General features: G+C 63.6%; 36 protein-coding genes and 1 tRNA gene (1 of these 37 only partly in view). 10 read left to right on the top strand and 27 right to left on the bottom strand.

From position 1 onward, the window contains the following. Window positions 1–1,812, bottom strand: partial view of an EAL domain-containing protein gene (locus tag MU848_RS16665; protein ID WP_247234317.1) — the 5' portion only. 789 nt of this gene lie to the left of the window's left edge; 1,812 of the gene's 2,601 nt are visible here — the first part of the coding sequence; it begins with the start codon at window positions 1,810–1,812; its stop codon lies off the left edge, out of view. A gap of 169 nt (window positions 1,813–1,981) precedes the next feature. Further along, window positions 1,982–3,094, bottom strand: coding sequence for a DNA polymerase III subunit beta (gene dnaN / locus MU848_RS16670; RefSeq protein ID WP_247234319.1), 1,113 nt, complete (start codon window positions 3,092–3,094; stop codon window positions 1,982–1,984). A gap of 168 nt (window positions 3,095–3,262) precedes the next feature. Here dnaN and MU848_RS16675 point away from each other — a divergent pair, with 168 nt between their 5' ends. Both MU848_RS16675 and rlmN read left to right on the top strand, forming a co-directional pair. Then, entirely contained in the window at window positions 3,263–3,733 is a 471-nt protein-coding gene (locus MU848_RS16675) for a hypothetical protein (protein WP_201515491.1), read from the top strand. 47 nt (window positions 3,734–3,780) lie between these two features. Then, a complete protein-coding gene (rlmN, locus tag MU848_RS16680) occupies window positions 3,781–5,040 on the top strand; it encodes a 23S rRNA (adenine(2503)-C(2))-methyltransferase RlmN (RefSeq protein WP_247234321.1) in 1,260 nt (419 codons plus the stop codon). Between the two features lie 9 nt (window positions 5,041–5,049). Here rlmN and MU848_RS16685 read toward each other — a convergent pair whose 3' ends face one another. The 4 genes from MU848_RS16685 to creD form a co-directional block, all read right to left on the bottom strand. Continuing rightward, window positions 5,050–5,517, bottom strand: a complete 468-nt coding sequence (locus MU848_RS16685; protein WP_201515234.1) for an MgtC/SapB family protein — start codon at window positions 5,515–5,517, stop codon at window positions 5,050–5,052. A gap of 46 nt (window positions 5,518–5,563) precedes the next feature. After that, window positions 5,564–6,454, bottom strand: a complete 891-nt coding sequence (locus tag MU848_RS16690; RefSeq protein WP_201515235.1) for an NAD(P)H-hydrate dehydratase — start codon at window positions 6,452–6,454, stop codon at window positions 5,564–5,566. Then, window positions 6,451–7,218 (bottom strand): histidine phosphatase family protein, encoded by a 768-nt coding sequence (locus tag MU848_RS16695; RefSeq protein ID WP_247234323.1) that lies wholly within the window; start codon window positions 7,216–7,218, stop codon window positions 6,451–6,453. Before MU848_RS16695 ends, MU848_RS16690 begins: the two co-directional genes overlap by 4 nt. A gap of 133 nt (window positions 7,219–7,351) precedes the next feature. After that, window positions 7,352–8,860: a cell envelope integrity protein CreD gene (gene creD, locus MU848_RS16700; RefSeq protein WP_247234325.1), complete on the bottom strand. Its 1,509-nt coding sequence runs from the start codon at window positions 8,858–8,860 to the stop codon at window positions 7,352–7,354. A gap of 82 nt (window positions 8,861–8,942) precedes the next feature. Between creD and MU848_RS16705 the strand changes: the two genes are divergently transcribed. Further along, window positions 8,943–10,004, top strand: coding sequence for a class I SAM-dependent methyltransferase (locus tag MU848_RS16705; RefSeq protein WP_247234327.1), 1,062 nt, complete (start codon window positions 8,943–8,945; stop codon window positions 10,002–10,004). Window positions 10,005–10,028: 24 nt separating this feature from the next. Here MU848_RS16705 and MU848_RS16710 read toward each other — a convergent pair whose 3' ends face one another. The 3 genes from MU848_RS16710 to recJ all read right to left on the bottom strand — a co-directional run bounded on the left by MU848_RS16710 (window position 10,029) and on the right by recJ (window position 12,453). After that, window positions 10,029–10,388: a DUF2200 domain-containing protein gene (locus MU848_RS16710; RefSeq protein ID WP_247234329.1), complete on the bottom strand. Its 360-nt coding sequence runs from the start codon at window positions 10,386–10,388 to the stop codon at window positions 10,029–10,031. Window positions 10,389–10,512: 124 nt separating this feature from the next. Beyond that, window positions 10,513–10,587 (bottom strand) — tRNA-Glu (locus MU848_RS16715). Window positions 10,588–10,686: 99 nt separating this feature from the next. Next, window positions 10,687–12,453, bottom strand: a complete 1,767-nt coding sequence (recJ, locus tag MU848_RS16720; protein WP_247234331.1) for a single-stranded-DNA-specific exonuclease RecJ — start codon at window positions 12,451–12,453, stop codon at window positions 10,687–10,689. A gap of 132 nt (window positions 12,454–12,585) precedes the next feature. Here recJ and MU848_RS16725 point away from each other — a divergent pair, with 132 nt between their 5' ends. Both MU848_RS16725 and MU848_RS16730 read left to right on the top strand, forming a co-directional pair. Then, window positions 12,586–14,700, top strand: a complete 2,115-nt coding sequence (locus MU848_RS16725; RefSeq protein ID WP_247234333.1) for an autotransporter assembly complex protein TamA — start codon at window positions 12,586–12,588, stop codon at window positions 14,698–14,700. Beyond that, window positions 14,700–18,914 carry a translocation/assembly module TamB domain-containing protein gene (locus MU848_RS16730; protein ID WP_247234335.1) on the top strand — a complete coding sequence of 1,405 codons (4,215 nt, stop codon included), beginning with the start codon at window positions 14,700–14,702 and terminating at the stop codon, window positions 18,912–18,914. The genes MU848_RS16725 and MU848_RS16730 overlap by 1 nt, the downstream gene beginning before the upstream one ends. On the opposite strand, the gene MU848_RS16735 is transcribed toward MU848_RS16730, so the two are convergent. The 10 genes from MU848_RS16735 to dapA all read right to left on the bottom strand — a co-directional run bounded on the left by MU848_RS16735 (window position 18,908) and on the right by dapA (window position 31,782). Next, window positions 18,908–19,369: a GFA family protein gene (locus tag MU848_RS16735; RefSeq protein ID WP_201515241.1), complete on the bottom strand. Its 462-nt coding sequence runs from the start codon at window positions 19,367–19,369 to the stop codon at window positions 18,908–18,910. The two genes, MU848_RS16730 and MU848_RS16735, sit on opposite strands and share 7 nt — an antisense overlap. 216 nt (window positions 19,370–19,585) lie before the next feature. Next, a complete protein-coding gene (locus MU848_RS16740) occupies window positions 19,586–23,185 on the bottom strand; it encodes an error-prone DNA polymerase (RefSeq protein ID WP_247234337.1) in 3,600 nt (1,199 codons plus the stop codon). After that, window positions 23,182–24,777 carry a Y-family DNA polymerase gene (locus MU848_RS16745; protein ID WP_247234371.1) on the bottom strand — a complete coding sequence of 532 codons (1,596 nt, stop codon included), beginning with the start codon at window positions 24,775–24,777 and terminating at the stop codon, window positions 23,182–23,184. The genes MU848_RS16740 and MU848_RS16745 overlap by 4 nt, the downstream gene beginning before the upstream one ends. Further along, window positions 24,674–25,489, bottom strand: a complete 816-nt coding sequence (locus MU848_RS16750) for an ImuA family protein (RefSeq protein WP_247234339.1) — start codon at window positions 25,487–25,489, stop codon at window positions 24,674–24,676. The genes MU848_RS16745 and MU848_RS16750 overlap by 104 nt, the downstream gene beginning before the upstream one ends. Window positions 25,490–25,669: 180 nt before the next feature. Next, window positions 25,670–26,743, bottom strand: coding sequence for a recombinase RecA (recA, locus tag MU848_RS16755; protein WP_097090727.1), 1,074 nt, complete (start codon window positions 26,741–26,743; stop codon window positions 25,670–25,672). Window positions 26,744–26,845: 102 nt separating this feature from the next. Continuing rightward, window positions 26,846–27,202 carry a response regulator gene (locus MU848_RS16760; protein ID WP_097090726.1) on the bottom strand — a complete coding sequence of 119 codons (357 nt, stop codon included), beginning with the start codon at window positions 27,200–27,202 and terminating at the stop codon, window positions 26,846–26,848. Window positions 27,203–27,282: 80 nt separating this feature from the next. Beyond that, entirely contained in the window at window positions 27,283–29,721 is a 2,439-nt protein-coding gene (locus MU848_RS16765; RefSeq protein ID WP_247234341.1) for a hybrid sensor histidine kinase/response regulator, read from the bottom strand. A gap of 45 nt (window positions 29,722–29,766) precedes the next feature. After that, on the bottom strand, window positions 29,767–30,375 hold the full coding sequence (locus tag MU848_RS16770; protein ID WP_236575055.1) for a DUF2062 domain-containing protein: 609 nt from the start codon (window positions 30,373–30,375) through the stop codon (window positions 29,767–29,769). Continuing rightward, window positions 30,375–30,857, bottom strand: coding sequence for an SsrA-binding protein SmpB (smpB, locus tag MU848_RS16775; RefSeq protein ID WP_201515245.1), 483 nt, complete (start codon window positions 30,855–30,857; stop codon window positions 30,375–30,377). Before smpB ends, MU848_RS16770 begins: the two co-directional genes overlap by 1 nt. A gap of 46 nt (window positions 30,858–30,903) precedes the next feature. Further along, a complete protein-coding gene (gene dapA, locus MU848_RS16780) occupies window positions 30,904–31,782 on the bottom strand; it encodes a 4-hydroxy-tetrahydrodipicolinate synthase (protein WP_247234343.1) in 879 nt (292 codons plus the stop codon). Between the two features lie 154 nt (window positions 31,783–31,936). On the opposite strand from dapA, the gene MU848_RS16785 reads away from it, so the two are divergent. The 3 genes from MU848_RS16785 (at window position 31,937) to MU848_RS16795 (ending at window position 35,211) form a co-directional block, all read left to right on the top strand. Further along, window positions 31,937–33,976 carry a lytic transglycosylase domain-containing protein gene (locus MU848_RS16785; protein WP_247234345.1) on the top strand — a complete coding sequence of 680 codons (2,040 nt, stop codon included), beginning with the start codon at window positions 31,937–31,939 and terminating at the stop codon, window positions 33,974–33,976. A gap of 86 nt (window positions 33,977–34,062) precedes the next feature. Further along, window positions 34,063–34,545: a transcription elongation factor GreB gene (gene greB, locus MU848_RS16790; RefSeq protein WP_247234347.1), complete on the top strand. Its 483-nt coding sequence runs from the start codon at window positions 34,063–34,065 to the stop codon at window positions 34,543–34,545. Window positions 34,546–34,875: 330 nt separating this feature from the next. After that, entirely contained in the window at window positions 34,876–35,211 is a 336-nt protein-coding gene (locus tag MU848_RS16795) for a hypothetical protein (protein WP_247234349.1), read from the top strand. A 183-nt stretch (window positions 35,212–35,394) separates the two neighbouring features. On the opposite strand, the gene MU848_RS16800 is transcribed toward MU848_RS16795, so the two are convergent. The 5 genes from MU848_RS16800 to aspS all read right to left on the bottom strand — a co-directional run bounded on the left by MU848_RS16800 (window position 35,395) and on the right by aspS (window position 41,230). Then, a complete protein-coding gene (locus tag MU848_RS16800) occupies window positions 35,395–36,744 on the bottom strand; it encodes a S41 family peptidase (RefSeq protein ID WP_201515248.1) in 1,350 nt (449 codons plus the stop codon). A gap of 91 nt (window positions 36,745–36,835) precedes the next feature. Beyond that, on the bottom strand, window positions 36,836–37,021 hold the full coding sequence (locus tag MU848_RS16805) for a hypothetical protein (protein WP_097090720.1): 186 nt from the start codon (window positions 37,019–37,021) through the stop codon (window positions 36,836–36,838). A gap of 82 nt (window positions 37,022–37,103) precedes the next feature. Next, the gene (locus MU848_RS16810) at window positions 37,104–38,423 is read right to left on the bottom strand and encodes a methyl-accepting chemotaxis protein (protein ID WP_247234351.1); all 1,320 of its coding nucleotides are present in this window, start codon (window positions 38,421–38,423) and stop codon (window positions 37,104–37,106) included. A gap of 75 nt (window positions 38,424–38,498) precedes the next feature. Continuing rightward, window positions 38,499–39,290 carry a polyphosphate kinase 2 family protein gene (locus MU848_RS16815; protein WP_247234353.1) on the bottom strand — a complete coding sequence of 264 codons (792 nt, stop codon included), beginning with the start codon at window positions 39,288–39,290 and terminating at the stop codon, window positions 38,499–38,501. A 155-nt stretch (window positions 39,291–39,445) separates the two neighbouring features. Further along, window positions 39,446–41,230, bottom strand: a complete 1,785-nt coding sequence (gene aspS / locus MU848_RS16820) for an aspartate--tRNA ligase (protein WP_247234373.1) — start codon at window positions 41,228–41,230, stop codon at window positions 39,446–39,448. 127 nt (window positions 41,231–41,357) lie between these two features. On the opposite strand from aspS, the gene rnd reads away from it, so the two are divergent. Together rnd and MU848_RS16830 are read left to right on the top strand one after the other, a co-directional pair. After that, a complete protein-coding gene (gene rnd / locus MU848_RS16825) occupies window positions 41,358–42,524 on the top strand; it encodes a ribonuclease D (RefSeq protein WP_247234375.1) in 1,167 nt (388 codons plus the stop codon). 11 nt (window positions 42,525–42,535) lie between these two features. Then, a complete protein-coding gene (locus MU848_RS16830; protein ID WP_247234377.1) occupies window positions 42,536–42,832 on the top strand; it encodes an I78 family peptidase inhibitor in 297 nt (98 codons plus the stop codon). Window positions 42,833–43,139: 307 nt separating this feature from the next. Here the strand turns inward: MU848_RS16830 and MU848_RS16835 are convergent, their stop codons facing one another. The 3 genes from MU848_RS16835 to MU848_RS16845 form a co-directional block, all read right to left on the bottom strand. Beyond that, window positions 43,140–43,838 carry a hypothetical protein gene (locus MU848_RS16835; RefSeq protein WP_380801080.1) on the bottom strand — a complete coding sequence of 233 codons (699 nt, stop codon included), beginning with the start codon at window positions 43,836–43,838 and terminating at the stop codon, window positions 43,140–43,142. A 150-nt stretch (window positions 43,839–43,988) separates the two neighbouring features. Next, entirely contained in the window at window positions 43,989–44,375 is a 387-nt protein-coding gene (locus MU848_RS16840) for a PH domain-containing protein (RefSeq protein WP_247234355.1), read from the bottom strand. A gap of 54 nt (window positions 44,376–44,429) precedes the next feature. Further along, entirely contained in the window at window positions 44,430–44,636 is a 207-nt protein-coding gene (locus MU848_RS16845) for a hypervirulence associated TUDOR domain-containing protein (protein ID WP_097090716.1), read from the bottom strand. Between the last annotated feature and the right edge of the window lie 124 nt (window positions 44,637–44,760).

The raw sequence follows: 44,760 nt of genomic DNA on the forward strand, positions 1-44,760 counted from the left end.
ATTGACCGCGACGCGAATATCCTCTTCCCACTGGGCTGCATCATGGCAGGCGGTGCGGAGCACCCACTCGCCCAGCGATCCAATAAGGCCGGTATCTTCCGCGATCGGCACGAAAATGGACGGGGATATCTCCCCGCGCACCGGATGGATCCAGCGCAGCAATGCCTCGTAGCCGGTAACCCGCTCCGTCTTGGAGGACACGACGGGTTGATAGACAAGGTGCAGCCCGTCCGAAGCCAGGGCGTGACGCAGATCCTCCTCCAGCTGCCGCCGTCCTTCTGCATCGGCATGCATTTCCGATGAATAGAAGCGATGAACTCCCCGCCCGTCACCTTTGGCGGCATAGAGCGCCAGGTCGGCATTGCGGATCAGCGCATCGGCCGTCTCGCCATCCTGCGGACAGCAGGAAATGCCAACAGATACGCCGATGACGACGACTTTGCCTTCGATCGTGTAGGGCTGCGAAAGCGTGCTGATGATCGTCTTGGCAAGTTGGGACAGAAGCGCGCGATCCTGTCCGCCCGGCAGCAGCACCTTGAACTCGTCGCCCCCCTGCCGCCCGACGAGCCCGCGATTACCGACCACGCGCTGGAGCCTCTGGCTGACCTGCCGCAGCAGTGCGTCACCGGCTGGATGGCCAAGCGTATCATTTACCGTCTTGAATCGATCCAGATCCAGCATGAGCAATGCGCAATCGCCCGGTTGTCCGCGCGCGCCAGCGACGGCATCTTCCAACGACTGCAGCATCTGCACGCGATTGGCGAGCCCGGTGAGCGAATCGAACTGGGCGAGCCGCTGCACCTCGGCCTGGCTCCGGCGCATTTCCGTAAGATCGGTCCCGCTTCCCCGGAAGCCATGGAACTGGCCATATTCATTGAAGACCGGCTGGCCGGAGATCGACCACCAGCGCTCGTCGCGTGTCGCGGCCGCCCGCACGTGAACGTCCGAAAACCCGGTCCGCGCTGAAAGATGGAACCCCAGGGTGCGTTCACCCCCGCCATTTTGATGATCACCAGCCGATACGATGTCGGTGATCGGCCGCCCTACGAGGTCATCCTCAGGGACGTTGAGCGTCCGGGCCAAGGGTTCTGAAAGATAGGTCAGGCAGCCCTGCCGATCCGTTTCCCAGAACCAGCCTTGCCCCGATTGCTCATATTCCTGCAACAGCCGGTCGGATCTTTGGGCACGCAAATCCTGCTGATGCCGGGTAACGGCACGCTCAAGGTCAACGGTCGCCTGGCGGACAGCAGCGATCAGCATGACGGCAATGCAGCTCAGCAACATGCCGATCTGGGCAAAGCCTGCGCCTTGAACGGCTGACACGATCAGCGTTCCAAGAAAATAACTGACGCCCAATAACCGCCGGTCGCCGAACACGGATATGGCGATCAGCGCCATCGCGACTTCGGCCGCGAGGGAAAATGACAAGGGTCCGGCAAAACGCGCCGGTCCCAGCAACATGCTGAATGTCACGCTCGACAACAGGACGGCGGGCAGCATCAACCATTTCTGCACATGTGGTCTTTGGTTGTGAAACCGCTCGGCGCGCGGCCCGACGATCAGCACGCCGTCGATCAGCAGCATGAACAGCAATGTCAGGATGGAGTAGATGCTGCCAAGCGGCACATGCAGCAGCGCGACGGTGCACAGCTTGCCCAGCAGGATCAGCGGCCAAAGCCGCGCGATGTGGGAAAAGGCGCCGGATATCCAGAAAGCCGACGCCTCGGTCCCGCCCTCGGCAAGGCCCAGCGCCACCGCAAGATCAGCGGGCCGGGACAGGGAATCATTCAGCCTGATGCGCGAAGGGGCCATGGCCCGTGCGTAACGCACAGATGTTGAAAGAAACTTACCCGGTTATGCCAAAAGGCATAATGGCTCCGCGCGGCCGCGAAAACCAGCGATGGGAGCGGAAAAAAGAAAGATGCTGAACATCGCCAGCATCTTTCCAAACCTTGATCATTATACTCAGCCTAGCCTACGTTCAGACGCGCATGGGCATCAGCACGTAGAGCGCCGGGCTCCGGTCATTTTCACGGATGAGCGTCGGGGCTGCCGCGTCCGCCAGGTGCAGCTCGACCGTCTCGCTGTCGATCTGGCCCAGAATGTCCAGCAGGTAGCGGGCATTGAAACCGATATCGAAACCCTCGCCTTGGAATGCGCCCGGCACTTCTTCCGCCGCCGTGCCGTTTTCCGGGCTGGTCACTGACAGGGTGATCTTGTCCCGATCAAGCGTCATCTTGACTGCACGGGTCTTTTCCGTCGCGATCGTCGCGACGCGGTCCACGCCTTCCTCGAAGCTGCGGGGATCGATCTTGAGCAGCTTGTCATTGGCTGTCGGAATGACGCGGCTATAATCCGGGAAGGTCCCGTCGATCAGCTTGCTGGTGAGGATCGCGCTGCCCAGGCCGAAGCGGATCTTGCTTGCGGACAGGGTGATCTGGACCGACCCTTCCACCTCATCCAGAAGCTTGCGCAGTTCGCCGATGCACTTGCGGGGGATGATGATGCCCGGCATTCCATCGGCGCCGTCGGGACGGGGCACGGTAACGCGGGCAAGGCGATGGCCGTCGGTCGCAGCAGCCTTCAGAACCGGCTGGCCATCGTCAGACACATGGAAATAAATGCCGTTCAGATAATAGCGCGTTTCTTCGGTCGAGATGGCGAAGCGCGTCTTGTCGATGATCTGCTTCAACGTCTCTGCGGGCAGCTCGAAGCTGGTGGGCAGATCGCCTTCCGCGATCACGGGGAAATCGTCGCGCGGCAGGGTCGACAGGTTGAAACGGGCGCGGCCCGCCTGGATCAGCATCTTGCCCTCGGCCGCGTGCAGCGAAACCTGGCTGCCTTCCGGCAGCTTGCGGGCGATGTCGAACAGCGTGTGGGCGCTGATGGTGGTCGCGCCGGGCTGTTCCACCTGCGCGGAAACGCTCTCGACGATCTGGAGATCGAGGTCGGTCGCCATCAGCTTGATCGCGCCGTCGGCGGACGCTTCGATCAGCACGTTGGACAGGATCGGAATCGTATTGCGCCGTTCAACCACCGACTGGACGTGGCTGAGGCTCTTGAGGAGCGTGGCGCGTTCGATTGTGGCCTTCATGTCCCTGTTTGTCCGTTTCTTTTCTGCGCAAAGCCCGAATGCGGTCGAATCCGGGCGACAATGATGGATGATCCTTCATAACCACTGTTGCGGCGGCGGCAAGCGCCTGCTGATCGTTTCGTGACGGCAAGGGTTGCAAAAGGGGACATGATGGGCTTTGCCAGCTTCATGAAGCGCCTCTGGCTCCTCTCGTTGCTGATCTCGACGCCTGCGGCTGCGCGGGATTCTCTGGGAATGTTCGAAGCCTGGGGGGCATTCCGCGATCCGGCAGCGCCGCGCTGCTACGCCATAGCCAAACCCGTGAGCCGCGCAGGCAGCGGGTTTGCAGCGGTCGGCAACTGGCCCCGCCAACGCGTGCGCGGACAGGTGCATTTCCGGCTGAGCCGGGTGCGGGCCGATGGCGCTTCCGTCATCCTGAATGTCGGTGAGCGGCGCTTCCCGCTGGTCGCGGGCCAGGCTGACGCGTGGGCGCCCGATCCCCGCTCCGACGCCGCCATCATTGCGGCCATGCGCTCGGCAGGCAGCATGAGCGTGCAGACCCAAGGCGCGAATGGGCGAGCCTTTGCCGACACCTACACGCTGCGCGGCGCTGCCACGGCGATCGACGCGGCGGCATTGGGGTGCGCCCGGCTGCGCTGATAGACGCTCCCTTTATAAATACGCAAAAATCCGCTATGGGCGCTGCCATGCATTCATCCGCCAGCCCCCTGATGCCGATTCCCGGCGCTATTGACCCTGTGCCCGTGCCGCGCGCGGTGACGCCGCGTGAAGATGGACGCACTGACCTCATGGGCCTGTCGCGCCCGCAGATCAAAGGCGCGCTGGAGGAAGCAGGGCTCGACGCCAAGCAGGCGAAGCTCCGCTCCAAGCAGTTGTTCCACTGGCTCTATCATCGCGGCGAGACCGATTTCGACGCCATGACCGATCTTGCCAAGCCCATGCGCGGCTGGATGGCCGAGCGCTTCGTCGTCGGCCGCCCTCAGGTAGTGGAAGCCCAGGTGTCGAGCGACGGCACCCGCAAATGGCTGCTCCGGTCGGACGATGGCCAGGATTATGAAATGGTGTTCATCCCCGACGCCGATCGGGGAACGCTCTGCGTCTCCAGCCAGGTGGGCTGCACGCTCAACTGCCGTTTCTGCCATACCGGCACGATGCGTCTGGTGCGCAATCTGACGCCGGGCGAAATCGTCGGCCAGGTGATGCTGGCCCGCGACGCGCTGGGCGAATGGCCAAAGGGCAGCATGGCGTCGGCCAATGACGACGAAGCCGACGACGCGTCGCAATATACGACCGATGGCCGCATGCTGACCAACATCGTGATGATGGGAATGGGCGAGCCGCTCTACAATTTCGACCATGTCCGCGACGCGCTAAAGGTCGTCATGGACGGCGATGGCCTGGCGCTGTCGAAGCGCCGCATCACCCTCTCGACCTCCGGCGTGGTGCCGATGATGGCGCGCGCTGGTGAAGAGATCGGCGTCAACCTCGCCGTGTCGCTCCACGCCGTGACCAAGGATGTGCGCGACGAACTGGTGCCGCTCAACAAGAAGTTCGGCATCGAACAGCTGCTTCAGGCCTGTGCCGACTATCCCAGCGCCAACAATGCCCGCCGCATCACCTTCGAATATGTGATGATCAAGGACAAGAATGACAGCGACGAGGATGCGCGCGAACTGGTGCGGCTGCTGCGTCACTACAAGCTCCCAGCCAAGGTCAACCTGATCCCGTTCAATCCCTGGCCGGGCACGGACTATGAATGTTCGACGCCCGAGCGGATCAAGCGCTTTTCCGACATCGTGTTCGAAGGCGGCATCTCCGCTCCGGTGCGCACGCCGCGGGGCCGGGACATCATGGCCGCCTGCGGGCAGCTGAAATCCGCCAGCGAGAAGAAGGGCCGCGCTGAGCTCGACAGGTTAGCGGCCGAAAAGCAAGCGGCGCTCGGTTGAGCCTTCGCCTTAGCGTGGCGGGCGGGGCTCGCTGATGGTCTCTTCCGCGTCCCGTTCATTCTCATCGGGCTTCAGCGGCGCCATGACCCAGAATGTCAGCAGCGTGAAGCCGGTGAGAACCACCGCCACATCGTAGGTGCCAAGCCCCGCCGCAACGCCGATCGCGCCCGTGATCCATAGGCTTGCGGCGGTTGCAGTGCCCTTCACGGCATGCCTTTGCTGAAGGATCGCGCCGCCACCCAGGAATCCGATGCCTGCGATCACGCCTTCCAGCACGCGAGCCAGCGCCTCCACTTCCTGCGACATTAAGCCCTCGACCGTCTGGACCAAGCCACAGCTGGCCACGGCCACCAAGGGGAAGGTCCGCAACCCGGCGCTGCGTTCCGCCCGCTCCCGGTTCCAGCCGATCGGAAGCGCCAGACAATAGGCAATCACGATCGGAACCAGATGCGGCAGGACCGAAAATGTGTCTCTCATTTCGCCTAAACGCACGAACATGAATTCGGATGCGCAACGAACATCGCTAGCTGCTGCCGGGTTCCTCCAGCAAACGGGGGATCAAGAGCAACAGTTCGCGGGCGAGGAAGCCGATCGGCCCCATAGTGCGGGCCAGTTCCCGCCCTGCCCGTCCATGAAGCCAGCTTGCCCAGGCAGCGGCGCGGAAAGGGTCGGCTCCACGCGCTGCCAGACCACCAGCAATGCCTGCGAGCACGTCACCGGATCCTCCTGTGGCAAGCCCGACGCAACCGCCCTCATGCAGTAGGCAGGCGCCATCCGGAGCCGCAATCACGCTGCGGTCCCCTTTCAGGATCACCACGGCCTGGAAATCCTGCGCGACCTGCGACGCGACCCCAACCGGGTCGGCTGTAATGGCTTCAGCGCTCTTGCCCGTCAGGATCGCCATCTCCCCATGATGCGGCGTCAGGATGATATGCCCCTCATGCGCTGCGATCGTGGACCGCAAATCGCGCGCCGATGTCATTGCTGCCGCATCGAGGATGATGGTCACGGGTGGCTCCGTCGCAGCCAGAATATCGGCGACCAGCTGATCCGTCCCGGCACTCACATTCATGCCGGGTCCCAGGACCAGCGAATCGCAGCGGGCAAGCTGCGGCTTCAGCACGGCGGCCGCGCCGACTGCGATCTCGCCATCCTCCTGCGCCGGAAGGGCGATCATCGCCGCCTCGGGGACCAGCACGCCCAGCGACATGGCGGCCGATCGCACCGTCGCCATCTGCAGCTTGCCTGCACCCGCCCGCAGGGCGGCTTCGCCCGTCAGCCGAAGGGCGCCAGGCACGAACTCCGCCCCACCGACCACCAGCACACGGCCGCGCGCATTCTTGTCTGAATCGCTGTCGACCACCGGCAACGGGTTCGCCTTCAGCCAGGCGGTATCCAGGGTCTCCGGCATCATCCCCGCGCTCCTGCAATGGCATCGGGTTCGCGCGTGACCGGCGTCGCTTCTTCTTCCATCGGCGCGGTCACATTGTAACGGCAAAGCACCAGCCCGCCATTGCGGCCATGCGAGGGGTCATAGACATAGTCGCTGATCGCGCAATTGGCGACGTCTCCCGCCCGATCGATCGCCAAAATCTCCGCTTCATCAAGGCCTTCGATGATGTAGCGCAGGCACAGCACCACGACCTGATGTGTGAAGATCATCACCCGCCGCCCAGCATAATGCAGCGATATGGTATCCATCACCGACCGGAGGCGCAGGATCACGTCGCACCAACTCTCCCCGCCGGGCGGCCGATGATAGAATTTGCCGAGCATCCGGCGAAACTCATATTGCTCTGCTTCAAGTTTACGGATGCCGGACGTCGTCAGCCCGTCCAATATTCCGAATTCCTTTTCCCGCAGCCGCTCGTCGAAGCAGATCGGCTCGTCCGCCCGCGCTCCGCCTGCTTCACGAAAGACCTGCGCCGTCTGAAATGCACGCAGATAGGGAGAGGATAGCAGAACCTCCGGCCGATGATCCTCCGCCTCGCTTGCAAACCAGTGGCCCAACGCCTGCGCCTGTTCGCGGCCCAGCTCACTTAAAGGGACATCCGCGTCGCGCACCGACAAGGCTATGCGGTCGGATTGCGCTTCCGTCGCCTCATCGCGCGCGACATTTCCGGCGCTCTGGCCATGACGAACGATGATGAGCTGGCTTGGCCAATGAAGTGACGCCACGGATGTCCCTGCCTTTCATGCCGCGTTGCTGAGGCATGAAGAACGGTCGCGCCAAGGCTTTGATCCCGACGCAGGCGCGCGAGGGAGGCATGGCGAGCCAACCCTTGAAGCAGCCATGCCTCATCCACCCGGTCTACGCGCGGGATTGCGCTTCCTGGGATTTCCGCTGCCCGACATTGCTCCATTCAACATTGCGCGTGGCGTACATGACGCTTGCCAGCGCGATCAGCAGCAGCACCGAACCGATGAGCAGCGACCATGCCTCCAGGTTGAGCAGCACGAACAGCAAGGCATAGAGCCCCATCAGCAGCGCCCCGATGAACCGACCGCGCCGCCAGCTTCCCAGCACGGCGGCGCTATAGGCGGACAACAGGCCGATGATCGCCGCCGCCCCCAGAATATAGGCTGCGGTGAAGCCGATGACCTCTGCAAAGGCAAGCAACAGGGCGAAGAAGAGCACCAGCGCCGCCCCCGTCAGCAGATATTCCGCCGCAGCCACGCGCGCGCCGCCGACAATGTCGAACAGCAGGAAGGCGAGGAAAGTGAAGCCTATGAACAGGAAGCCATATTTAACCGACCTGTCCACCTTGGAATAAAGATCGACCGGTTCGATCAGGCCGACCGTCACCGCGCGGGAATTGCCGCCGATGACTTCGGCTGGCCTCGCCGCAACCGTAGTGTCGGCAGCCGCCACCATGGCATAGCCCGCGCTGCCATCCAGCAGCGGAGGCCCCAATTCCTGCATCGCGACGGGAGGCTGGCCCAGCGCCAGCTTGTCGATCTGGTAACGGGCCGAAAAGCCGCCATCCGAAATCTCCCGCTTCTCGGGCAGGAAGGCGCCTCCAAAGCTCGGGCTTGGCCATGTCGAAGAGATCTGCCAGAAGGTCTTGCCGCCCCTTGGCACCAGGCTCAGCGACCGGCTGCCGCGCAGGCCGAAATCATATGCCACGGTCAGTCTGCCCTCGCCCGCCCAGGGGAGAAAGGCGAAGAAACCCTGCCCTCCGGTGGCGCCGGGACCTTTGCCGGGCTGCACGGCCAAAGCCTTGCCTCCGGCAGACAGCGACCCACCGCTGGTCAATCCCCGCGCATCCGATGCGCCCATCCGCAATTCCGCCCGCTCCCATAAAAGGCGATCGGCGGTGATGCCGAAACGTGGCAGGTCTTGCGGCAAAGCAAATTGCGCGGTTCCCTTTATACGTGCGTCGTAGAGCACACTGCGGTAGATCGACTTGCGCCGCTCTTCCGGACGGACGGTGGTCGTGACTATATTCTCGACCGGCGAAATATAGAGCAGCTTTTCGGTCTCGACAGTGCGCGACACCCGCTGGCCGTCAACCTGCTCTTCCTGCACCTGAGTGGTACGGAACGGAACGACAATGACAGGTCCCGCAATGATCTGTGGCCCGCCCCAACCAGCATTGATGGCGTCCTGCGCCGTCTGCGATTGGCTCTGCCGGTCCCATACCAGAGCATAGATCAGCATCAGCGGCACGATGAGGGACAGCGCAACCAGCGCCGCGAACAGCAGCTTCATGCCGGGCGACCGTGTTGGCCGCATGTCTTCAGCCGAGCCTGTAATCAACCGCCGCTCCTGTCGAATATTGTCCAGGTCACTGTCTATGCCAAGGGGCGGCAGCGTCAATCATCACGTGCCGCGTGTCCGTTAATCTGATAAGGTCGCCCACGAGAAGTGCCGAGAGTCGAACTGTTTCGAGGAGGGCATGATGCAGACGTCGATCGACGAAGCGAAACTTCACAATTTTGTCGGAAAAATGCTGAACGATCTCGGCGGCGCGATCAGCGTGCCGACGGTGCGCGTCGGCTTCAGGCTAGGCCTGTTTGACGCGCTCGCGCAGGGCCCAGCGACGGCGGCGGACCTCGCACAAAGAGCAGGCGGCCTGCATGAGCGTTATGTCCGGGAATGGGCAATGGCCCAGGCCGCCAATGGCTTTATCGACTTCGACCCTGGCTCAGGCATGTTCAGCGTCTCGCCAGAGCAGGCGATGGTTTTCGTGAACCCCGACAGCCCCGTCTATCTGGCAGGCGCGTTCGAAATGGTCGCCGCCATGATCGAGGCGGAGCCCAAGGTCGAAGAATGTTTCCGCAACGGCAAGGGCGTCAGATGGGGAGACCATGCGGGCTGCCTGTTCTGCGCGACCGGCGCATTCTTCCGGCCCGGCTATGTCAACAACATCGTGCAAAGCTGGATACCCGCGATGGATGGCATGGAGGCAAAGCTGCGGTCCGGCGCGAAGGTCGCGGATGTCGGCTGCGGCGTGGGCTTCTCGACCTTGTTGATGGCGCAGGCCTATCCTGAAAGTCACTTCACCGGCTATGATTTCCACGAGCCCTCGATCGAGGACGCACGGCGTCATGCGCAAGAACATGGCCTCAGCGATCGGGTCCGGTTCGAAGTAGCGGCGGCCAAGGACATTGCCGAGAAGGACTTCGACTTCATCACCATGTATGACTGTCTGCACGATATGGGCGATCCCAAGGGATGCGCGGCACACATGCGCCGCATCCTGACGCCGGGCGGCAGCTGGATGATCGTCGAGCCGATTGCAGGCGACAGGCCGGAAGACAATCTCAATCCCGTCGGGCGGCTCTACTACAACGCGTCCACCATGATCTGCGTGCCCACGTCGCTTGACCAGGAGGTCGGCGAAGGCCTGGGCGCGCAAGCAGGCGAAGCTCGTCTGGCGGCAGTCATCGCCAACGGCGGCTTCCAGTCGGTTAAAAGAGTGGCGGAAGGGCCATTCAACATGGTGCTTCAAGCGCGTTGAAGGGTAGGAACTGGCCGAAGCCGCTCAACTGGCATCGGCGCGCAGGATCTTCTCCATCGGCTTGCCCTTGGCGAGTTCGTCGATCAATTTGTCCAGATAGCGGATTTCTTGCATGAGGGGCTCATCGACCTCTTCGACGCGGACGCCGCAGACCACGCCGGTGATAAGCCGCCGTGCGGGGTTCAGTTCGGGCGCGTCGGCAAAGAAACGTTCGAAACTGACATTGGCCGCCAGCTGCTCCTCAAGCGTTTCCTGGCTGTGTCCGGTCAACCAGCGGAAGATCTGATCGACCTCGCTTCTGGTGCGGCCCTTCTTCTCGGCCTTGCTGACGTAGAGGGGGTAAACGCTCGCCACGCTGACCGAGTAGATGCGATGCTTCGCCATGATCCCTCCTGCGCAGACCCAAAATGCCTTAGCAGCTTTCGCGCAAAAGAATGATGGGGAAACTGATCCCCAGCTTCAGGGGAACTGATCTCGGTGGAGATGAACAAACCCAGCAAATGCTGGGTGGTGACCCCTACGGGAATCGAACCCGTGTTTCAGCCGTGAAAGGGCCGCGTCCTAACCGCTAGACGAAGGGGCCACACTGCAGAATTGCTCTGGCAGTGCTGCGAAGCGAGGGCGGCTTTAGGGGGGGAGCTTGCGCCGGTCAACCCCTTTTGGGCCTAGAATCATCTCTTCTTCAATCGGCCCAGGCGGCGTCTTCCAGATGCAGCTCGGCTGCCGGGCGGCTACCCCAATCGTCGATCTTGGCGCGCCCTGCGACCCACAGGCGGCGATCGCGCGGTGCGCCCAGGATCGCTTGGCCCAGCTCGCTTTCGGCCTGGCGGAACGCGATGGTCTTGATCGAACGGCCATCATCGCCAGCCATCACGGCGCGCAAATGCCCGTTGCCGACCACATCCGCCTTGATGACCCGCATCGGCCCCGCCGCCACCAGCGGGGCAGGCCAGCCAGCGCCATAGGGCCCACCCGCCTCGATCGCGGCCACAAAGTCGGGATTGACCCCCGCAGGCGCGAGCACAGCATCTATGAGCAATGCGCGGTCATCGCGCGCACGGGCCACGGCAGGTCCAAGCCTTTCGTCCAGGAAGTCGGCCAGCGCGTCCACCTTGTCCGAAGCGACCGTCAATCCCGCCGCCATGGCATGGCCGCCCCCGGCGACCAGCAACCCGCTGTCCTTCGCTGCCAGCACGGCCGCCCCCAGGTCCACGCCCGATATGGACCGCCCGGATCCCTTGCCGGTACCCGCGTCGTCGATCGCAACCACGATCGCAGGCCGCCCGGCCTTTTCCTTGATGCGTCCGGCAACGATGCCGATCACGCCGGGGTGCCAACCTGGCCCCGCGATCACCGCAACCGCTCGGTTGCCCTGCGCGGCGAGCAATTCCTCGGCCTCGGCCTGCACCGCCGCTTCGATCGCGCGCCGCTCTTCATTGAACTGGTCGAGCTCGGCCGCGATGCTCGCTGCTTCCAACGGGTCTTCGGTCGTCAGCAGCCGCACGCCAAGATCGGCTTTACCCACCCGGCCGCCGGCATTGATGCGTGGGCCGAGCGCGAAGCCAAGATCATGGCATAGCGGGGCCCGACTGAGGCGGCTGGCGTCGATCAGTGCCGAGATGCCGATGTTGCGGCGCTTGGCCATGACCTTGAGGCCCTGCGCCACAAAGGCGCGGTTGAGTCCCTTGAGCTGCGCCACGTCCGCCACGGTGCCGAGCGCCACGATATCGAGCAACTCCATCAGCGCAGGCTCGGCCCGGTGCGTGAACCAGCCGCGCCGCCGCAGCACGCGGATCAGCGCCGCGCCGAGGAGAAAGGCAACGCCGACCGCCGCCAAATGGCCATGAGCCGCCGCTTCCTCGACCTCGTCAAGCCGGTTCGGGTTCACCAGCGCGAACGCTTCGGGAAGCGCTGCGGCGCATTTATGGTGATCCACCACCACGACATCGACGCCTACCGCCTTCGCCATGGCGAGCGCCTCGAACGCCTGAGCGCCGCAATCGACGGTGACGATCAACGTCGCCCCTTCCCCGGCCAGCCGCACCAGCGCCTCGCCAGACGGGCCATAGCCTTCCATCAACCGATCCGGGATGTAAGGCCGCGCGGACAGGCCAAGATCACGCAGCAGCCGGATCAGCAAGGCTGCGCTGGTCGCGCCGTCCACGTCATAGTCGCCGAAAATCCGCACATGCTCGCCGCTCTGCACCGCATCCGCCAGCCGCTCGGCCGCGCTGTCCATGTCGCGGAACAGGCTTGGGTCAGGCATGAAATGACGGATGGTGGGATTGCGATGCGCATCCACCGCCTCGCGCGGACAGCCTCGGGCGAGCAACAGCTGAGTGACGAGGTCGTCGGGCAGATAGCCGGGCTCGCGAGCATCCGCGCCCGCACCCCGCCAGCGCCACGGTTGTCCAAGGATGGAGCGGGATACATTCAGCGCGACAGTCATTTATCAGTCCCTAAACCGGCCAAGCCCTTGAGGGAAGCGGTTCGCGGACAGCGGCGGAACCGAATCGATGTCCTGCGCGTATTCCCAAGCCGCGCGCGGGTGCGGCGGATCGAAAGGGGCGGCGAAGTTTACATGAGTTCAGGGCAGGCGAAACGCGTCCGGCATGCCTTGGGCGTTTTGATGATTGCGGCGTCACCTCTTCCGCTACAGGCCCAGACTTCCAGCGGCGCTTCCACCGGCACGGTTGCGCCGGAACAGGAGCCGCCGATCCTGCCCGACGAGGAATTCGAGGCGCGCCTTCCCAAGGCTGGTGAGAGTGACACGGCCAACCCCTCCGCTCCGCTCCCGTCGATCGACAGCTGGATCGACCAGCAAATGCCGCAGGCCAGCGCGCCCGTCGAACTGCCCCCAGCTACTGAACCCGCAGCGGAAGCAGAGCTCGCCCAGCCCCTCCCACCGCTCGACAGCGTCACCGTCCCCGCCCAGCTGGCAAGCGACAGCCCCAATGAGAAAACGCCGGAAATCCGCTATGCTGTCGAGATTGACGGCTTTGGCAGGACCGGCCTTGAAGATGAGTTCCGGGGCGAGTCAGCGCTGATCGATGGGAAGGGACGCGCCGACACCGCCGCCATGGTGCAGGCCCGCGCGCATGAGGATGAAGCGCTCGCCGTGCGGCTGCTCTATTCGGAAGGCTATTATGACGCGACCGCCCTCGCATCGCTCGACCAGACCGGCAACGGCACGCTGAAGGCGGTCTTGTCCGTCACGCCGGGCAAGCGGTACAAGATCGGCGACATCGTCATCAACGCCGGGCCCACCGTGCCGCCCGGCCTCGTCCGCGACAGCCTGCCGCTCAAGACCGGCGACTATATCGTTGCCGCCGATGTGGAAAGCGCGGAAGCCAATGTCGGCGTGAGGCTCCCCGAAAATGGCTATCCCTTCGCCAAGGTCGGCGAACGGGACATATTGCTCGACCCGGCGACGATCACGGGCGACTATACATTGCCTGTCGAGGTCGGCCCACGCGGGTCGTTCCGGGGCATCACCACCTCCGGCGCCAAGCAAGCCTTTGGCGCTGACCATATGAAGGTCATCAGCCGCTTCAAACCCGGCGAGCTATATGACAGCCGCAAGGTCGACGACCTGCGCCGCGCCCTCGTCGCGACAGGCCTTTTCTCCAGCATCGCGGTCGATCCGGTGCGCACGAACGAGCCCGGCCCCGACGGCACCGAATATGTCGACCTGCATGTCGATCAGGAAGCAGGACCGCCGCGCACCCTGGCGGGCGAGCTTGGCTATGGCACGGGGCAAGGGTTCCGCGCAGAGGGCACATGGACGCATCGCAACCTCTTCCCACCGGAAGGCGCGCTGATCGCCAAGGCCATCGCGGGCACGCAGGAACAGGGCGTCTCGGGCACCTTCCGCCGCTCGAACGCGGGCAAGCGGGATAAGACCTTCCAGGCTGGCGTCCTGCTCAACCACCAGAATTACGACGCGTACGAAGCCTTCACCGCAGGTCTCAACATCAGCTGGTCGCGCCAATCGACGCCGATTTTCCAGAAGCGCTGGACCTACACCTACGGCGCGGAAATCCTGCTGTCGAACGAACAGACGACGATCGATCCGGCAACGGCGGAAAAGCGGCGGCTGACCTATTTCATCGGCTCGCTGCCGGTGCAGGTCGGCTATGATCGATCAAACGACCTGCTCAATCCGACCAAGGGTTTTCGCGCCAATCTGCGCATTTCACCGGAGGCATCGCTGCAGGGCAATGTGTCACCCTATGTGCGCGGCACCTTTGACCTTAGCGGCTATTATCCCGTTTCCGATGCGCTGGTGATCGCGGCGCGGACGCGGCTCGGCACGATCAGCGGCGCTGCCCGCGACCAGATCGCGCCCTCCCGCCGGGTCTATGCAGGCGGCGGCGGATCAGTGCGCGGCTTTGGCTATCAGGAACTGGGGCCCAAGGACGTCAATGACGATCCCATCGGCGGCCGGTCCGTCAACGAGTTCGCCGTCGAGGGCCGCTATCGCTTCGGCAATTATGGCGTCGTCGCCTTCGTTGACGCGGGCCAGGTCTACGAAAGCGCCATCCCGAAATTCTCGGACATTCGCTATGGCGTAGGCCTGGGCGGCCGCTTCTATACCGACTTCGGCCCGTTCCGGGCGGACATAGCCATGCCGATCAACCGGCAGCCCGGCGAATCCAAATTCACTCTCTATATCGGCATTGGACAGGCATTCTGATGGCCGAAGACACGCCTCCACCCGCTCCCGAAAGCCAGACCGTGATCATCCGGGAAGGCCGACCGTTGTGGCAGAAGATCGTGCTCGGCATTGCCGGTCTGATCCTTGGCCTGGTCGTCCTTGCCGCCGGGTTGCTGCTCTTCCTCAACACGCAGCCGGGCAAGAAATTCCTGATCCGCCAGATCGCGGCGCTGAAGCTGGAATCCGGCATGGCGATCGAGGTCGGCCGTATCGAAGGATCGGTCTATAGTGACATGGTCATCCACGACCTCGTCCTGCGTGATCCCAAGGGGCCATTCGCCGTATCGCCACGCGTTCATGTCGTTTGGAGCCCCTTCCGCTATCTCAACAACCATATCTCCGTCCGCGTGCTGGAAAGCCCGCTTGTCGTGCTGGCCCGCAGCCCACAGTTCAACGTCACGCAAAGCGATCCAAACGCCCCGATCCTTCCCGACCTCGACATTGACGTCGATCGGCTGAAGATCGCCAAATTCGTGCTGGCGAAGCCGGTGATCGGCCAGAAGCGCGAGATCGCCATCGACGGCGTCACCCACATTGCCGATGGCCGCGCGCAGCTTAGCGCCAACGCCGTGGTCGATAGCGGCGATCGGCTCCAGGCATGGCTCGACGCGGTGCCCGAACAGAACCGCCTGGCCATGAAGGGCACGCTGACCGCGCCCAAGGGCGGCGTGATCGCAAAGATGAGTGGGCTCACCGATGGCCTTACCGCTACGCTGGACGGGCGTGGGACATGGCAGGCGTGGAACGGCCGGATCGTCGCCAACTCGCCCAAGGGCGAGCTTGCCAACATCGCCCTCGCCGCGCGCGACGGGAATTTCACGGCCAAGGGTCCGGTGCGCCCCGGCCTCGTCTTTGCCGGAACCGTTGACCGGCTGACCGCTCCAGCCCTTAATGTCGATCTCTTCGCCGGACTTAACGAGCGGCGCGTGAACCTTAAGGGATCACTCCGCTCGAACGCGCTTGCCGCGACGGCGCAGGGCCTCATCGACCTCGGCAAAAGCCAGTTCAGCGGGCTCAAGATCGACGCCGCACTGCTGACGCCCGGCGCGATCATGGAAAAGGTGCGCGGCAAGGATGTGCGCGCTTCGATCATCCTAGACGGCCCCATGGCGACGCCCTTCATAAACTATGATCTCACCGCCGCGATGCTCGCCTTCGACCAGACCGGCATCGAAGGGCTGAAGGCCAGCGGCCGGGCAGTGATCGATACCGATCGCATCCGCATCCCGGTAAACGCGACCGCGCGGCGCGTCACCGGCCTCAATGCAGCAGCAGGCGGGTTGCTCCAGAATCTGCGGGTAAAGGGCGACTTCGCTTATTCCGCAGGCAAGCTGATCAGCGACAATCTGAAGATCGACAGCGATCGGGTGGACGCCACCGCCATCGTCCTTGCCGACCTCGACAACGCCATCTACCGAGGCGCACTCAAGGGCCGGGTGAACGATTACAAGATCGACGGCGTCGGCATCGTGAACCTCAACACCGATGTGGAGTTGGTGCCGGGCCCCAAGGGCGGCTGGGGCCTTGCGGGCAAGTTCGGCGTCCGCACCGCGCGGTGGGAAAATGCGTCGGTGCGCGATTTCCTTGGCGGCAATGCCGTCATGTCGGGCCGCATCGCTATGACGCCGGAAGGCAAGTTCACCCTTGCCGGCCTCAAAGGCGCGGCACCCAATTTCCGCATCCATTCCGGGTCAGGCAGCTACGACACCAATGGCGCGATCACTTTTGACGCGTCCGCGACGTCCAACCAATATGGCCCGCTTGCGCTCACTGTTCGCGGCACGATGGAACGGCCGCAGGCAATCCTGCGCGCGGCCCGGCCCAATGTCGGCGTGCAGCTGTCCGACGTCGTTGCAAAACTCAATGGCGAAACAGGCGGCTATCGGCTGGAAGCGACTGGCGGCTCCGCCTATGGCCCCTTCCTGGCCAATGTGCTGATCCGCACGGGGCGTGGGCCGCTTACGATCGACATCACACGCGCGCGTTTCGCGGGCGTAGACATGAATGGCCGCCTTCAGCAGACCGCCGCCGGACCTTTCGCCGGACGGCTGGCCATGAATGGCTCGGGGATCAACGGCACGGCGCGGCTCGCGGCCGTGGGCAAGGCACAGGGCATCGCGGTGAACGCCACCGCCAGCAACGCTCGCCTGCCCGGCGAGGCCGATGTGGTGATCGGCCGCGCCATTGTGGCTGCGGACATCGTGCTCACTGACCAGCCGCGCATCACCGCCGATGTGCAGATGGCGAACGCGGCCTATGGCGACTATGTCGTGCGCAAGGGGCGGGCGCGCATCAATTATCAGGGCGGACGCGGACGCGCGCAGCTGGTTGCGGATGGATCGACGGGCGTGCCCTTCTCCATCGCCATGAATGCGGCGCTTCGCCCCAATCTCTACGCCGTTGCCCTGGAAGGCAAGGCGAGCAACATCCCCTTCCGCTTCGCACAACCCGCGATCATCCGCATCGAACCGCAGGGCTACCGGCTCGAACCCGCGACGCTTGTCTTGCCGCAAGGAAGGGTTGATCTTGCCGGACGGTTCGGCGGGCAGACCGCCCTCCAGGCCCGGTTCAAGGATTTCGACCTCGCCATCATGAACATCGCCAGCCCCGGCCTCGGCATCAGTGGCAAGGCAACGGGCGCGATCGATTTCAACCAGAGCGGCAACGCCTTCCCCACCGCCACCACCCGCATCGCGATCAATGATTTCCGCCGCTCAAGCCTGTCCGCCGTGTCCGATCCCGTATCCATGGCGATCGAGGGCCGCCTGTCAGGGCGCGGCGGCGATCTGCGCGGCCTCATCCGGCGCGGCAATGCGCCGCTCGGTCGCTTCATCGCCACGCTCGCGCCTCCTGGCCCCGGAGCCAGCTGGACGCAGCAACTCCAATCGGCGCCCCTCGGTGGCGGCATCCGCTACGCCGGCCCGGCCGATGTTCTCTTCTCCTTCGCCGGTCTCGCAGATCAGCAACTGACCGGACCGATCGCCGTCGCCGCAGACTTCAGCGGCCGCCTCACCGCGCCGCGCCTCAACGGCCTCGTCCGCGCCAACGCGCTCACTTATGAAAATGAGACGTTCGGCACGCGCCTGACGCAGATGCGCCTTGATGGCCGCTTCACCAACGATCGGCTGGAGATACGCGACTTTTCCGGCCGGGCGGGCGACGGCACCGTGCAGGCAAGCGGCTCGGTGGGGCTCGCCGCCGAAAGCGGCTATCCCATGAACATCGCCATCAAGCTGGACCGCGCCCGCATCGCCCGCAGCGAAGCCATCACCAGCGTCGTGACCGGCAACATCAACGTCACGAATAGCACGGCAAATGGCGGGTTGATCAAGGGCGACCTGTGGCTCCCCGAAACCCGTTACCGCATCGCCTGGCAGGGCGGCGCGGAAATCCGCCAGCTTCAGGGCGTCCGTCGGAAGGGTGAAGGCACCGACCTTCTCGACCAGCGCGTCGCGTCCCGGCAGGCGGCGGCAAAGCCCGCCGACTGGAAGCTCGACATCCGCGTGCGTGCCGACAATGAGATCTACTTGACCGGCATGGGGCTCGATTCCGAATGGAAGACCAACATGCGGGTGACGGGCACAACAAAGGCCCCGCGCGTCGTCGGCAAGATCGAGGTGATACGTGGCCGCTACAGCTTCTCAGGGCATCAGTTCGACCTTGAACAGGGGATCATTACCTTCAACGGGCCGATGATGAACCCGGTGCTGGCGATCCGCGCCGAAACCCGGATCAACACGGTGACCGCAGGCATTGCAGTGGGCGGTACGGCGCAGCGGCCCGACATCAGCTTCATCTCGACGCCCACCCTGCCGCAGGACGAGATATTGGCGCGCATCCTGTTCGGCGACAATGTCGCGAACCTGTCCGCCACGCAGGCAATCCAGCTTGCCGCCGCGCTCAACGGCCTGCGTGGTGGCGGTGGCGGCCTCAATCCGATGGGCAAGCTGCAGAACGCGTCGGGTGTCGACCGCATCGGCATCGTCGGCGGGGACGATGCCACCGGGCGCGGCACGTCGCTGGCAGTCGGGCAGCGCATCTCCAACAACATCTATGTGGAGGTGATCACCGATCCCAAGGGCTTCACCGCCACCCAGCTGGAAATCTCGCTGTCAAAGACGCTGAGCCTGCTGTCGAAGACTGGCACCAACGCCGGATCATCGGCAAATCTGCGCTATTCGAAGGATTATTGAAGCCGCTCCGCGCGGTAGCGGGCGATCAGCCCATCATATTCATCCATGCCGGGGAAGCGCTCAAAGCTGACCGCCGCCCCGGTTTGCGCCCAGGGCAGCTTCTCCGCTGTCTGCGTTTCCATCCAGGGCGCGAACCAGCTTGCATCGTCCAGCATCGTCGCGCGGACATTGACGAAGCCCATGTCGGCGGCAGGCCTGGTAAAGACCCAGCTCTTGCACCAGCCGCAATGATGATGGTGCACATCCTCGCCATGCATCCCGCCGATCACGGTATCACCCGCGATCAGTGCAAAGCCGCTCGACGGCATGATGATCGTGGTGGAAAAAGCGCTGCCCGTCATCTTCTGGCACCCGGTGCAATGGCACGCCGCCTCACCCCACGGCGCTTCGCTCAACTGGAAACGCACCCGGCCGCACCGGCAATGACCGTCGATGGGGAAATCGGGGATAGGCATGGGGCTTCTCCTGTTAGAGCGGAATGCGTTTACTCTGTATCACCTAGCCCGTTCGGGCTGAGCTTGTCGAAGCCCTCTCCTTCCTAAAAAGGTAGAGCCCTTCGACAAGCTCAGGGCGAACGGTGCTAAGAGGTGGCGCTGATTTAAAGCGCGAAACTCTAGAGCGGACGTAATTGATCCTTCCTATCGCAAGATGGGGAGTATTCACGCGCGCCCTCAATGGAAGTCCCGCGATTTGGGCAAGATGCGCACATTGCGCGGATGGCTGGACGTGCGCGGGTGCTGGGGATGCAAGAACTCATCCGCCCTCGACAAGGCGATATGCGGCTTATGCGTATCCGACAGGCGCGACATCTCGGCGGTGCGATCATGCACGCGGGTCGCCATCAGGTGGACGACGCCTTCCTTGCTCCGCTGCACCTCCCCCTCGACCAGCATCAGCCGCGACGCCATGACAGGCCGCCGCTGCATTTCGAACAGTCGCGCCCACAGCAAAATGTTGGTGATCCCCGTCTCATCCTCGATCGTGATGAAGACGGCGTTGCCCTTGCCTGGCCGCTGCCGCACCAGCACCACGCCTGCCGTCCGCACCTTCGTCCCGTTCTTCGCCGCCGATGTCTGCGCGCAACTCAGCACGCCCTCGGCCGCAAAAACCGGGCGCAGGAACTGCATCGGATGGCCTTTTAGGGACAGGCGCGTCATCTGGTAATCGGCCGCAACCTGTTCAGCGAGCGGCATGGCGGGCAGCATGGCATCCGGCTCCTGCCCCAATTCTCCCGCCGCTTTCTGGTCCCGTTTGCGGGCAGCGGCGAACAGCGGCAATTCATTGGACGGCGTCCGCCGCGCTTCCCACAGCGCGGCCCGCCTGTCCTGCCCCAACGACCGGCAAGCGTCCGCATCCGCCAGCAAGCGCAGCGCCCGCGCAGGCAATCCCGCCCGCCGCGCCAGATCTTCAAGGCTGGTGAACAGACCCTGCGCCCGCGCCTCGACCATCTGCGCAGCCCAGGTCTCGCGAAAACCATCGACTTGGCGAAAGCCCAGCCGCAGCGCCAACGCCCGTCCCTCTCCCTCGCCCCTTCGCCTGTTCCGCGATCGCAGCAGCGGTTCCAGCGCATTATCCCACCCGCTCATGTTCACATCCACATCATGCACGGCAACGCCATGCTCCCGCGCATCCCGGACGATCTGCGCCGGGGCATAAAAGCCCATGGGCTGCGAATTCAGCAACGCGCAGGCGAACACGGCAGGCTGGTGGCACTTGATCCAGGCCGACACATAGACCAGCCGGGCAAAGGACAGAGCATGGCTTTCAGGAAAGCCGTAGCTGCCAAACCCCTCGATCTGGCTATAGCATCGCTCGGCAAAATCGCGCTCATACCCACGCCCCACCATGCCGCCGATCATCTTCTCCTTGAACTTGTCCATGCCCCCCACCTGCCGGAAAGTCGCCATCGACCGCCGCAGCTGATTGGCCTCCGAAGGCGTAAATTCCGCCGCGACAATAGCGAGCTTCATCGCCTGCTCCTGGAACAGGGGGACGCCGTAGGTATCCTTCAGCAACTCCCGCAATTCGTTGGGATTGTGGGGTGGACTGGGCGAAGGAAATTCCGCTTTTTCGAGTCCTGCCCGCCGCCGCAAATAAGGATGAACCATGTCACCCTCGATCGGGCCAGGCCGTACAATCGCGACCTGCACCGTCAGGTCATAAAGATTTTCCGGCTTCAAGCGCGGCAGCATGTTGATCTGCGCCCGGCTTTCCACCTGGAACACGCCAATGCTGTCCCCCTTTTGCAGCATGGCGTAAACAGCAGGGTCTTCGGAATCGAGATCGACGGTGAGGTCGTAATCGCCCAGTCCATGACGCCGCATCAACTCATAGGCTCTCCGGATGCAACTCAACATGCCGAGCGCCAGCACATCGACCTTCATCAAGCCAAGCGCATCGATATCGTCCTTGTCCCATTCGATGAAGCTGCGATCGGGCATCGCGGCATTGTGAATGGGCACCGTTTCATCCAGCCGGTTCTGGGTCAGGACGAAGCCGCCGACATGCTGCGACAAATGCCGTGCGAAAGGCGCGCGGATCAACTGCTCAACCAGCGATCGCAATCGGAGGATCTCCACGTTGTCGAGAGAAAAGCCCGCGTCGATGAAACGTCTATTGCCCAGATCGCGTGAGTAACTTCCCCAGACGGTGCTCGACAGGCGCGCCGCTATATCTTCGCTTAGTCCCAGAACCTTTGTCACTTCACGCAGAGCGCTTCGGGACCGGTAATGAATGACGGTCGCGGCGATCCCCGCCCGTTCGCGCCCATAGCGACGGTAGATATATTGCATCACCTCCTCGCGCCGCTCATGTTCGAAATCGACGTCGATGTCGGGCGGCTCGTTCCGCTCTTCCGATACGAAGCGGGAAAAGAGCAGGTCGTGCTTCATCGGATCGACGGAAGTGACGCCCAACAGAAAGCAGACGATGGAATTGGCTGCAGACCCCCGGCCTTGGCAGAGAATAGGAGGTTTTTGAGCGCGCGCAAATCGGACGAGATCGTGGACGGTCAGGAAGTAATAAGCATAATTTTGTCTTCGGATGAGCCGCAGCTCCTGCCCGATCAGTGCTCTTACCTTAGGAGGCAATCTGCGTCCGTAACGCCCTTTTGCTCGGCGGCGCACCAAATTCTCCAGCCAGCCATCGGGTGACCAGCCGAGCGGAACCGGCTCATGAGGATATTCATATTTTAAGTCGGTAAGGACGAAGTCGATCTGATCGACGAACCGGATCGTTTCGGCAAGCGCTTGCGGACAGTCGGCATAAAGCCGGGCCATTTCGAGGGGAGGCTTGATATGCCGTTCGGCATGCGCTTCCAGCCGCTGTCCCGCCTGCTTCAACGTCACGCCATCCCGAACGCAGCTGAGCACGTCCTGCAATGGCCGCGATGATGCTTCGGCATACAGCACATCGTTAGTCGCTATAACGGGCACGCCCACCTCTCCAGCAATCTTCTGAATGACGGCGGCATGACGGCGGTCTCGTCCATGATGGCGCAGGGTCAGCCCGAGCCACACGCGTCCCGGCGCTGTGTTCTGCAACCGGCGCAGTGCATCCTGCCATGTGGGTGGAGCCGCGGGCGGCACCAGTTTCAGGTGAGAGATGGATACCGCTTCATCACCAGACGGATAGGCCGGAGGAGCTTTATGCGCCTCTTGGGGGCGGGCCGTGGAAAGCGGCAGGATGATCAGCAGAAGATCGTCGAGGTGATCGATCAGATCGCTGAAGGTAAGAATACAGTCGCCCTTCACCGCCTCCATATTGCCCTTGGTCAGCAGGCGGGTGAGCCGTCCCCAGCCTAAGCGGCTTTTGGGATAGGCGAGAATATCAGGCGTCCCATCGACAAAGACCAAGCGAGCGCCCACTACCAGGCGCAGATCGGTATGACAGGCCGCTTCTTCCTGGGCGGTCAGTTCGACCGATTCACCTCTCTCCTTCTTCGCTTTGATCATGGCATCACGTGCCTTGCCGGGTGCGTCACGCAACGCGACATAGGCGCGCACAACGCCAGCCACGCTGTTCCTGTCGGCAATGCCGATGGCCTGAAGCCCCAATTCAATCGCCCGGCCGACAAGGTCGGAAGGGTGGGAAGCGCCGTGCAGGAAGCTGTAATTGGACATAACGCCCAGCTCGGCGAAACCAGGACCCTGCTTTAAGGGCGGCGCTATTGCAGGCTTCCTCCCATCCTTCTCCCTTGCCTCGATCCTGTCCAGCTCCCGCCGGTCAGGGGATTTAGGCTTGGACGGATCAGGCCCCTTGCCGCGTTTCATGCGAACAGGCCGTGGATATACCATCCCGGATGCCGCGCCTCCGTGCCGTAAAGGCCGTGGCGGAAAATCCAGTAGCGGCGGCCGCGCGCATCCTCGATCCGGTAATAGTCACGGGTCATCCCTGCGCTTTCGCCCGCCAGCGCGCCGTCCTTCGCCTTCCACCATTCGGGCGCGATCCGCTCCGGCCCTTCATAGCGGGTCACTTCATGCACGCTGCGCCGCCAACGGAAATGATGGGGTGGGCCATCCGGAACTTCCGCCACCACCTCGATCGGCTGGGGCGGATCGAACAAATGGATGGGGCGCATGGGTGGGTCGCCCGGTTCGCCCTGGCGCGGCCAACTGGATGGCGTGCGGCTTTCGATCGCGGGCAAGGCGAGCTGCGCCTGCTCGGGAATATGGCTGTCGCGCGGCTCCAGGCGCTGGATACGATTGCGGCCGGCCCGCACGGACAGCCGGTCGACCAGCGCCGCGACCGCTTCCTCGCGCCGCGCTTCACCACCTTCCAGCGCCAGTTGGGTCGCAGCCATCGGCTCGGTCTGCGGCACGGTAAGGCGCAGCATGTCGAAGCCGAAACCGGGGTCGAGCGGATCGGACAGGCTGTCGATCCGCTCCTGCACCAGCCGCATGATCGCGGGCGCATCGCGCACTGGCAGGCCGGTTTCCACCCGCAGCGGAAAGGCAAGGCCATCGGTACGGAAGAACAACAGCTCGAACCGCCGCCCGCCCTCGCCCCGCTCCGCCAGCCGTTCGCCCGCTTCAGCCGCCATCTCCTCGACCCGTTGCAGGGCATAGGCGGTGCTGCCCACCGGTTCTGCGAAACGGCGCTCGATCCGCAGCACAGGGCGTGGGCGGCGGGGGCTAAGCGGACGATGCCCCAGACCCAGCAAGCGATGCAGCGCATCCACCGCCTCCTCACCAAAACGCGCCGCCAAAGTTGCGGCTGGTCTGGCGGCAAGGTCGCCGATGGTGCGCAGCCCCGCGCGTCGCAACGCCACGCTGCTCTCCTGCTCCAACTCCAGCGCCTCCACCGGCAGGCGGCGCAAGGCAGCCTCTTCATCGGGCGCTGGCCCTGCGGAAAAGCGGCACAGAGCATGGGCGCCCTCCGCAGTGCCCGCTATCGCATGACGCACCTCCATGCCGTGCCGCTCGAACCGGTCCACCGCCTCACGCGCCATGGCCTCCTCTCCGCCCCACAGATGCGCGCAGCCGGTGATGTCCAGCATCAGCCCATGCGGCGGATCGATCGCCGCCGCCGGCGTATAGCGCGCGCATCCATCGCACAGCCGCTCCAGCCAATCCTGGTCGGCGTGGTGATCGGCTTCGAAACTGACAAGGTCGGGCTCCTGCGCCCGCGCATCAGCCAGCGTCATGCCCGCGCTCAGGCCCAGCGCCAGCGCGTCGGCATCCGGCGTGACAAGACGCATCGCCCCGCGCATGGACTCGACGATGGCGACCGGGCCGGCACCGGCCTGCGCCTGCCACAGATCAGGCCGCGCGATGCGCAGCCGATCGACCGCCAGGAAGGGGAACCACAGCGCCAGGTAGCGCCGCCTCTTCAGCGCGTCCTCCGCTTGCCCATCCATGCTCATGGCGTTCATCGCACTCTTCTCCAAAATCTCCCCGCTCGGCATTCCACACCATCCGCCATGTCATGCCGTCCGGCCCCGACCGGCGGCGCAGCAGGTGGAGCGAGAAGGCGCTCAGGCCCGGCGCGTTGCCGGGCAAAGGCAGGGAAGGCGCGGCCTCCACCCGCCACCGCGTCTCCGCCGCGCTCGGCACCGGATCGCCCCCGATCCGCAATATGAAGGCGGTAACCCCCGACGTTTCCGCCGCCAGCGCCAAGCGCCGGCTTGCCGTCAAGTCCATAAGCGGCGCGCCCCCGCGCAGCTCGATGACGAGCGCACCCAGCGCCGGGCAGCGCAATGCATCGACCGCCGCGCGCAGCAGCAGCGCTTCGTCTTTCATCGCACCGATCAGCAGCCGCGCCGGATCAATGCCCAATTCCGCAAGTCCCGGCCCATAGGGCTGCACCCCTGCCCCCTTGGCAAGCCGCAGCCAGAACAGCGGCAAATCGCCCGCCGCCAGATGAGCAAGGATCAACGACAGGCCCGCTGCCGCGCCTTCATCCTCGTCACCGCCGAAAAGCTCATGCAGCCGCCCGCGTGCCAGACCGCCTTGCAAGGCCTGATCGAACAGACCATGTCCCGTCGCCACCGGCGCACCAGCCTCCATAGCCGGAATGCCTTCCAGCGATGCGATATGCCGCCTGAGGGCTGCAAGGGTTTTTACCGACTCGACCATAAGAATGTTCTTCTTATGTTCTTTTCGATCCTCCGACGAACCCTGTCAATCAGGGATGCATTGCCGTTGAGGGAGCGGGCAGAACTCTCAGCGCCAACGTGCGAGAATCAAGAAAGGCCCGCCGCGACATGCGCAGACGGGCCTTTCACTATTCATAAAAAACGCAGCTACAAGCGCGCCTTATTCGCCGTCATCATCCGGTTCAGGTCCTGTCATCATGCCTTCAGCAACTTCCTCGGTCTTGCCGCGGATGGCGCGTTCCAGGCGTTCGGCCATCTCCGGATGTTCCTTGAGGAAAGTCTTGGCATTTTCCCGGCCCTGCCCGATTCGAACGGAGTCGTAGGAGAACCACGCGCCCGACTTTTCAACGATGCCGGCCTTGACGCCCAGATCGAGGATCTCCCCGATCTTGGAAACGCCTTCGCCATACATGATGTCGAATTCGACCTGCTTGAACGGCGGGGCGACCTTGTTCTTCACCACCTTAACGCGGGTCGCATTGCCGACGATATCGTCGCGATCCTTGATCTGGCCGGTGCGGCGGATGTCGAGGCGGACCGACGCGTAGAATTTAAGCGCGTTGCCGCCCGTCGTCGTTTCCGGATTGCCGTACATAACGCCGATCTTCATGCGCACTTGGTTGATGAAGATGACAAGGCATTTCGACCGCGAAATCGATCCCGTGAGCTTGCGCAGCGCCTGGCTCATCAAACGCGCCTGAAGGCCGACATGGCTGTCGCCCATCTCGCCTTCGATTTCGGCGCGGGGCACCAGCGCGGCCACCGAGTCCACCACCAGCACGTCGATCGCGTTCGACCGCACCAGCGTATCGACGATCTCCAGCGCCTGTTCGCCAGTGTCGGGCTGCGACACGATCAGTTCGTCGATATCGACGCCCAGCTTCTTGGCATAGACCGGGTCCAGCGCATGTTCCGCGTCGACAAAGGCCGCAACGCCGCCTGTCTTCTGCGCCTCTGCAATGGCATGCAGCGCCAGCGTGGTCTTGCCCGAGCTTTCCGGCCCATAGATTTCGATGATGCGCCCGCGCGGCAAGCCGCCAATGCCGAGCGCGATATCGAGCCCCAGCGATCCCGTCGAAATCGCCTCGATCTCGATCTTCTCGCGGCTGCCCAGCTTCATCGCCGAACCCTTGCCAAAGGCGCGGTCGATCTGGGAAAGGGCCGCTTCCAATGCTTTCTGTCTGTCCATTGTCCCTGTCTTCTTGGAATCGATGAGTGAGAGCATTGCTGTCATCGGCCTATCCCCTGTCAAGCGGAAGCGCCGATTAAGTGGCGCCTTGGCCACTACGTATCCGCTTTGTTCTCAAAGAACAAGAGGGGAACGGAAATTTCCTATTTAGGCGGAGAGCACCTTGGCCAGCGCCCGCTCGACCGCGCCGATCGTATAGGGTTTCGCCAGCGTCGGCCGATCCGCATGACCTGATGGCACATCATCAGCCATGCCGCCCGTGGCAAAGATGAAGGGAATTCCCGTCTCGGCCAATATGTCGGCCACGGGCCAGCTTTTCTCGCCCTGCAAATTGCAGTCGAGCAGCGCCGCGTCAAAGCCGCCCCTGCGCGCCTGATCGCACGCCTCATCCACCGAAACGGCCACCGCGTGCAGGCGATATCCCAATGTTTCGAGATAATCTTCCAGCATCATGCCGATCATTGCTTCATCTTCGACCACCAGGATGGTCTTGCTGTCCGACATGTGCGATCCCCTATTTCGTCACGCTCGCTATCTTATCATCGACGCGCGGACCAGCATAAACGCTTGATCGTTCAAGAAGTTCATTCAGCCGTGGGCCGCATCGCCAGGGCGTCACGCGCGGCCTCTGCCAACTGGCTGACGGAAAAGGGTTTTGGCAGGAAGGCGACATTGGCAAGGTCGATCGACTTGCGCAGTTGTTCCTCGGCATAGCCCGACATGAACAAGACCGGAAGGTCGGGATGCGTATCCCGCGCGCGCGCAACCATGGACGGACCATCCATATTGGGCATTACCACATCGGAAATCAGCAGGTCGATCTGCTCGCCGCCTGCCAACACCTCCAGCCCCTGCTCGCCGTCATTGGCGGTCAGCACCTTATAGCCCTGCCGCGACAGCGCGCGTTCGGCGACGGCGCGGACCATGTCCTCATCCTCCACCAGCAGCACGGTGCCGGTGCCCCATGTCTCGCTGCGCTTGATCGGCGCCTTTGAGGGGATCGCCTGCTCCATGTCCGCGCCCTGATAGACGGGCAGATAGATGACGAAGCTCGCGCCCCGCCCGAGTTCGGATTCGGCAAAGATGTAGCCGCCCGATTGTTTGACGATGCCATAGACCGTCGACAGGCCCAGCCCCGTGCCCTTGCCCAATTCCTTGGTCGTGAAGAAGGGTTCGAATATCTTGGAAAGAATGTCGGGCGGAATGCCGAGCCCGGTGTCGGATACGCGCAGCGCGGTATAGTCGGCGGCTGGCAATATTTCCTGCCGCATCTCGCGCACCTTGCCCGCCGGAACCGCATAGGTCTGGATATTGAGGATGCCGCCTTCGGGCATCGCGTCGCGCGCGTTGACCGCCAGGTTCACGATCACCTGCTCCAACTGGCCCGGGTCCGCGCGCACCGCCCCCAGGTTGCGGCCATGGCTGACCTCCAGCTTGACGCTCTCGCCCAGCAGGCGCTTCAGAAGGTTGGAGACATCGGCAACGATGTCGGGCAGTTGCAGCACCTGCGGGCGCAACGTCTGCTGCCGCGAAAAAGCGAGCAGCTGGCGCGTCAGCCCGGCTGCGCGATTGCTGTTCGACTTGATCTGCTGAATATCGTCATAGTCGCTGTCGCCCGGCGTATGGCGCATCAGCATCAGGTCACAATGGCCGATGATGGCGGTCAGGATATTGTTGAAGTCATGCGCGACCCCGCCAGCCAGCTGGCCGATCGCCTGCATCTTCGTCGCTTGCGCGACCTGCCGCTTGAGCTTGCTTTCCTCGCTATTGTCCTTGAGGCTCAGCAGCACCGCCGCCTCGCCCAATCCACGGACGCCCGCGAGGCTCAACGCGGTCGGCTCCTCCGGTTCGTTCCGCAGCCTGATCGCAATGTCGCCGGACATTTGCGGCCCCACGGCAAAGCGGCGCACGGCATCAGCGACCGCCGCCTGATCCTCACGTACGACAAGGTCGCCCGGATAGCTCGGCTTCTCGCTCCGCTTCAGCCCCACGGCACGGGAAAAGGCGCCGTTCAGGAACAGGATACGCCCGTCGCGATCCGCCATCGCCAGGCCAAAGGGCAGCAGCGACAGCAGCGTTTCGATATAGGAAAGCGCCGACGTGCCGCCCGCGCTGCCCGCAGGCTCGTCGATCAGCAGCAGGAGCATCGGACCGTCCTGCCCTCCGCCCTGCCCGCTCCCCTGATAGCCGCCCGGCTGCGTCGCGCGGCGCAAGGGCACCTGCAACAAGCGCAGCGGCAACCCGCCCGACTCTTCCCGCGCCAGGAACAGCCGTCCCTTGTCATCGACCCGCATATGGGCGGCAAAATCGCGCCCGGTGATGTTGGCGTCGATCCGCCCCGCCGCGCGCAGCAGGAAAGCGCCATTGGCCGAGCGGATGCGCCCTTCCCCCCCGATCATGACCGCCATGATCCCGGCCTCACCCATCTGCCGCCCGGCATCGCCCGTCAGCAGCCGATGCACGTCATCCAGCGCGTTGGGCTGGCGTACAGGGGTAAAGCGCCACAGCAGATAGTCTTCCGACCGGCCCGTGCGGCTGATATCGACGTCCAGCCGCAGCGCGCCCTGCGCAATGCCTTCCACCCGCGCTTCGCCGTCGCGCCAGGCTCCGCGCGCGGCATCGGCAAGGCTTTCGGCCAGCCCCGTTTCGGCCGTGATGTTGGGGGGCGTTGGAAATCCGGGAAACCATTCGCCAAACAGGTCGCTCGCGCAAACGAGCCGCCCGGCACGATCAGTAACCGCGATCGCCATGCTCGACGCGTCCGCCGCGGCCCGCGCGACCGTCCAGTCCGGCACCGCGTCAAGGTCAGCGGCTTCTTCGGGAAAGAGGCGGCGATACCAGCTGAGCAGCGCGGCGGCGGCCAGGATCATTGCGCCGAAACCAGCGCCGACCGCCGCATTGCCGCTCGCGAAAATGACCAGGATCGCGGACAGCAGCGCAGCCAGTATCAGCAGCGGCAGGGCCAGCCGGGAAGGGCGTTCGCCCGTCCACGCTTCCCCATCCCTTTTGATACGCGAGGCCATCGGCCGGCCTTCCCCCTGAAAACGCCTGGACTATTCTACCCGACGTCAGACGCGGGCGACTTCTTCCAATGCGCTGCTTTCGGGTGCCTTGCCAATCCTCAATTTACGCGCATGCCATTTCCGGCCCATCCTGTGGCGCCAGAACCAGTCGGCCAGAAAATAACCCACGACCGCGAAGGCGATGGAAATAAGGGCGAGGCCGAACAGCATGGCGGGCGCAGCTTCGGAAAAGAGCCAGGCGCACCATTCGCGGATCGACGCATGCTTGTCGACCAACGCCATGAAGCCCGAAGCATCGGCGCTGCGCCCGAGCAGCCAATTACCGATATAGACCGACGCCATCAGGAACAGCGGCGTGGTGGCGGGATTGGACAGGAATGTCATCGCCGCCGCGATCGGGATATTGGCCCGGAACGGCAGCGCCAGCAGCGCCGCGCCCGCAATCTGCACGCCGGGGATCAGCAGAAAGATGCCGACGAGCAGCCCCAGCGCGACGCCACGCGGCACCGACCGCCGGGTAAAGCGCCACAGCGACGGTTCCAGCACCCGGTGCGCGACTGGCGCGATGAAGCGATTTTCCTCCATCGACTCCCGGGTCGGAGCATTGGCGTGCCACCAGCGGGCCAGACGGCCCATGCTCGCCTTGGGCCCCATCAGCGATGCGCCTTCATGATGCGCTGCTGATCGCGCTTCCAGTCGCGTTCCTTGATGGTGTCGCGCTTGTCGTGCGTTTTCTTGCCCTTGGCCAGCGCCAGCTCGACCTTTGCCTTGCCGCGGCTGTTGAAATAGACGCTCAAGGGGACGAGCGTCATCCCCTTGCGCTCCACCGCGCCATGCATGCGGGCGATCTCCCGCTCGTGCAGCAACAGCTTGCGGGGCCGCTTGGGTTCATGATTATAGCGGTTGCCGTGGCTGAATTCGGGGATGTTGCTGTTGACCAGCCACACCTGATTGCCCTTCACCTCGGCATAGCTTTCGGCGATGTTGCCCTCGCCGAAGCGAAGCGACTTCACCTCCGTCCCCTGCAGGGCGATGCCCGCTTCGAACACGTCCTCCAGAAAATATTCGAAGCGCGCGCGCCGGTTCTCGGCGACGATCTTCTTCTTGTCGAACAGTTCGGGACGGGGGCGGGCCATGGCTCTCTTAACTAACTCACTTCACCATATAGGGCCGCAGCCCCTTTCAGACGAGACCCGCAATTTCCAAAGCGCGATCGACGGCGGCTCGGCTCGGTTCCGAAGGCCATGTGATCGGCAGGCGAAGCTCGCCGGGCATGTCGGGCCGCACCCGATTAAGCGCATATTTGACTGGCCCAGGTGAAGAATCGCTGAACAGCGCGTCATGCAGCGGGTAGAGCCGGTCCTGCAGCGCCAGCGCACCGGTCCAATCGCCTGACGCGCACGCCGCCTGGAACTGCGCGCACAGGCGCGGCGCGACATTGGCCGTGACGGAGATGCAGCCCCTGCCCCCCATGGCGTTGAATCCCAAAGCGGTTTCGTCATTGCCGGACAGCTGGCAGAAATCATCGCGGCACGCGAGCCGCTGCGCGGTGACCCGCCCCAGATTCCCGGTAGCGTCCTTGATGCCCACGATCCTCTGATATTCTTCGGACAGGCGGTGGATCACCGGCACACCGATATCGGTAATCGTGCGGCTCGGCACATTATAGAGGACGATGGGCAGCTGGCAGCGTTCGGCCAGATAGGCGAAATGCTGATAGACGCCTTCCTGGTTGGGCTTGTTATAATAGGGCGCGACCACCAGCGCGGCGTCAGCGCCTGCGGCTTGGGCTGCAAACATATGCTCCAGCGCGATTCGCGTGTCGTTGGAGCCGCAGCCCGCGATCACCGGCACCCGGCCCGCTGCCTGGTCGACGCAGATGGCGACGACGCGATTATGCTCCTCGACCGTCATGGTCGCGCTTTCCCCGGTGGTGCCGCACGGTACGAGCGCGCTGCTTCCCTCCTCGATCTGCCAGTCCACCAGCGCGCGAAAAGCCGCCTCATCCACGGCTCCATCGCGGAAAGGGGTGATCAGTGCCGGAATCGACCCGGAAAACATCAACAAACTCCTTCAATTCACCGGCATTCCGGGGCACATTGTCGCCTCAAGGCGACGGGGCGCTATAGCGCGTCATTCAGGGCCTGATAAGGATGGAATTGCGATGATGTCCAGTAGGCTGTCAACTCGCCGCCCCGAAACAGCAATGGTCCGCATGCCCTTGATCGCTCTTCTTCTTTTTACCGCCGGCGCCAGCGCCCAGACCGAAACTCCAACAGCATCGCCCTATCCGCCGGGCGCAATAGTCCAGCAGCTACCTGCCAAGACTCAGTCCTCGCCTCAGCCGTCGCCCTGGAATCAGGTCAGCAGCCGAATCGGCATTGCCTCCGATCCATCGATCTCCGCGACGATCAGCCAGTGGCGCGCCTTGCAGCAAAGCGATGGCCTGGGCTTCTCCTCCTATGCCAGCTTCATCCTCGCCAATCCCGGCTGGCCGGGGGAGGACCGGATGCGGCGGCTGGCGGAAACCGGCATCAACCCCAACAGCTATGATCCGCGTCAGGTGACGGCTTTCTTCGCGCGCTTCCCGGCCCGGACCGCCACGGGCCATGCCCGACATGCGCTGGCGCTGATGCAGATGGGCCGGGCGGCCGAAGCCCGCGTCGCCGCCCGCAGCGCCTGGATCGGCGGAACGCTTTCGCCGGACGATGAAGCAAGATTGCTTTCGATGTTCGGTTCGGGCTGGACGAGCGCGGATCATGACCAGCGCGCCGACATGCTGCTGTGGGGCAATGACATTGCCGGTGCGCAGCGGATGCTCGCCTATGTCACGCCATCGCGGCGGCCGGTCTATGAAGCACGCATGGCATTCCGCCGGAAAGCGCCGGACGCGGCTGTCCGGATGCAGGCGGCAGAAGCCATCGGCGTCTCCGACGCGGGCTTCGTGGCGGACAAGGCCACATGGCTGATGAACACCGGCAATTGGGTCGCCGCCCGTCAATATCTCGCCAATCGCCCGCAGCTGACCTTCCGTCCGGGCAATGCCGAAAAATGGTATGAGACCTTGCTGGGCCAGGCCCGCGCCGCCGCCAACGACAGCCAGTGGAGCTTCGCCTATGGCATCGCCAGCAAGCTCGACGACGCCTACGCGCCCGGCACCGACGTTTCCAGCCGCCCGATCGGCGAGCGTGATGACTATACCAGCCTTGCCTGGCTGGCGGGCTCGACCGCCTTCTACAATCTCAATCGTCCATCCGACGCAGCGGTGATGTTCCGCAGCTACGCCACGGCCGCCAAATCCCCCCAGACCCAATCCAAGGGCTATTATTGGGCCGGACGCGCAGCACTGGCCGCAGGGGATAAAAGCACCGCGAACAGCTATTTTGCCCAGGCGTCGGTATTCTCCGACCAGTTTTATGGTCAGCTCGCCCTGGAACGCGTCGGGAAACCGGTGCCTGCGCCCGCCGCCGTCGAGCGCCCGGTGGAAATCTCCGCCGCTGATCGCACCGCCTTCAACAATCGCTCCGTGGTCCGTGCGGTGAAGGCGCTCGGGCAAATGGGCTATTGGGAGGATCAGAGCAAATTCGCCCGCGCCATTGCCAATAATGCCGACAGCGACAGCGACCATTATCTCGCCGCAGAACTGGCCAAGAGCATCGGCAGGCCCGACATGGGCGTGATGGTCGGCCGCCGCGCGGTGTCGAGCGGCCTCACCGGCTATGGCGAGAGCGCTTTTCCCCGTGTGCCAGTGCCCTCTACCGCCCAGTCCAACTGGACGATGGTCCACGCCATCGCCCGGCAGGAAAGCCAGTTCGACCGCCAGATCGTCAGCCATGCGGGCGCACGCGGCCTCATGCAGCTGATGCCCGGCACCGCGCGCGAGCAGGCGGGCAAGCTTGGCCTTGGCTACGACCCCGGCTCCCTCAACGATCCCAGCTACAACATCATGCTGGGCTCATCCTATTTCCAGCGGATGCTCGACTATTATGGCGGCAGCTATCCGCTGGCGGTTGCGGCCTATAATGCAGGGCCCGGCAATGTGAACCGCTGGATCAGAGCCAATGGCGATCCGCGCCTGCCGGGCGCCGACATGTTGCGCTGGATCGAGCAGATCCCGATTTTCGAAACGCGCAACTATGTGCAGCGCGTGCTCGAAAATGCGGTGGTGTATGAAGCGATGAACCCGGAACGGGCACGTTTCCGGGGCTCGAACACGCCGCTGTCCAAATATCTCGGCAAGCAGACGCCGGGCTGACGCTTCTCATTCTCCTGCCGGGTTGAGCCTGTCGTATCCAGAGGGACTTCGACAAGCTCGACCCGAATGGATAGAGATGTCCCGTCATGACCGCTCATCCCAACTATATCAGCCCCGAAGGCTTCGCGAAGCTGCGCGCCGAATATGATCAGCTGCTTGGGCAGGAGCGGCCCCGCATCGTGGAGATCGTCAGCTGGGCGGCAGGCAATGGCGATCGCAGCGAGAATGGTGACTACCTCTACGGCCGCAAGCGCATGCGCGAAATCGACGGCCAACTCCGCCGCCTTTCCAAGAAGATGAAGGACGCCAAGGTCATCGACCCACGTCAACAACCCGACAAGACCCGCGTCTTTTTCGGCGCGACCGTGACGATCGCTGACGAAGACGACAATCACCGCACCGTCACCATCGTCGGCAATGACGAAGCCGACGCCAGTGCAGGCCGGATCGGCTGGAACTCCCCAATCGCCCGCGCCCTGCGCAACGCGGCGATAGGCGACCTGCGCCGCGTCATGCTCCCTGCCGGGGAGAAGGAATATGAGGTGATGGAGATCAGCTACCCGGAGTGAGCACGTCCAAATGCCTGTCGTCCCAGCGAAAGCCGGGATCTCATGCAACAGGTAGAACATCAGCCCGGAGACCCCAGCGTCGCTACGACCGTTCCGTCATATGATCCCTTAGAAGGGTCTGTAAGCGACCACTTCTTGCCGTCCAATAAGGCGGCCGAGTGGTCCTGCAATCCGCCATTCGATCACCTTATGATCGATTGAAGTTGAGCGGAACGGCACTATGCTCGGTTGATGGCCAATGATCTCCCTCCTCGCTTTACAATCGAGAAAATGAATGAGAGCCAGGGTCATTGCGATTGCTGCGGTCGGGACAGTCGGTCGATCTGGGGCTTGATCCACGATCGAGGCGGCGCGACCACTGCAGCGTATTGGATGCATTGGACGGAAGTGCATATAGACGAAACGGGCGCCAACCTTGATCTAATTCTCGGTCCCTGGGGCGATGACACTGGCCCATCGGACCGCTACGCCGTCGCCCTGATCCATCGACAGCAGGCCAACGGCACTCCTGCCCTGATGGTCATCGATGCGCATGATCGATCAATAGCAGACGGAACGCTCGCCAGCACAGCGTTGCATAGGAACGACGTAATTGGGACGCCTCTGGCTGAACAGGTGTTCGCGCTGACTGATGCCATCTATGAGCAGGACGACCGGTTCTTTTGAATGTCCGCTTCCTGACCTACGCTCTCCAAAGCAGACCGTCCTCAAACCACCCATTCCCGTCATCCCAGCGAAAGCTGGGATCTCAGGAGAGTTTCTGCCCAATCGAGAAAGATGCCAGCTTACGCTGGCATGACGAAGGGCGGAACGCCGGGGGTCACCGAAAGCCGTCCTCAGCCCGCCCCCTCACCGCACAACCTTCTTCCCCACCGGCTGCGCCTGCGCGACCACCGCGCCCGGCTTTGCCGCCAGCCGTGCGATCGTCTTCAGCGCATAGTCCAGCTGGAAATCCTCGATCCCCTTCTTCTTCAGCTCCTCCGCCGTCATGGCGAAGCGGGGGTCTTCCTTCGTGTCTTCCTCCAGCGCGGCATTGTCCGTCTTGATCTCGTTGATCAGGTGACGGCGCAGGTCGCTTTCGCGGAACTTCGGACGGTTCTTGTAATCGGGGTCGGACAGCTGGGGTACGCGGACATCAGGCTCGATCCCGCCTTCCTGCACAGATCGCCCGGACGGCGTATAATAGCGCGCCGTCGTCAGCTTGAGCGCCGTCGTATTGGTCAGCGGCAGCATCGTCTGCACGCTGCCCTTGCCGAAGCTGCGCTCGCCCATCACCAGCGCACGGTGCTGGTCCTGAAGCGCGCCAGCGACGATCTCCGACGCTGAAGCAGAGCCCGCATCGACCAGGACGATGATCGGCAATCCCTTCGCATCGTCACCGGGCTTGGCATAATAGCGCTCGACATCGCCCTTGTTGCGGCCACGCTGCGACACGATCTCGCCGCGTTCCAGGAATGCGTCGCTCACCGACACGGCTTCGTCCAGCAGTCCGCCGGGATTGGAGCGCAGGTCGAGGATATAGCCGGTCGGCTTATGGCCAAGGCTCTTGTCGATGCTGCGGATCGCCTGCCGCAGATCGGCGCCGGTGTTGGCGGAGAAGCTGACGATGTTGATCACGCCAATGCCGTTCTTCACCTCCCACTTCACCGGCTTCAGCTGAATGATCTCGCGGGTCAGCGTCACGTCGATCGGTTTGTCGCGGCCCGCGCGCACGATGGTCAGCTTGATCGACGTGCCCGGTGCGCCGCGCATCTTGTCGACCGCTTCGTCCAGCGTGCCGCCATAGATGAGCTGCCCGTCCAGATGGGTGATATAATCGCCCGCCTTGATCCCCGCGCGCCAGGCGGGAGTATCCTGCGTCGGCGCGATCACCTTGACCGCGCCATCCTCCTGCGTGACCGACAGGCCCAGGCCGCCATAGCTGCCCTCGGTCTGGGTGCGCAGATTCTGGAAATCGCGCGCGTCAAGGAAACTTGAATGCGGGTCGAGGCTGGCAAGCATGCCGTCGATCGCGCCCTTGATCAGCTTTTCGTCATCCACCTTCTCGACATAGTCGCTGCGGACTTTCTGGAAGACGTCCATGAACTCGTCGAGCGCCTTGTAGCTGCTCGCTTCCCCGTCCGCGAGCGCGGCCGTGGTGGCGGGGATGAGCGCGAGCGCACCAAGGGCAACGGCGCCCCGGAAGAAATTGGATTTCATTGCTGTCCTGAGTCCTGGCATCAAGCCATCAGTATAGGGAGGTTCTCAGGCAGACGCAAAACATCGGTGAGGCCGCGCGTCCGGCGTGACGCTATTCGTGCGGGCGCAACGCCTGGTTGAGATCCTCCATCACCTGCGCGATCGGTTCGACCACGGTGACGCTGCGTCCTTCGCCAAAGCGGATGCGGGTGCCTTCCGTGACGGACGATACGAAGGTGACCTGCGCGGCGTTGATGGCGGTTTCGGTCCGGTCGGCGCCCACGAACATCACGAGCATGGCTTTCCTCTCCTTCTGGTTGGACGGAGAGGTTAGCCGCATTTCCGCTATGCGCCAGCCATTTTCGCCTCAGCCTGATGCGTCAGCCGGGGCGGATCGCCTCGATGAACAGGCTGGCGCGGGCATCCAGCCGCTGCGCCTCCGCGGCGAGTTGGCTCGCGGCCTCCCGCATGGCGCGCGCGCCGTCGACCGCCGCGCTCGCATTGTTGCTGATCTGGCTGGCGCTCACCCGCACATGGTCGCTGGATTCGCCCGCCTCGGCCATGCTCGCCGCAATGCCCCGGCTGAAGGCGCCATGGCGGGCGACCGCGTCGAACAAAGATGTGGAAAGCCGGTCCGCTTTCTCGATCGCTGATCCCATCAGCCCATGCCCCTGCGCGACATGACCGACGGTTGAGCGGATATGCTCGATCCGGCTGGCGATTTCGGCCGCCGCTTCCCGCGTCTGCCCCGCGAGCAGCTTCACCTCACGGGCGACTACGGCAAAGCCCTGCCCTGCCTCCCCAGCCCGCGCGGCTTCTATGCCTGCGTTCAGCGCCAGCGTGGCCGTCGCCCGCGCCACGGCGTCGATCAGCGCCGTCACCTCGCCAATGCCATTAGCCTGCACCCGCAGTTGCTCGGTCTGCGCCGACCCCAGCCGCGTCTGCTCGACCGCAGCCCTGATCGCGGCGCCCGCCTGCCGCACTTCCTCCTCGATCGATTGGAACAGCAGGCCAAGGTCATTGGCCGATCCAGCAATGCCGGTCAGATTATCGGCGGTCTGTGCCGCCGCCACCGCCATGCCCGCTGCCGCCTGCCCATTATCCGCCGCCCGTTCCGCCGCATCGCTCGCCAGCCGGGACAGCATATCCGCCATGGCCACCAGATCCGCGATCAGCGTCGCTATGTCGTCGCGGAACCGGCCGCTTTCCCGCGTCACCCGTTCCAGCCGCTCCGCCCGCGCCACCGCTACGCGCGCATCGCGTTCCGCCGCAAGCTTCAGCAGCAATTGCCCGCCGACCATGCCCGCATAGCAGCCGCCCTCCACCACGATCAGCCCTTCGCACTTCTGCCCCTGCGCCGCATACAGGTCGATCACCATCTCGATCGTCGCGCTCCGTTCCACCGATGCGCAGGGCCGCACATGATCGTCGAGCCGCCCGCCAAAACTCGGATTGCGCAGCAGTGCATGGCCGAACGGATTGAACAATATGCGCCGCATGTCCCGCTCATAGATCGCGCCCCTTGGCCGATCCGCGTCATCTAGCACAGGCAGGAGGCGCAGCGACGGGTTCTGCTGAAACTGCTCCACCGCCTCGCTCAGCGGCCGCCCCAGACGGATGAAGGGGCTCGCCATGACGAATGGCAGGCCCTGCCCCTGGGGCAGGCTTGGCGAAGGGTCGAGCATCATGGGCGCGTACATGCGCCGCTGGTAGCCTCCCAATAGTAAATGAGCAGTTAGGTTTTGATGACAGTTTTATGACAAGTCACTGTTTTATTAGGATTTTCGTCCAGGCTCGTACCCGAATGCCTGCCTTGCCAGCTGCACCACTTCCGGGTCCGCTTCCGGAAAATCCATCGGCACCAGCTTCTCCAGCGTCTTCGCCACATATCGGAGCGCGTCGATGCGGCCCGCCTTGCGATCATTATTGTCGATAATCTGCCAGCGCCCATATTTGCCGTCGGTCTTCTCGAACATGTCGTGCATCGCATCGAGATAATCGCCACGCCGCGCCCGGTTGCGATAATCGTCCGCGCCGGTCTTCCACCGCTTCCACGGCGTGTCGAGCCGCTGCGCCAGCTGCTCGTCCTGAGTCTCCTGCGTGATATGCACGAACAGCTTGATGATGTTCGTGCCCGCGTCCGCCTGCTGCTTTTCAAAGGCGTTGATCTCGTCATAGGCGCGCTTCCATTCGCCTTTGGAACAGAGGCCTTCCACCCGCTCCACCAGCACCCGGCCATACCAGCTGCGATCGAACACCGCGATGTTCCGGCCTGCGGGCAGCCGCGTCCAGAAGCGCCACAGGAAATGATGGTCGCATTCTTCCGCTGTAGGAGCCGCGATCGGCCACACTCGATAATAGCGGGGGTCCCATTGCGCGGTCATGCGCTTGATGATGCCGCCCTTCCCCGCCGCGTCCCATCCTTCGAACAGAATGACCGACCGACGATCATGGATCACATGGGCAACCTGAATCTTCGCCAGCCGCTCCTGCAGCTTGTCGAGTTCGGCCTCATAGTCGCCCTTGAACGGCTTGCCCTTCTCATAGTCGGCAAGGTCAATCGCCATGCGCTTCTCCTTCGCTCAGAAGGAAGCAACGCCTCAGGCCGCGAAAAGTCAAATCTCCCTGCCCATGCGCCGTCATCCCAGCGTACGCTGGGATCTCAGGAGGTGAAGTGCGATCTCGACCGAGATCCCAGCTTCCGCTGGGATGACGGTAGGGATTAACCCTTCGCCTGCGGCTCAACCACCCGGACATGCAATTCGCGCAGCTGCTTGAACTCCGCTGCGCTGGGCGCGCCCATCAGCAGGTCCTCGGCACGCTGGTTCATGGGGAACAGCGTCACCTCGCGCAAATTCTGCGCCCCGCACAGCAGCATCACGATGCGATCGACACCAGCGGCCATGCCGCCATGCGGCGGCGCGCCATATTGGAAGGCGCGGTAGAGTCCGCCGAAGCGCTCCTCAACATCCTGCTGCGACAGGCCGACCTTCTCGAAGGCCTTCACCATCAGCTCCGGCGACTGATTCCGGATCGATCCCGAAGCAATCTCATAACCGTTGCAGACCATGTCATACTGATAGGCCTTGATCGTCAGCGGGTCCTGATGCTCCAGCGCGTCCATCCCGCCCTGCGGCATGGAGAAGGGGTTGTGCGCAAAATCGACCGACTTCGATTCCTCGTCATATTCGTAGAAGGGGAAATCGACGATCCAGCACAGTTCAAACCGGTCCTTGTCGATGAGGTCCAGCTGCTCGCCCACGCGAATACGGGCAAGGCCCGCGAGCTTGGCAGCCTGGCTTTCCTTGCCCGCGGCAAAGAACACGCCATCATTGGGGCCAAGGCCGAGCGCTTCGATCAGCTTGGCCGTCCGCTCCTCGCCATGATTCTTGGCGATGGGGCCGCCGGGGACGCCATCCTTGATGTTGATATAGCCAAGGCCCGAATAGCCTTCGCCCCGCGCCCAATTGTTCATGTCGTCGAAGAACTTCCGGCTTCCCGCACCAGCGCCCGGCGCCGGGATCGCGCGAATGACGCTGCCGCTCTCCACCAGCGACGCGAAGATGCCAAAGCCGGAGCCCACGAAATGCTCGGTCACGTCCTGGATCAGGATGGGGTTGCGCAGGTCCGGTTTGTCCGACCCATATTTCAGGATCGCTTCGTCATAGGCGATGCGCGGGAAGCTGCCCGCGGGCGTCACCGGCTTGCCCTTGGCAAACTGCTCGAACACCTGGGCGATCACCGGCTCCATCGTGTTCCACACATCTTCCTGCGTGACGAAGCTCATTTCCAGATCAAGCTGGTAGAACTCGCCCGGTAGGCGGTCAGCGCGGGGGTCTTCGTCGCGGAAGCAGGGCGCGATCTGGAAATAGCGGTCGAAGCCCGCGACCATCAGCAGCTGCTTATATTGCTGCGGCGCCTGCGGCAGGGCGTAGAATTTGCCCGGATGAATACGGCTCGGCACCAGAAAGTCGCGCGCGCCTTCCGGGCTGCTCGCCGTCAGGATCGGCGTCGAATATTCGGTGAAGCCCGCCCCTTCCATGCGGCGGCGCATGTCGGAAATGATCTTGGTCCGCTTGACGATATTGCCGTGCAGCGTCTCGCGCCGCAGGTCGAGGAAGCGGTAGCGCAGGCGGATATCCTCGGGATATTCCTGCTCGCCAGCCACCGGCAGGGGCAAATCAGCGGCAGCAGACAGCAGCACTGCATCCAGCGCGCGGATTTCGATCTCACCCGTCGGCAGGTTCGGGTTCACCGCTTCGGGCGCACGCGCCACGACCTTGCCGGTCACCGTCACGACGCTTTCGGCGCGCAGCGATTCGATCACCTTGAAGACGGGTCCATCGACCTCGGTGACGATCTGCACCATGCCATAATGATCGCGCAGGTCGATGAAGACCAGGTCGCCATGATCGCGCTTGCGATGCACCCATCCGGACACGCGCACCTCATTGCCGACTTCGGCCGAGGTAAGAGCGCCGCAAGTATGAGTGCGATAGGCGTGCATGGCGATTGTATCTTTCAGCTTCGTTTTACGGAAATGACAAAGTGCCGCAGCCCCGCTATGGGCGGTCTTGTCAAGCATTGACGAGCCCGTGAGCGACGGGCCAGCCCATAATAAGATCGAAGACCATATGCAAATCCATCCGCTGATCACCGACAGCAAGACACTCGCGCAATTCTGCGCCCGTATCGCCAAATCGCCCTACATCGCGGTCGATACCGAGTTCATGCGCGAAAACAGCTATTGGCCCGACCTCTGCCTCGTGCAGGTGGCGGACGATAATGAAGCCGCCGCGATCGACCCCAAGGCGCCGGGGCTCGACCTCACGCCGCTGCTCGACCTGCTGGTCGACAATGAGGATGTGCTGAAGGTCTTCCACGCGGGCGGGCAGGATCTTGAGATCATCTACAACCTGACCGGCAAGACCCCCCATCCCCTGTTCGACACGCAGATTGCCGCCATGGCGCTCGGCCTCGGCGAGCAGATCGGCTATGGAAACCTGGTGGACGCATGGCTCGGCGTTCAGCTCGACAAGGGCGCGCGCTTCACCGATTGGGCGCGCCGCCCGCTCGACAAGCGGCAGATCGACTATGCGATCGGCGACGTCACCTACCTCATCCAAATTTTCCCGATGATGCTGGAGGAACTGCGCAAGACCGGCCGGGGCGATTGGCTGGATCAGGAAATGGAACGCGTCTGCGATCCCTCCAACTATGTGAACGAACCGCACGATGCCTGGAAGCGCGTTCGCATCGCCAGCCGCAAGGCAGATGTGCTCGGCCGCCTGAAGGCGCTTGCCGCATGGCGCGAGATCGAAGCGCAGGACAAGAACCTCCCCCGTGGCCGCATCGTCAAGGATGAGACGCTGGCCGATATCGCCAGCCATCCGCCCCGGTCCCAAGAAGACCTTGGCAAGGTGCGCGGCCTCTCCGCCACCTGGAAGACCAACGACATCGGCGCGCGTCTGATAGCGGCGCTCGGCAGCCAGAAGCCGCTCGACAAGGATGAGATGCCCGAACGCGATCCCAAGCGGCCCGGCCTTGGCAAGGACGGCGCACTGGTCGCGGACTTGCTCAAGCTCCTCCTCAAGATCCGCTCGCGCGACATTAACGTCGCCGCTCGCCTCCTCGCGCGCAGCGACGATCTGGACGCGCTGGCCGCTGGTGTCCGCGAAGGCCTCCCGATCCTCGAAGGCTGGCGCTATGAACAATTCGGCCGCGATGCCGTTGACCTTGTCGAAGGACGCCTGGCCTTCGCGGTGAAGGGCGGCCGCCTGAAAATGACACGCACGGAATAGGAACCAAGATGATGCGGGCAGCGGCGCTGATGATCCCCCTTTTGGCTGCGGCCTGCACCTCCGCTGACGGCCAAGGCCCTGCCACAATGCCCGCCACCGCCGAAGGCCCCTGCCGCAACGACGGCCTCGACCGCTTCGTCGGACAGACCGCAAGCGAAGACATCGGAACCCAGTTGCTGCAAGCATCCGGCGCCCGCGCCCTCCGCTGGGGTGCGCCCGGCATGGCCATGACCATGGACTTCCGCCCCGATCGCGTCACTGTCAGCTACGACGAGAAAATGGTGATCAAGTCAGCGCGCTGCGGATAGCGGCTTGTACTCCCCCTCCCGCAGGCGGGAGGGGGCTGGGGGGTGGGCCAGCGCAACGCGAGTTCAGCTTACGCCCTCACCTCCAGGCAACCACCACCTGTCACCCAAAAACCACACCCCCTCCAAGAACCATCCTATTTCGAGCACCAACCCAAAATCCCGCCTGTCCTATTCTCCTGCAACAAGCCTATCCCCGCGCTCTTCTTTGAAACGTCCCATATCACTCCCTCGCGCCCACGCGCGCCCGCCCTCGCGCGCGCATACACTGTGAACTTCGGCGGAAATCCGCCATTTTTGGCGTCCTGCCTCAACATTCCAGTCCTACAAGAGCGCCGCTGCCGATCCGGTTCACATGGCGCTTCCCATCGATCTCCAGCCAATCAGGCGTCACCTCCAGCCGCCTGCCGCGGATCGTCGTGCGCAGATGCTCCACCGCGATCCGGTTGCGCGCCACGATCCGCAGGATGGCGAGCCCGTCACCGCGCGCCGCCATGACGCTGTAGCGGTCGCCGCGCAGCAGGAACCGCCAGCTGCCATCGGTGGGCAGCCATTCATTGCCCTGGATCACTTGCACCGGATCGCCGTCAAGGTCTCCCAAGCGCAGGCTGATCCGCGTCGCGCCCCGGCTGCGGCGCGGCGGCGCGAACATCAGGATCGGCTCGCCATCCAGCATCAGCGGGATCGGCGTATCGCGCAGCAATCGCGAACCGCCCACGATCAGCATCGGCAGTTCCGAAGAAAATGGCATGCGGTCCCGCGCGAAGTGCCGCTGCCTGACGACCGGATTGGTATGAAAGCCCTGCACCTGCGCCGCGGTCAGCCGCCCCTCCTCCACCAGCGCATGGCATGTGGGACAGAGCAATGTGGTCTGCGGGGAGTCGGGCAGGCCCAGATAGCGGTAGATCGTCACGCCGCACCGGACGCAGGCAAAGCCGCATGCCTCCCTCACGTCCTCACGCTGCGTCTCAGTCAATTCAGGCAGCGAAAGCATCACCGGCAAGGCCATGGACGAACCCTTTGCAACCGCTCCTCGCGTCATTGCGAAGCAGCGTTACCCAGTGGCGTCCTTTCCCGGATGCAGGCTCTTCAAGGTCCCTTCACTTAGGACATATGGTTGAAATAATTTGGCCTCAGGTCAAGGGGGCGTGAACGCAGGTCAGCGCTGCGGCAGCAAATCCAGGTTGCGCGATGCCGCGATGTTGCGGATGCGCCCCGGCCGCGGCATCGACTTGATGGCGATTTCCGCGATATCCCCCGCGCTGAAAAGCTCGACATTGCCAACGTCGAATATGCGCTGCCCGAATGTCTGCGTGATGCGCACGCTCCGGATGCTCGACAGTGCGATCTCCGTCCGCTGCTTCGCCAGCAGCCCGCGCTCCATCAGCACCTCGCGGTCGGACAGGGCCAGCCGCTCGCCCTTGGCCCGCAGCCACCAGACGCCGATCGCGAGCAGCCCCACGACGGAAATCAGCAGCAGAACGAACAGAAAGGGATGCGCCCGGAACATCGCAGGATGCTCGTCATACAGCCACGCGTCGCTCATCACTCATCCCATCCACAGGTGCCGCCGGACATGATCATGGATGCCCTGCCCGCGTCAATCCTTGGACAGCGCCTCCTTCTTGTGCGCGGCGCGCTTGCCGTCCCCGGTTTCGACGATGAACTGCGGATTGTCCTTGGAAGCCGCAACCTTGTGCCCCTTGATCTGGGTGGCGCTCGTCTGCTTCTTCACCACCTTGCCATGCGCCTCGCCGCCATGGCTCTTCCAGCTGACCTTGTCGCCGGCCTTGGGTTCCTGCTTCATGTCCTGATCTCCTGCCAAGCCCCAAGAACCCGGCAAGAGGACAGAGGTTGCGCGGGAACCGCTTGTCTTATGACATTGCGGTCCGTTTGGGCCATGCTGGATTGCCCGGGCCGGGGTGGCCACC

Origin of the sequence: Sphingobium agri (assembly GCF_023051225.1) — a bacterium.
GTDB lineage: Bacteria > Pseudomonadota > Alphaproteobacteria > Sphingomonadales > Sphingomonadaceae > Sphingobium > Sphingobium agri.

Bases quoted from the DNA above. Each gene is read 5' to 3' on its own strand.
- dnaN (WP_247234319.1), bottom strand. From the start codon at position 3,094: ATGAAGGCCACAATCGAACGCGCCACGCTCCTCAAGAGCCTCAGCCAC.
- MU848_RS16675 (WP_201515491.1), top strand. From the start codon at position 3,263: ATGAAGCGCCTCTGGCTCCTCTCGTTGCTGATCTCGACGCCTGCGGCT.
- rlmN (WP_247234321.1), top strand. From the start codon at position 3,781: ATGCATTCATCCGCCAGCCCCCTGATGCCGATTCCCGGCGCTATTGAC.
- MU848_RS16685 (WP_201515234.1), bottom strand. From the start codon at position 5,517: ATGAGAGACACATTTTCGGTCCTGCCGCATCTGGTTCCGATCGTGATT.
- MU848_RS16690 (WP_201515235.1), bottom strand. From the start codon at position 6,454: ATGATGCCGGAGACCCTGGATACCGCCTGGCTGAAGGCGAACCCGTTG.
- MU848_RS16705 (WP_247234327.1), top strand. From the start codon at position 8,943: ATGCAGACGTCGATCGACGAAGCGAAACTTCACAATTTTGTCGGAAAA.
- MU848_RS16710 (WP_247234329.1), bottom strand. From the start codon at position 10,388: ATGGCGAAGCATCGCATCTACTCGGTCAGCGTGGCGAGCGTTTACCCC.
- recJ (WP_247234331.1), bottom strand. From the start codon at position 12,453: ATGACTGTCGCGCTGAATGTATCCCGCTCCATCCTTGGACAACCGTGG.
- MU848_RS16725 (WP_247234333.1), top strand. From the start codon at position 12,586: ATGAGTTCAGGGCAGGCGAAACGCGTCCGGCATGCCTTGGGCGTTTTG.
- MU848_RS16730 (WP_247234335.1), top strand. From the start codon at position 14,700: ATGGCCGAAGACACGCCTCCACCCGCTCCCGAAAGCCAGACCGTGATC.
- MU848_RS16735 (WP_201515241.1), bottom strand. From the start codon at position 19,369: ATGCCTATCCCCGATTTCCCCATCGACGGTCATTGCCGGTGCGGCCGG.
- MU848_RS16740 (WP_247234337.1), bottom strand. From the start codon at position 23,185: ATGAAACGCGGCAAGGGGCCTGATCCGTCCAAGCCTAAATCCCCTGAC.
- MU848_RS16745 (WP_247234371.1), bottom strand. From the start codon at position 24,777: ATGAGCATGGATGGGCAAGCGGAGGACGCGCTGAAGAGGCGGCGCTAC.
- MU848_RS16750 (WP_247234339.1), bottom strand. From the start codon at position 25,489: ATGGTCGAGTCGGTAAAAACCCTTGCAGCCCTCAGGCGGCATATCGCA.
- recA (WP_097090727.1), bottom strand. From the start codon at position 26,743: ATGACAGCAATGCTCTCACTCATCGATTCCAAGAAGACAGGGACAATG.
- MU848_RS16760 (WP_097090726.1), bottom strand. From the start codon at position 27,202: ATGTCGGACAGCAAGACCATCCTGGTGGTCGAAGATGAAGCAATGATC.
- MU848_RS16765 (WP_247234341.1), bottom strand. From the start codon at position 29,721: ATGGCCTCGCGTATCAAAAGGGATGGGGAAGCGTGGACGGGCGAACGC.
- MU848_RS16770 (WP_236575055.1), bottom strand. From the start codon at position 30,375: ATGGGGCCCAAGGCGAGCATGGGCCGTCTGGCCCGCTGGTGGCACGCC.
- smpB (WP_201515245.1), bottom strand. From the start codon at position 30,857: ATGGCCCGCCCCCGTCCCGAACTGTTCGACAAGAAGAAGATCGTCGCC.
- dapA (WP_247234343.1), bottom strand. From the start codon at position 31,782: ATGTTTTCCGGGTCGATTCCGGCACTGATCACCCCTTTCCGCGATGGA.
- MU848_RS16785 (WP_247234345.1), top strand. From the start codon at position 31,937: ATGCCCTTGATCGCTCTTCTTCTTTTTACCGCCGGCGCCAGCGCCCAG.
- greB (WP_247234347.1), top strand. From the start codon at position 34,063: ATGACCGCTCATCCCAACTATATCAGCCCCGAAGGCTTCGCGAAGCTG.
- MU848_RS16800 (WP_201515248.1), bottom strand. From the start codon at position 36,744: ATGAAATCCAATTTCTTCCGGGGCGCCGTTGCCCTTGGTGCGCTCGCG.
- MU848_RS16805 (WP_097090720.1), bottom strand. From the start codon at position 37,021: ATGCTCGTGATGTTCGTGGGCGCCGACCGGACCGAAACCGCCATCAAC.
- MU848_RS16810 (WP_247234351.1), bottom strand. From the start codon at position 38,423: ATGTACGCGCCCATGATGCTCGACCCTTCGCCAAGCCTGCCCCAGGGG.
- MU848_RS16815 (WP_247234353.1), bottom strand. From the start codon at position 39,290: ATGGCGATTGACCTTGCCGACTATGAGAAGGGCAAGCCGTTCAAGGGC.
- aspS (WP_247234373.1), bottom strand. From the start codon at position 41,230: ATGCACGCCTATCGCACTCATACTTGCGGCGCTCTTACCTCGGCCGAA.
- rnd (WP_247234375.1), top strand. From the start codon at position 41,358: ATGCAAATCCATCCGCTGATCACCGACAGCAAGACACTCGCGCAATTC.
- MU848_RS16830 (WP_247234377.1), top strand. From the start codon at position 42,536: ATGCGGGCAGCGGCGCTGATGATCCCCCTTTTGGCTGCGGCCTGCACC.
- MU848_RS16835 (WP_380801080.1), bottom strand. From the start codon at position 43,838: ATGGCCTTGCCGGTGATGCTTTCGCTGCCTGAATTGACTGAGACGCAG.
- MU848_RS16840 (WP_247234355.1), bottom strand. From the start codon at position 44,375: ATGAGCGACGCGTGGCTGTATGACGAGCATCCTGCGATGTTCCGGGCG.
- MU848_RS16845 (WP_097090716.1), bottom strand. From the start codon at position 44,636: ATGAAGCAGGAACCCAAGGCCGGCGACAAGGTCAGCTGGAAGAGCCAT.